Origin of the sequence: Pseudomonas chlororaphis (assembly GCF_001921865.1) — a bacterium.
Taxonomy (GTDB): Bacteria; Pseudomonadota; Gammaproteobacteria; order Pseudomonadales; family Pseudomonadaceae; genus Aquipseudomonas; species Aquipseudomonas chlororaphis_D.
Window position 1 is genome coordinate 1 of record NZ_MSCT01000005.1, and the last position, 55,833, is coordinate 55,833.

Below are 55,833 nucleotides of genomic sequence, written 5' to 3' on the forward strand. Positions count from 1 at the left end.
GAGGAACCAGCCGACCAGGGCCATGCTGGCCAGTGCCGCGGGCAGTCCGAGCAGGCGGGTATGGAAGAAGGTGCGGGTCATCTCGTCCAGTTCGGCCGAAGGCTGCATCAACTGCAAGGCCGCGCCGCTCAGCGGCACGCCGATGGCGCTCAGCAACAGGGCCAGCCCCATCGCCAGCAGCAGGCCTTGCACCAGGATCTGCCGCAATGCCGCACCGTCGGCGCGCCCGGCGGCCTGGGCGGCGAAACCGGTGGCGCCCATGCGCAGGAAACCCATGGCCCAGGCCAGGACGGTATACAGGCTGGCGCCGACCGCCACCGCGCCGAGTTGGTGGGCGTGGGGCAAGTGGCCGATGACGGTGCTGTCGACCAGGGCCACCAGCGGCACGGAAATATTGGAAAGAATCATCGGCGCGGCCAGCGCCCACACCCGGACATGGGTCGGGCGATGGTGCCAGGCGGAAATCAGGCTGGACATGCAGGCTCCTTGCGAGAGCCGGCATTGTAGCCAATGCACCGCTGACCTTTGTAGGAGCAACCGGTCGACGCTCGATTGCTCGCGATGGCGTCGGCCCTGTCATCGAATCTCTGTGGGCTTGTACAAATTGGGGGGAGCGCCGCTTTGCGGCTGATCGCGAGCAAGCTCGCTCCTACAGGGAGAGCGGCGGGCACGCCCTCCGTCGGTCAATGTGCGCCACGGCGCAGTCGCGCGGGCGTGCGGTGATATATAGTTCACACCTTCGATACTCCTGCCAACGAGTGCCCCCCATGCTTAACAAAGGATTGTTCCTGGCCTGTGCGCTGGCCCTGCTGAGCGCCTGCGATTCGTCCACCTCCGACAAGGCGACGACCACCCCGGCTCCGGCAGCGGCGACGACCGCGGGCAAGGCCCGGCCCGTGCAGGATGTCGCCGCGCTCAAGCAGCGCTACGCCGGCCGCGAGTTGAGCGTGGTGGATGTGTCCGAGGTGCAGCTCGACGGCGCCAGCACCCTGTCGGTGAGCTTCTCGGTGCCCCTGGACCCGCAGCAGAAATTCGCCGACAAGTTGCATCTGGTGGACAGCAAGAGCGGCAAGGTCGATGGCGCCTGGGAGCTTTCCGACAACTTCATGGAGCTGCGCCTGCGCCATCTGGAGCCGCAGCGCAAACTGGTGCTGACCGTCGATGCCGGGTTGCGCGCAGTGAACGACGCGACGCTGGCCGCCGAGTACGTTAGCCGCCTGGAAACCCGCGACCTGCAAGCCACGGTCGGTTTCGCCAGCCGCGGCACCCTGTTGCCGACCCGCCTGGCCGAAGGCCTGCCGGTGATCGCGCTGAACGTTGACAAGATCGACGTCGAATTCTTCCGCATCAAGCCCGAGTCGCTGCCGGCGTTCCTCGCCCAATGGGGGCGCAGCACCAGCCTGCAAAGCTACGAGTCCCGCGAGCTGCTGCCGATGGCCGACCTGGTGTACGGCGGCCGCTTCGACCTCAACCCGGCGCGCAATACCCGGGAAACCCTGCTGCTGCCGATCTCCGGCCTCAAGCCGCTGCAACAGCCGGGCGTGTACCTGGCGGTGATGCGCGCCTCGGGCACCTATAACTATTCACAGCCGGCGACCCTGTTCACCCTCAGCGATATCGGCCTCTCGGCGCATCGCTACCAGAACCGCCTGGATGTCTTCACCCAGGCCCTGGAAGGCGGCAAGGCGCTGGACGGCGTCAGCCTGGAGCTGCTCGACGGCGAAGGTCGGGTGCTCGGCCAGGCCACGACCGAGAAGGGCGGCCATGCCGAACTGCCGCTGCCGAAGAAAGCCGAAGTGCTGCTGGCCCACCAGGGCGAGCAGACCAGCCTGCTGCGCTTGAACAGCGCCGCCCTGGACCTGGCGGAATTCGACATCGGCGGCCCGTCCGCCCACCCGCTGCAGTTCTTCGTGTTCGGCCCGCGCGACCTGTATCGCCCGGGCGAAACCGTGCTGCTCAATGCACTGCTGCGGGACAAGGACGGCAACGCGGTCAAGCCGCAGCCGGTGAGCGTCGAGGTGCGCCGGCCCGACGAACAGGTCAGCCGCAAGTTCGTCTGGGACGCCGACGCCTCGGGGCTCTATCAATATCAACTGCAACTGGCCGGCGAAGCGCCGACCGGGCGCTGGCAACTGGTGTTCGACCTCGGCGACGGCAAGCCGCAGCTGTACGAATTCCTGGTGGAAGACTTCCTGCCCGAGCGCCTGGCGCTGGAGCTCAAGGGCAGCGACGCGCCGATCAAGCCTGCCGATACCGCCGAGATCAGCGTCAACGGCCGTTACCTGTACGGCGCTCCGGCCGCCGGCAATCGCCTGAGCGGCCAGGTCTATGTGCGACCGCTGCGCGAGGCGGTCAAGGCCTTGCCGGGCTACCAGTTCGGTTCGGTCACCGAAGAGGAGCTGAGCCAGGACCTGGAGCTGGAGGAGTCCGTGCTGGACGCCGACGGCGAGGCGACGATCGCCCTGGAAAGCAAATGGGCCGAGGCCCGTTCGCCGCTGCAACTGATCGTCCAGGCCAGCCTGCAGGAGTCGGGCGGGCGGCCGATTACCCGGCGCGTGGTGCAGCCGGTATGGCCGGCGGAGCGCCTGCCGGGGGTGCGTGCGCTGTTCGACGGCGCGGAAACCGACGGCGACGGCCCGGCGGAATTCGAGTTGCTGGTGGCCGACAACGACGGCCAGAAACTGGCGGCGGATAACCTCAAGGTGCGCCTGGTGCGCGAGCGCCGCGACTACTACTGGAACTACTCGGAAAGCGACGGCTGGAGTTATCACTTCAACGAGAAATTCCTCACCCAGGACGAAGAGACCCTGAGCATCAAGGCCGGCGACACGGCGAAGATCAGCTTCCCGGTGGAGTGGGGCCCGTACCGCGTCGAGGTCGAAGACCCGCAGACCGGGCTGGTCAGCAGCCTGCGCTTCTGGGCCGGCTACCGTTCCCAGGACAACGCCGAAGGCGGCGCGGTACGTCCCGACCAGGTCAAGCTGGCGCTGGACAAGCCGCTGTACGGCGACGGCGATACCGCCAATGTCACGGTGACCCCGCCGGCGGCCGGCAAGGGCTACCTGCTGGTGGAGTCCAGCGAGGGGCCGCTGTGGTGGCAGGAAATCGACGTGCCGGCCGAGGGCAAGAGCTTTGCGGTCAAGCTCGATCCGAAGTGGGCGCGGCACGACCTGTACGTCAGCGCGCTGGTGATCCGCCCGGGCGAGCGCAAGGCCAACATCACCCCGAAACGCGCGGTGGGCGTCTTGCACCTGCCGCTGGACCGCACCCAGCGCAAGCTCGGCCTGACCCTGACGGCACCGGAAAAGATGCGTCCCAAGCAGCCGCTCAAAGTGAAGATCCAGGCGAAAAACGCCGATGGCAGCGTGCCGAAGCAGGCCCATGTGCTGCTTGCGGCCGTGGACGTCGGCATTCTCAATATCACCGAATACCCGACCCCCGATCCGTACTCCAGCCTGTTCGGGCGCAAGGCCTACGGCGCCGACCAACTGGACATCTACGGCCAGTTGATCGAAGCCGGCCAGGGGCGCCTGGCCAGCCTGGCCTTCGGTGGCGACGCGGCGCTGGCCAAGGGCGGCAAGCGCCCGGATACCAGCGTCACCATCGTCGCCCTGCAAAGCGCGCCGGTGACCCTCAACGAGCAGGGCGAGGGCGAAGTCAGCGTCGATATTCCCGACTTCAATGGCGAGCTGCGTTTGATGGCCCAGGCCTGGACCGACGAGCGCTACGGCATGGCCGAAGGCAAGACGGTGATTGCCGCGCCGCTGATCGCCGAACTGTCGGCGCCGCGCTTCCTCGCCGGCGGCGACCAGACCACCCTGGCGCTGGACCTGTCCAACCTCTCGGGCAAGGCGCAGAAGCTCGATGTGCAACTGAGCGCCGAAGGCCAGCTGGCGCTGGTCAACGACACCCGCCAGAGCGTGCAACTGACCCAGGGCCAGCGCACCACGCTGCGCATCCCGGTTCGGGCGCTGGGCGGTTTCGGCCAGGGCAAGGTCAAGGTGCTGGTCAATGGCCTGGACCTGCCGGGCGAAAACCTGCCGCCGTTCACCCGCGAGTGGACCCTGGGCGTGCGCCCGGCCTATCCGGCGTTGCTCAAGCATTACCGCGCAGTGCTCAAGGAGCAGCCGTGGAGCCTGCCGGAAGGCGAGCTGGCCGCCTTCGAGCCGGCGGGGCGCGAGGCGCTGTTGAGCCTGTCGAGCCGGCCGCCGTTGAACCTTGGCGAGCAGATCCGCGCGCTCAAGGCCTACCCCTACGGTTGCCTGGAACAGACCACCAGCGGCCTGTACCCGTCGCTGTACGCCGATGCCGTCAGCCTGAAACGCCTGGGCCTGGAAGGCGAACCGGACACCGAGCGCAAGCGCAAGATCGAGCTGGGCATCGAACGCCTGCTGGGCATGCAGCGCTACAACGGCAGTTTCGGCCTGTGGGGTGCGGACGGCGAAGAGGAGTTCTGGCTGACCGCCTACGTCACCGACTTCCTGCTGCGGGCCCGCGACCAGGGCTTCGCGGTGCCGGCCGATGCGTTGAAGAAGGCCAACGAGCGCCTGCTGCGTTACTTGCAGGAGCGCAACCTGATCGAGGTCAACTACAGCGAAAACGCCGAGCACACCCGCTTTGCCGTGCAAGCCTATGCCGGTCTGGTGCTGGCGCGCAGCCAACAGGCGCCGTTGGGCGCGCTGCGCAGCCTGTTCGAGCGCCGCACCGACGCGCGCTCCGGCCTGCCGCTGGTGCAGCTGGCCATCGCCCTGCAGAAAATGGGCGACCAGCCGCGGGCCGAGCAGGCCCTGACCGCCGGGCTCGCGGCTTCGCGCAGCAGCAAGGACTGGTTGGCCGACTACGGCAGCCCGCTGCGGGACCAGGCGCTGATCCTGGCGTTGCTGGAAGAAAACGACTTGGCCAAGGGCAAGCGCGAAGAGCGGCTGTTCGAGTTGTCCGACCAACTGGCGGCCAGCCCGTACCTGTCGACCCAGGAACGCAACTCGCTGTTCCTCGCCGGTCGCGGCCTGCTGGGCAAGCCGGAGGCCAACTGGAGCGCGCAACTGAACAGCGGTGGCGAAAGCCGCGAGCTGAACAACAGCCAGCCGGGCCTGAAGCTTGAAGGCGCGTTACTGGCGTCGCCGCTGTCGGTACGCAATGAAGGCAGCGAACCGGTGTACCAGCAACTGACCCTTTCCGGTTATCCACAGCAGGCGCCGGTGGCGGGGGGCGAGAACCTGAGCATCCGTCGCCAGTACCTGGGGATGAATGGTCAGCCGCTGGACCTGCGAGCCCTGGACAGCGGCGACCTGGTGCTGGTGCATCTGGCGGTCAGCGCCAAGCAGCGGGTGCCGGATGCGCTGGTGGTGGACCTGCTGCCGGCCGGCCTGGAGTTGGAAAACCAGAACCTGGCGCAGAGCGCCGCCAGCCTGGAAAACGCCAGCAGCCAGGTCAAGGAGTGGCGCGAGTCGATGCAGAACGCCAGCCTCAAGCACCAGGAGTTCCGCGACGACCGCTACGTGGCGGCGCTGAATCTGGACGGCTACGACAGCGTCACGCACCTGCTGTACCTGGCCCGTGCGGTCACCCCTGGCACCTATCGCGTGCCGCCGCCGCAAGTGGAGTCGATGTACCGGCCGAACTGGCAGGCGGTGGGGGAAACCCTGCCGGAGATGGTGATCAAGGGCCGTTGAAGGTTTTATCGCGAGCACGCTCGCTCCTGCGCGGTCCCTGTAGGAGCGAGCGTGCTCGCGATGTCTGTCAATGCACCACCCAGCTCAGCAGCCACAACCCCAGCAGCAACCAGATGATGCCCATGACGATCGAGGCGCGCATGAACGCGCGGACCGCCGAGTACAACAGCATCAACCCGACGATCAGGGTGACGATGCTGATGATCGAGGTGTCCATGCCCAGCGTGCGCGACAAGCCTTCGACAAAGTTGCCGCCGGCGTTGGTCAGGGCGTTGAACAGGCCGCTGAGGCCGTCGACGATAAACCGGATGACCGACCCCAGCGCCTGGCCGAGCCATTCAAAAAAGCTTTCTACCTGCATGCGTGCATCCTGATGAAAAAGTGGGCGTGCTTGCCAGACCTGAGCCTTGGGCCATCGATGGCGCTGGCGAGTTCCGTTCAAGCATAGAGGTTCGCGGGTTTGATTTTTCGATTAGTTGTAGCGCGCCTGCGGGGTTGGCGGGGGCGAATATCCCGCTCGGCGATGCCGCCCGGCGGGCCCTCTGGGCAACCGCGCGGCGGGCGTGGCTGGCGCATCCTGCGGAGCGTCCTGGGCGGGCTGTTGCTGCTGTGGGCCGGCCTGTGGCTGGCCGACCGGCTCTGGCCGCTGCCGCTGCCCAAGGACGACCTGGCGCGCGTGGTGCTGGCCGAGGACGGCACGCCGCTGTGGCGCTTTGCCGATGCCAATGGTGTCTGGCGCTACCCGGTGCAGGTCGACGAAGTCTCGCCCTACTACCTGGACGCGTTGCTGACCTACGAAGACCGCTGGTTCTACCGTCACCCGGGGGTCAACCCGATGGCGCTGGGGCGGGCCGCCTGGCAGAACCTCACGGGGGGGCGGGTGTTGTCCGGCGGCAGCACCTTGTCGATGCAGGTGGCGCGCCTGCTCGATCCGCACTCGCGGACCTGGCACGGCAAGTTGCGCCAGCTATGGCGCACCGCGCAGCTGGAGTGGCATCTAAGCAAACAGCAGATCCTCACGCTCTACCTCAACCGCGCGCCGTTCGGCGGCACCCTGCAAGGGGTGGCGGCGGCCAGCTGGGCGTACCTGGGCAAGTCGCCGCAGCACCTGACCCACGCCGAGGCGGCACTGCTGGCAGTGCTGCCCCAGGCGCCGAGCCGGCTACGCCCGGACCGCCACGCCGGCCGGGCCCAGGCCGCGCGGGACAAGGTGCTGCAGCGCCTGGCGCAGTTCCAGGTCTGGCCGCAGTCGGCGGTGGATGAAGCTATGCAGGAACCGCTGCTGCTGGCCCCCAGGCTGGAGCCGAGCCTGGCGCCGCTGCTCGCGCGTCGGCTGAACCGCCCGGACAGCCCGCCGCTGATTCGCACCACCCTCGACGCCAACCTGCAACGGCGCCTGGAGGACTTGCTGCTGGGCTGGCGCGCGCGCCTGCCGGAACACACCTCGGCGGCGATCCTGGTGGTCGAGGAACAGACCATGGCGGTGCGGGCCTACCTGGGTTCGGTGGACATCAACGATGCCCGGCGCTTCGGCCATGTCGACATGATCAGCGCCATGCGCTCGCCGGGTTCGACCCTCAAGCCGTTCTTGTACGGCATGGCGCTGGACGCCGGGCTGATCCACTCCGAGTCGTTGTTGCAGGATGTGCCGCGGCGTTACGGCGACTACCGGCCGGGCAACTTTTCCATGGGTTTCAGCGGCGCGGTGTCGGCCAGCAGTGCCCTGGCCACGTCGCTGAACTTGCCGGCGGTGCAACTGCTGGAAGCCTACGGGCCGAAACGTTTTGCCGCCGAAATGCGTATCGGCGGCATGCCCCTGGCCTTGCCGGCACTGGCGGAACCGAACCTGGCGCTGATCCTGGGCGGCGCCGGCAGCCGCCTGGAGGATCTAGTCAGCGGCTACAGCGCCTTCGCCCGTGGCGGCAAGAGCGCCACTATCCGTCTGCAACCGGACGATGAATTGCGCGAGCGGCCGCTGTTATCCCCCGGCGCGGCGTGGATCGTGCGGCGCATCCTCAGCGGCCAGGCCCGCCCCGACCGCGACCCGCGGGCCGAACTGGTGCAGCGCCCGGTGCTGGCCTGGAAGACCGGCACCAGCTACGGCTTTCGCGACGCCTGGGCCATCGGGGTCGGGCCGCGCTACCTGATCGGCATCTGGATCGGCCGCCCGGACGGCACCCCGGTGCCTGGGCAGTTTGGCCTGGCCTCCGCCGCGCCCTTGATGCTGCAAGTGCACGATGTGCTGATCAACCGCGACAGCCAGCGCGGGATCGGCGCGCCGGTACAGCCGGTGCCGATGAACGTCGGGGTGGCGGCGATCTGCTGGCCGTTGGGCCAGCCCATGGCTCGCAGCGATCCGAATTGCCGCCGCCAGCGTTTTGCCTGGACCCTGGACGGCACCACGCCGCCGACCTTGCAGGCGCTGGACCAGCCGCTGGGTGTCGGCCTGCTGGAAAAGGTCTGGGTCAACGCCAAGGGCCTGCGGGTCGATGCCAAGTGTCCGGGCGCGCAGCCGCGGGATATCGCCCTGTGGCCGGCGCCGCTGGAGCCCTGGTTGCCGCGGATCGAACGTCGCGAAGCGCGGCTGCCGGGCAACGACCCGGAGTGTCCGGGCCCGGCCCTGGCGGCGGCCGCGCCCCTGTCCATCGTCGGCGTGCGCGACGGCGATCGGTTGCGTCGCCCGGCGGCCAGCCAGGAACTGCTGCGGCTCAAGTTGTCGGCCTTGGGCGGGAGCGGCCGGCGCTGGTGGTTCGTCAACGGCGAGCCGCTGGGCGACAGCGCCAGCCAGGACAGCATCAACGCCAGTTTCGAGCGCGCAGGGCCCTATCAGCTCAGTGTGCTGGACGAAGGCGGACAGACTGCGCGGGTCGAGTTCAGCGTCATCGATTGACGCGCCCGGGGATGCAGCGACAGCTTGCCTTCATGCGCCATCCCCCCGAAGCTATACGCCTTCAGGAGGCCCCGATGAACCTAGACGAACTGACCCAACGCCTGCACGCCATTCGCGACCGCAATGACTGGCGGCAATTCCACAGCCCGAAGAACCTCGCCATGGCCGCCAGCGTGGAGATGGCCGAGCTGGTGGAAATCTTCCAGTGGCTGAGCGAAGACCAGTCGCGCCAGCTGCCGGCGGACACGCTGGCCCACGCCGGCCAGGAAGTCGGTGACATCGTGCTCTACCTGTTGCTGCTGTGCAGCGAGTTGGGGCTGGATATGGAGCAGGTGGTGCGCAGCAAGCTGGCCGACAGCGAACGGCGGTTCAGCTGATGAGCGACCGTCATTTCGACCAGTTGGCGACTCGCTTCGCGGAGAAGATCTACGGCGGTGCCAAGGGCGCGATCCGCCTGGCGGTACTCCAGGCCGACCTGGCCGAAACCTTGCCGGACCGGCCGCTGCGGGTGCTGGACATCGGCGCCGGGCTGGGGCACATGTCGTTGTGGCTGGCCCAGCGCGGCCACCAGGTGACCTTGGCCGAGCCGGCCGAACCGATGCTCGAAGGCGCCCGCCAGCGCTTCGCCGAAGCCGGGCAGGACGCGACCTTTATCCAGGCGCCCTGGCAGGAGCTGCTGGGCCAGCTCACCCAACCCTACGACCTGGTGCTGTGCCACGCCGTGCTGGAATGGCTGGCCGAGCCCCATGCGATCCTGCCGGTGCTGCACCAACTGACCGCCCCGGGCGGCTGGCTGTCGCTGGCGTTCTACAACCGCGACGCGCTGATCTATCGCAACCTGCTCAAGGGCCACTTCCGCAAGATGCGCAAGAACGACATGGCCGGCGAAAAACAGAGCCTGACCCCGCAGCAGCCGCTCGATCCGCGGGAGCTGGCGGCGCAACTCGACGGCTTGTGGCAGGTCGAAAGCCAGAGCGGGGTGCGGGTTTTCCACGACTATATGCCGGTGGAATTCCAGGCCCGCGCCGAGTTGCCGGATCTGTTGGAAATGGAGTTGGCCCATCGTCGTCACCCAAGCTTTGCCGGGCTTGGGCGTTACCTGCACTGGATTTGCCGTCCGGTCTGAGCGGAGCCTTGAATGAAACGCCACGCTGGTTTGCTTGTGTTGTCCCTGGGCCTGGCGGCCTGCCAGAGCTCCAACCCCTATGTCGCCAGTTCCAATCCGCTGCCGCCCGCGCCCGCGCAAGCGGCCAGCACCTTCGATCGCAGTGCTTATCCGGCGCCGCAGCGCGACTATGGCCGCTATCGCAGTTGGGCCTGGCTCAACGGACGCCTGCCCAATGGCTCGGCCTGGGCCGATTCGGCGCAGGTCGCCGAGGCTGTCAGCAACGCTCTCGACCAGCGCGGTCTGCGCCCGCTGCACGACCAGCGCCCGGCGGACCTGTGGGTCAGCGCCGACCTGCACCTGGAAAGACGCCTGCGCCAGGTCCAGGACGACTATGGCTACGGGTACGGCGGTTACGGTTACAACCGCTACGGCCCTGGCTACGGCATGTACAACACGGTGCCGGTGGTACGCACCTACGAGGAGGAAGTGCTGGTGGTGCGGGTCAACCTGTTCGACGGCGGCACGGGCCAGCCGGTGTGGAGCGCCAGCGCGGAAACCTCGAGCCAAGGCAGCCTGAGCGAGCGCGCCGATGCGTTGCGCGAGGCTGTGGAAAAGGCCATGGCGGCGTATCCTCCTTCTTAGCGACATCCCTTCAGGTGCACCCGCTCTTGTGGAGAAATATCATGTTCCGCCCTCTTGCTTTACTGGCCCTGGCCGCGCTGCTCAGCGCTTGCGCCGCCAATCAGGTCAACCATGACTTCGATGCCAGCCGCGACTTCGCGGCCTATCGCAGCTGGAGCTTCAAGGAACCCGCCCTGCAATATCGCCCCGACGATCCGCGGATCAAGAGCGACCTGACCGAGCAACGCATCCGCCAGGCCGTCAGCGAACAACTGGACCAGCGCGGCCTGCGTCCGGCCGCAGCGGGCAGCAAGGCCGACCTCAGCGTCCAGACCTACCTGATCGTCGAAGACCGCCAGCAGCAGGTCACCACCAACTACGGCGGCGGTTGGGGCGGCCCGTGGAACGGTTACTGGGGCGCGCCGATGTACAACGAAACCCGCAACGTCACCTTCAAGGTCGCCACCATCCAGATCGACTTGCTCGACGGCAAGGACGGCAAGCTGGTGTGGCGCGGCAGCGACGAACAGATGCTCAGCAGCACGCCGAAACCTGCCGATCGCAGCGCGGCGATCAGGGAGACCGTCGGCCGCATCCTGGCGAACTACCCGCCCCGGTAGGTCTCTATTCCCGCATGGGCTGAAGGTCGCCCGGACCTTGGCCCATGCGGGCCATTATCCGTCGCCGCGGATGGCAAGTTGCCAGCGTTGTGCGCGAGCCTTGACTACACTTCTTTCACCTAATGGAGGTCGTGCTCGGCAGCGCGCCGGCAAAGGAGTGCTCCATGTTTCCCCGCACAGGTTTTCCCGGGCCGACCCGGCAGCGCGGCGCCATCGGCCTGATGGCCGCCGCCGGGCTGGGGCTGGCGTTGTTGACGATGCTGGTGGTGGTCGACAGCGGTCGTTTGTACATGGAGCAGCGCAAGCTGCAGCGTGTCGCCGACAATGCCGCGCTGGAGGCGGTCAGCCGTGGCGGCACCTGCCAGGCCGGGTTGAGTGCGGCGGCCTATGCGGTACAGAGCGCAACGCGCAACGGTTTCGTCGTCGATGCCGACAGCACTGTCGCCACCAGCTGTGGTTCCCTGTTGACGGGAACCGACAGCCTGCGGACCTTCACCGTCGATGCCAGCAAGTCGAGCGCCGTCCGGGTGGTGGTCAGCGATACCGTGGCCACCAGCGTGGCGGCGGGGGTCAGCTCCTTGTTCTCGACCGGCGCGGTCGCGCTCAATACCCCGATCAGTGCGACCGCCGTGGCGGCCGTGCCCACCCCGTCCCTGGCGCAATTGAGTATCCGCAGCACCCTGGGTGTGGTGGACACGGCCAAGTCCAACCTGCTCAATCCCATTGTCGGCGGGTTGCTCGGCGGCAGCGTCAGCCTGACGGCCGCGGGCTGGAACGGGCTGCTCAACAGCAACATCAACCTGCTCAGCTATCTCGACCGGCTGGCGATCAACCTGAACGTGGCCGCCGGCAACTACACCCAGTTGCTGAACACCACCGCCACCGCAACCCAACTGATCCAGGCGGCGGTCAACGTGGTGCAGGCCAATGGCGCTACCGCGGAAGTGATCACCGCGCTGGGCAATTTGCAGGTGGCCGCGATCAGCGGCGCGCCGCTGAAGATCGGTGAAATTCTCAACCTGCAGACCGGTACCCCGACCACGGGCCTGGATGCCAATGTCCAGCTGTTTCAGTTGCTGCAGGCGATCGTCGAGCTGTCCAACAGCAAAAGCGCCGTGGCCGCGACCTTGCCCGTCAATGTGCTGGGGCTGGTCAACGCCACGGTACGGGTCAAGGTGATCGAGCCGGCGCAGCTTTCCGCGGTGGGCGATCCCAAGCTGGCCAAGGCCGACCCCTTGGGGGCAAACCGGATCTATGTACGTACGGCGCAGGTGCGGACGCTGATCAGCATCAACCTGCCGGTGCTGTCGACGGTTTTGGGGCTGACCACCGCCGTGAGTAACCTGGTGGCGCCCCTGACGCCGGTGGTGAACGGTTTGTTGAGCCTGAACCTGGTGTCGACCCTGGGCTCGGCGTTGTGCCTGCTTGGCGCCGGCTGCCAACAGATCTATCCCGACCTGGTGCCGTCCACCGCCATCGATATCAGCCTGGACGCCGGCGGGGCCGTTTCCTATGTCACCGATTACAGCTGCCCGACCGCGGGCGCCGGGACCAAGAGCTTGACGGCACGGACCAAGACTTCCTTGGCGGATCTGAAGATCGGCAAGATCGACCCGACCAATGCATTTTCCTCTTCCGCCGAACCCACGGTCGCGCCATTGCCGCTGGTGGACTTGGGCATCCGCACTTGTTACCAGTTCCTGGTGTTGCCGGGGCGTTGCGATCCGGTGGTGCATTTTGCCGCCGGGGGCATCGCGGTGATGGTCGATAGCAAGGTGGCCGGGACAGGGACCACCCAGGACCTGGTGTTCGCCAGCAACGCGGCGCCTTACCCGACGCCGCCGAACCTCAAGCAAACCACGGTCTATCAGAGCGCCACGCCCAGCAGCAATGTGGTGACCAGCCTGGCCGGTACCCTGGCGGGGATCAGCCTGACGATGTACGAACCGGTCAACACCACCCCCCTGGGGGCTATCGTCAACGGCGTGGGGAGCTTGATCAGCGGCGTCAGCAATATTCTCCAGCCGCTGATCAGCAACCTGTTGGGCCCCTTGCTCGACCCGCTGCTCAATAACCTGTTGTCGGCCCTGGGGATCAACCTGATGAGCGTGGAGGTGGGCGCCAACCTGACTTGCGGCCAGACCGGCAAGGCTTACCTGGTGATCTGATCCGGGTTGTCCAGTGGCAGTTCGATGCAAAAACGCGCGCCGTGCTCGCCGTTGTCGACGCTCAGGCGCCCGCCCATGTTTTCGATGATGCCGTGGCTCACCGACAGGCCCAGGCCGGTGCCGATACCCACCGGCTTGGTGGTGAAGAACGGCTCGAAAACCCGTTCCAACAGGCGCGAATCGATACCGCCACCGTTGTCTTCGACCCACAGCCGCATGCACGAAGCGTCGCACTCGGCCTGGATCGAAATCCAGGGCGGCGTGTCTTGGTACTCGCCGTGGCTCGACAGGGCGTCGCGGGCGTTGACCAGCAGGTTGATCAACACCTGTTCCAGCTGGTCGGCATGGCCCCGTACCCGAACCTGTAGCGGCATCGGCCCGACCCGCAGTTCCACGCCCTTGCCTCGCAGGCTTTCGCCCAGCAGGGCCAGGGTTCCCTCCACGGCCTGGATCGGGTCGAAGGGCAGCTGCTCGACTTCCGAGCGCCGGCCGAACACCCGCATGTGATCGACCACCCGCGCGGCCCGCTGGACCTGGGCCTCGATGCGCTTGAGTTTGTCTTGCAGGTAGTCGATCGGCGCGTCGCCGTTGTTCAAGCGCTTGAGCACGTTGATCACGGCCATGCGCATCACATTCAGCGGCTGGTTGATCTCATGCGCCAGGCCGGTGGCCATTTCCCCGAGGGTGGCCATTTTCGCGCTCTGGGTCAGTTGCTGCTGGGAGCGGCGCACCTCGGTGTTGTCGCGGCCCACGGCCTGGATTTCCTGAAGCTGGCCCTGCTCGTCGAATACCCCGCGGTCCGACCAGACCCACCAGGCATGTTCGCGCCCGGGCAGTTGCAGATTGATTTCGGCGGTGCTCACCGGGAACTCGACGCTCAACTGGCCGATGCGCTGCACGAACGCCTCACGCTGTTCGTGGGACATCCAGGTGCCGAGGTTGATGCCGGGCAGTTGCTCCGGAAGTTGCTCCAGGTAGGTCGCCAGTGGCCGGTTGCCGAAGGTCAGGGTCAGGTCCGGCAGGTAGCGGCAGATCATGGCCGGTGAGTCTTCCACCAGGATCCGGTAGCGCTCCTCGCTCTGGCGGATCTGCTCGGCGGCCAGGGTGGCGTCGGTGACGTCCAGCCACAGGCCGACCGCCTCCACCGGCAGGCCCAGGTCGTCGCGCAGCAGCCGGGCTTCGTCGAGCACCCAGTGGTAGCCGCCCTGGGTATCGGCCAGCCGATAGCGGCTGCGCACCGTGCCTTCGCGCAACAGCTGGCGGTTGCGGGCGAAGTACAGCTCGCGGTCGTCGGGGTGTACCCGCTCGGCCAGCGGCGTCCGCTCGCAGTCGGCCAGGGTCCAGCCGAGCAGGGGCTGCAGGCTGTGGCTGAAGAAGCTCGGCAGCAAGGCGCCTTCCTGGTAACGCTGGACATAGATCACCGCGGGCGAGCTGGCAATCAGGTTGTCCAGGCGCGCGTGGGCGGCATCGGCCTGGCGTTCCTGGTTCTTGATGTCGCTGATGTCGAGCATGAAACCGACCAGGCGCTGCTGCTCGCCCAGGCCAATGGCCTGCCCTTGCAGGCGGTACCACGCCGGTTGCGGGCTGCCGGGGCGATGCAAGCGCACACACAGCAGCAGGGGCTTGCCGTATTGCAGGGCGCGCAGCCGGCTGCTCAGCTCCTGGCGGTCCGCGGGGTGGATCGATTCCAGCCAGCGTTCCAGCGGCAGTCTGGCGTGGTCGCCGTTCGGGTACAGGCTGAGGGCCAGTTGCGGGGCCAGTTGTATTTCGCCGCTCTGCGCGAAGAACTCCCACCAGCCGGTGCCCAGCAGCCCTTGCAGGGCCTCCAGGCGCTCCAGGTGTCGATGGTGCTGCTGCTCGCGCAGGCGCCCGAGCAACGGGCCGGCCAGGGCGGCGGCGAGCTGTAGCCAGTGTGTATCGTCAAGGTCCGGGGCCCGCTGGTGCGCCGGGTAGTTGCCGCACAGCAGCCAGGCGGCGGTACCGTTGTCGTCTCGGTAGGGCACCAGGAAGGCTTCGTGGCTGCCGAACAGGTTTTGCAGGCGTGGGTATGGGCTGATGCCCTGGGCGCTTGCCAGTTGCAGCGGCGCATCGCCGTCGAGGTTGTCCAGGAGGGTGCCCAGGGATTGCTCCGGCTGCCAGAGCCGGGGGGCGTCGTGAGCGCAGTATTGGCTACTGATTTTCCAGCCCTGATGTTCGTCCAGCAGGGCCAGGGCCAGGCTCGGGATACGCCAGTGCTGGGCCAGTTCCTGCAATTGCTCGTGCAAAACGTCCGACAAGCGCGCCAGGCTGCACAGGCGCAGCTGTTGGCTCATGCGGGCGGCGAGTTGCTGGCATTGCTCGTGGCTGCGCAACTGTCGGCGCTCTTGCAGCAAGTCGCCGATATCCACCAGTTGCAGGAGCCAGCCGGCGTTCCAGGGCTGGACCCAGCCGCGCAGGTGCAGATTGTTTTCGTCCAGGCCGCGAAATTCCATGTCCAGCAGTTGCCCCTCCCAATCCGCCGGCATGCCCTCCAGGGCCAGGGAGTGGCTGGCGGTCAGGTATTCGAGCAGTGGAACAGGGGTGGTTGCGCAGTGCGGCCGGGCCAGGGCGTGGCGCAATGGCCCGAGCATTTCCAGGACCCGGCCCTGAGGGTCCAGGAACACCAGCAGGCCGTTGGCGGGAATGTTTGGCGGGGTCGAGGAGTCGCCGGCATTGGCTGGCTGGCGTCCGATAAAGCGGGCGAACAGCTTTTCCCCTGGATTCAAAACTGCAGACTCGAAATGGCGCTCAGGTTGGTCGGCAGGTTGGGCACCGTCCCGACTCCTGGCAGAACCAGCAGCGGTATGACCTGATTCAGTTTGCTGGTGGGGTAGTCGACCCGCACGGTCAGGACGCCGCCACTGTAGACCGCGCTGTAATCCGATGCGCTGAAGTTGAAGGCCGGGGGAATCCACGATAACTGGCTGCTGATAACGCTTTTGGCGAGGGTTTCGACGGTCGTTCCGTAGTTGGCGGTCGTCGGGTCGACCGCAACGCTGCGGCGCACCGCTTCGGCGGTGGCCTGGTTGAAGGACTGCATCATCAGCAGTGGCAGGCTGTAGCTGACCAGGCCATAAAACACCGCGAAAAAGATCACGAAGACCGCGGCGAACTCGATCGCCACGGCACCTTTTTGCGTTCTGGGAAGGCCTGCTTTCATCAGTGTGTCTACCCTGATAAGCACTACGTGCTATCAGCATAGAATCATTCGCCGGAAAGGGACGGTTTTTAGCCTATGGATACTTTGCTCGTCTTCGGTTGGCTGACGGCGTGCGCGGTGCAGGATATCTCCCAGCGTCGGATCGCCAATCTGCTGACCCTGGGCGTGGCGGCTCTGGCGCTGGCGTACCTGCTGCTGAGTGGCAGCACCTGGTGGGGCGCCAGGGCGGCCGAGGGTGGCTGGGCACTGCTGTTGGCCCTGGTTTTCACCTTGCCCGGCTATGTCCTGGGACGCATGGGCGCCGGCGACGTGAAGCTGATGGCGGCGCTGGGGTTGCTCACCGATCCGCTGCATGTGCTGGGTACTTTTATCGGTGCCGGCGCCACCAGCCTGCTCTGGTTTCTGCTGATCCCCAGGGGCTGGGTGTATATCGGACAAGGGCTTAGAACACACCTGCGTTACCTGGACCCGCAACAGTCAAAAAAATACGCTTTTGCCCCCTTCGTTTTGCTGGGGATGGTTTTGACTGTCCTCTTGATCCACTAGTCGCGAGATGCCAGCACTCCTATGTACATAGTCGGAAAGTAGTCTACGTTTTAATCAGAACCTGCCCGCATGCCGCCGGGCCAGGTAGGGCAGTCTTGGGTTTTCCAGGCATGGAGCTGTGTGTGGACGGGGTGAGGTCTCAGATGAAAGTGCTTGTTGTCGATGATCAACCGCTGGTTGTCGAAGAACTCTGCGAATTTCTTGAAAGCAGTGGTTACCGTTGTGTTCCTTGCGAGTCGAGTCGACAAGCCATCGAACGCTTCAATGAAGACCCGGAGATCGGACTGGTGCTGTGCGACCTGCACATGCCGGATCTCGATGGCATCCAGCTGGTCCAGGAACTGCAACGGATCGCCGGCAAGCTGCGGGTGTTCGAGGCGATCATGTTGACCGGCTGCGCGGACAAGCAGGATGTGATCAAGGCCCTGCGCGCGGGCATCGCCGACTACTACCAGAAACCGATCAACCTGGACGAACTGCTCGAAGGCCTGCAACGCCAGGAAACGGAGCTGCAGGAACGGCAAAAGAACCTCCATCTGGGGCACCTGAACCAGAAATTGCAATTCCTCTCCGAATCCATCGACGACCTGTACCAGGACCTCGACAAGGTGCGGCGCCAACCGCAGCGGGCCCAGGCCGCGGAGCCGTCCGGCGAGGAAGGCGGCGAGGCCGAGCGGCTGGAAATCCCGGCGATCTTCAATCACTTGTCGCCGCGCCAGCTGGATGTCGCGCGGCTGGTGGGCAAGGGCCAGACCAACTACCAGATCGCCTGTGAGCTGGGTATTACCGAGAACACGGTCAAGCTCTATGTCTCCCAGGTGCTGCGCCTGACCCATATGCACAACCGCACCCAGCTGGCATTGGCCCTGTCGCCGAGCAATTCGGGACTGCGCCAGCGAGTGACTGCCCACTAGCCGGTATCCCGGCGCCGCCATCCCCGAGGGATGGCGGCGCCGTGGAAAGCCGTCAGGCGTTACTTGGCATCTATTTTCCCGCCCGCATCCTGCTCGTAGAAATCCGGGATTTCGTCGTTATAGCTTTTCAGCCAGCGTTGCATTGCCAGTTCGCGTTCGGTGGCGCTCGCCGTCTGCGGTTTCGGCGAGGCGGCCTTGTTGCGGTTCTGCAACAGCAGCCAGCCTTCAGTCTCCTGCTGCTGGGCCGAGGCGGGGCCGGGGTCGATGGCCTGGGCGCCCAGCGGCAGCGTCAGCATCGCCATGCAGGCGAGTATGTGCAGTTTCATATGGCCTCCTTCACTGATTGACGCCGGCGGCCGCCGATTCGGCGACCGCGGCTATCCGGGCATTGGCGGCGTGGCTCTTGCCCGGCGCCTTGAGTTGTTCCGCACGGGCCTGGGCATGGCTGAACTGCTCGGGGCTCAGGCCGGCGCGGCTGACCACTTCGGCCGCCTGCTTCCAGTTGTCCTGGTAGATCAGCAAAGTCACCAGGTTGGCGGCGGCCAGCGTGTCGCTCTGCTGCAGTTCGATGGCGGTGAGAAATTCGAAGCGGGCGTCTTCCAGGCGCAGTTGGTTGAGGTAGACCACGCCCAGGTCGTTGCGGATTTTTTCGTCGGTCGGCGACAGCCGGGCGGCGCGTTGCAGGTGGGCCTGGGCCAGGCCGTTGTCGCCCCGGGCGGCGGCCAGTTGCCCCAGGCCATGCTCGGCCTCGGCCGCCACGCAGGTGCCCAGCAGGCTGCGGTACAGCGGCTCGGCCTGGGCCGAGCCCAACTGCCGGTAGACCTTGGCCTTGCGCAGGCGCACCTCGCTCAGGTCGTCCGGCAGTTTCTGCAGATTGGCCAGGCTGGCGTGCAGTTTGCCGTCCTGGGCCATGTCGTCCGCCAGGTTCAACGCCAGCTCCTGGTCGGCGTCGAGCTTGCCGCAGCTGGAGGAGGCGGTCAGTGCCGACCATGGCGCCTGACCGTTGCTGGCGCAGCCGCCGAGCATTAACAAGCTGAGTGCTGCAATCATTGCTTTCATCAGATTCCCTCTAGGAAGCAAAGGCTCGGGCGATCGCGGTGAATCCCGGCCCCGCCAGAACGATAAGCAAGGCGGGGAAGAGAAACAGCATCATCACCACCGACATTTTGGCCGACATTTTCGAAATGTATTCCTGCAGGCGCGTCAGGCGCCGGTCATCGAGCAATTGCTTGAGCGCCAGCAGCGATTTCATCGCGCCGCCGCCTTGCTGGATGAGTTGCTGGAGGATGACGCAGGTATCGGTGAACTCGTCGACCGCCAGCACCGTGGCCGTCTTGTTCAGTTCCTGGCCGAGTTCGAGACCCGAGTCGACCCGGGCCAGGATCAGGCGGATCTCATGGGTCAGTTCCGGCAGCAATTTCTGCGCTTCGTGGCCCAGCACCCGCAGCGCCTGTTCCACCGCCATGCCGGACTCGAAAAGAATGCGCAACAGGGGAATGAAGGTGGAGATTTCGATGGCGATGATCCGCTGCCGGCGTTTCGCGGCGAACGCCAGCAGGCGCTTGGGCAACAGGTAGCCCAGGCCGGCGCCGAGAACCGGCAGCAGCCACTTGTTCGAGGCGCCGGAGAAGAACAGTTCCTGAAGGAACAGCACCACGCCGAGCATCACGATCGGCATGCCGATCTGGCTGGCGGCGTACAGCGAACGCTGGCTGGCGCGGCGCCAGCCCAGGCGGTTGAGCAGGGTCTGGGTTTCGCTGTCCATGCTGACCGAGCGCTGGCCGAACTTGCTGTCTCCGATAATTCTCAGCCAACTGCCCAGGCGGCTCTCCCGCACCATGTGGCCTTGCAGGCGTTGCGCGACCTGCCGTTCGCGCCGACGGCGCTCCAGCAGGCTGCTGGCGATCAGCAGCAGGGCGCCGAGAAACAGCATCGCGCTTGCCAGGAGCACCATTTCAGATACTCCGCAGCATGCGCCAGAGCGCAATGCAGCCGCAGACCTGGAGCACCAGGGCGGTGATCAGCATGCGCTGTCCGGCCGGGTCGTTCCACATGCCAAGCATGTAGCCGGGGTTGGTTATCATGAAGTAGGCCACCAGCAGCAACGGCAGGAGGCCCAGCACCCAGGCGGTCATGCGGGTTTCGCCGGTCATGGCGCTGAGTTGTCGCGCGCCCTGCTCGCGTTCGCGGATCAGTTTGATCAGGTTTTCCAGCAGTTCGCTGGCATTGCCGCCGTAGCGGTGATTGACCTTCAGGCCCAGGGCGAACATGCGCAATTCGTCCTGTTCGTAGAGCTCGGCGAAATCGTGGACCGCATCGGGCAGGTTCACCCCCAGATGGACATTGCGCTGGACGCGGCCCATGGCGTTTTTCAGCGGTGGGCTGCTGGCCTCGATGCCGCCCAGGACCGCATCGGCCAGGGTGCGTCCGGATTTCAGGCTGCGCACGGTGTGGTCCAGCAGTTGCGGGAGCTGGGCGATCATGCGTTTGAGCCGCCGCTGATACAGCCAGGACACATACAGGCGCAGCAACAGCGGTGGCAGCACCAGCAACAGCAGGGCCCCGATCCAGCCGGCGCTGAAAAAACCCAGCAGCATCGCCAGCACCCAGAGGGTCAGCCACAGGCCGATGCGTTCGGTCGGCCGGCCCAGGCCGGCGCGCAGGAAGGCCCGTTCCAGGGCGAGCCAGGAGGTTTTCGGCGGGCTCGACAGCGGTTGCCCCTGGGACAGCCGGCTGAGGATCTTTTCGTTGTCGGTCTTGCGCAGGCCGCTGAAAAACAGCCAGCCCGACAGGCCCAGGAGGATCAGGCAGGTCAGCGCCAGGATAAGGGGAGCGATCATGGGCAGGCTCCGCGTCAGTCGAGTGTCAGGCCGGTATCCCGGCGCAGCTTGTCGCCGGCGGGGTTGATCGCCTCGCGCAAGAAGCCGAAACCGGTGCGCCGGTCGAGCCGGAACAGGGTGTTGGTGACGTAGATGTCCTCGCGCACTCCCACCACTTCCACCACTTCGCTGACACAGCGCCGGCCATCGGGCATGCGCGTCAGCTGAATCACCACGTCCAGGGCCGCGCAGATCATCTGCCGCAGGGTGCGCTCGGCCACCTGGCGTCCGGTCAGGCCCACCAGGGTTTCCAGGCGCAGCAGGGCGTCCTGGGCGTTGTTGGCGTGTACGGTGCTCATCGAACCGTCGTGGCCGGTGTTCATCGCGGTCAGCACATCGAGCACTTCGACGCCGCGGATCTCGCCGAGGATGATCCGGTCCGGGCGCATCCGCAGGGCGTTGCGGATCAGGTCGCTGGCCTTGACCTCGCCATGCCCCTCGGCATTCGGCGGGCGGGTTTCCAGGCGCACCACATGGGGGTGGCCCAGTTGCAGTTCGGCCACGTCCTCGATGGTCACCAGGCGTTCGTGGGGGTTGATCAACTGGCTGAGAATATTCAGCAGGGTGGTCTTGCCGGTGCCGGTGCCGCCGCTGATCAGGATGTTGCAACGCTTGCCCACGGCTTCCTGGACGAACTCGAAGATCGCCTGGTCGATGGTCTGCATGGCCATCAGGTCGCTGCTCTTGAGCATGTCCTTGCGAAACTTGCGAATCGACAGGCAAGGGCCGTCCAGGGCGATCGGCGGGATGATGGCGTTGACCCGGCTGCCGTCGGGCATGCGTGCGTCGACCATCGGCGAGGACTCGTCCAGGCGCCGGCCCAGGGGCGCGAGGATGCGTTGCATCACTCGCTCCACATGGTGGGAGTCGACGAAACGCAGGTCGCTCTGATGCAGCACGCCATCGCGTTCGACGAACACCCGGTGCGGTCCGTTGACCAGGATCTCGGTCACCGCCGGGTCGCGCAGCAGCACTTCCAGCGGTCCGAAACCGGTGAGTTCGTCCACCAGTTCCTCGGCCAGGCGCTCCATCTCATAACGCGAGATCGCCAGGTGCATGCGGGCGATGTATTCGGCCACTTTGTCGGTGACGAACTGCGACAGGTTCTGGCGCGAGCCCTCCAGCAGGTTTTTCCCGGACTCCTCGATGGCATCGATGATGTAGCGATGCATCACCAGCTTGAGGCCTTCGTGATCGGTGTTTCCTGCCTGACTGCGCACGGGCGCGCCGAACAGCTTTTCCCCGTTCATCGTCCGCCTCGCAGCCGGTCGAGCCAGCCCAGCTTGGGTTTACTCAGCCCTTCCGAGCGCTTGGCCAGGCGTTCGCCCAGGGCCTTCAGGCTTTGGGTCAGTTGCTCGCGCGGGGCCATTTCAAACAGGGTCACCCCCTGGTTCTTGGCGTTCAGGCGGACCTCGGGGCTGTTGGCCAGGACCGTAATGACCTCCAGGCCGAAGGTTTTGCCCAGGGTGTCGGAGTCCGGCGTCACGCCACGCAGGTAGTGATCCACCAGCAGGTGCGCGTGTTCCAGTTTCATGCCTTTGTCGCGCCACAGGTTCAGCACCGCCAGGTTGCGCCGACAGTCGAGCACGTTCTGGTCGACGCACCAGATCAGCTTGTCGCAATGGCTGACCAGGGTGCGCAGCGCCTCGCTGTCCGGTTGCCCGGTAAGGTTCACCACGATGTGCTGGAAATGTTGGCGCAGGGCACTGAGCAGCATGTACAGCTCGGCGGCGCTGGTGCGTTCCAGAGGCTCGTCGCTTTCGGCATAGGCAAGAATGCGCAGGCCCGCTTCGGCGCTGGTGAAGGCGCTGTCGATCAGGGTCGCATCCAGGCGTCGCAGATGGCGCAAGGCATCGCCGAAATGGAAGGAGCTTTCCAGGCCGAGCAGCGCCAGGCTGTCGCCGCGCGGCAAGCCGAGATCGAGCAGCAGGGTCTGTTGCCCGAGCTTTTGCACCACCAGCGCCAGGTGGTTGGCGATCAGTGCGCCATCGGCGCTGGCCTGGGTGCCGTAGAGCACGGTGAGGCCGCCGCCCTGGGTGCTGGGGGCGACGGGCGGCAGGCGTTTGCTCAGGCGCCTGACCAGCCCGCCGACCTCGCTGGGGCGCGAGCCGTAGGCGACGAAATCCCGGGCGCCGGCGCGCATGGCGTTGAGCACCAGCTGGTTGTCCATGCCGTCGCCGAGGGCGACGATGGCGAGCATCGGCTTGGCTTCCAGGGCGCCTTCGATCAACGCGGTCTGGGCCACCACATGCTCGCGATCGAGGCCGACGAACACCAGGTTGGCAAAGGTCACGTCGACCAGCGCCAACAGTTCGTCCAGGCTGCCGTTGCCGGCGCTGACGACTTGCCCCAGCGGCGCCAGGGCACCCTGCAACCACTCAAGATCGGTGGTGTTGCGGGTGATGGCGAGGAACGTCTGGTTCAGGTGTTGGCTCATTGCGATAACCCACTGCGTTTATCGAAGTTGCCGTTTTCCATGAAGAACATGCGGTAGAAGTTCGGGTCGTAGTTGCGCAGCCGCTCGCCCGGCAGCGACGGCAGCCGGGCATTGGCGGCCAGCGGCTGGACCAGGTGCGGCGTCACTACCATCAGCAGTTCGCGTTCTTCGCGGTTGATGCGCGAGTCGCGAAAGAATGCCCCCAATACCGGAATATCGCCCAGCCCGGGGAATTTGTTGACCTGCGAACTGTTGGTGGTGCTGATCAAGCCACTGATGACGAAGCTTTCGCCGTCGGCCAGGGAAATGCTGGTGTCGGTACGCCGTATCGTCAGGGCCGGCACCTGGGTGCCGGCAATGATCACCGCGTTGCTGAAGTCCAGTTCGCTGACCTCGGGCGCCACCTTCAGGGCGATGCGGTTCTGGTCGATGATGGTGGGGGTCAGGGTCAGGCGAATCCCGAATTCCTTGTACTCGATGGAGACGCTGTCGCTGCCGGAGCTGGGGACCGGAATCGGGATCTCGCCGCCGGCCAGAAAGCTCGCGCTCTGGCCGCTGAGCGCCACCAGGCTGGGGCGCGCCAGGGTGTAGGCAAAACCGCTGCCCTCCAGGGCATTGATGATCATCATGGTCTTGCCGCCGATCCAGGAAAAATTGAACTGGCTGTTGTCCACCGGCAACTTGGGCGTCGGTACGCCATCGACGCTGGGCAGGGTGCCCGGGGCGCCGAACAGGAAGTTGCCGCGGGTACCGATCAGGTGGCTGCTGGCCTCCTTGAGCTTGGTCCGGCTGACTTCGACGAAGCGCACGTCGGTCTGCACCTGGCTGGGCAGCAGGGCATCCTGGGAGGGTTCGACGGCGGCGCTGGTCAAGGCCGTGGTGGCCTTACCCTGAACGAACACCATGCTCTGGCGCGGGGTGCTGGCGCAGGCGGTCCAGATCATCAGGCTGGTCGCGCCCTGGGCCATGCCGGTCAACAGAAAGGCCTTGTTGCCATTGGCGTGCACGTCGGCAATCTTGGGGTCGCCCACGGCCAGGCGAGTGATCGCGACCGGCGATTGCAGCTCCCGTTGCAGCCCTTCGCCAATCTCCATCACTGGCGGGAGCGGCCCCAGGTTGCTGCAGCCCGCGGCCGGGCTGGCCTGAGCCATGACGGGGATCAGGTTGCCGAGCAGCATGGCCAGGATCAGGGTAGGGCGAGGCGGCATGGAACGGCTGCGCATGTAGAGGCATCCTTGCTCAATCAGGGAGTTTGTTGGGTGATCTGGTTGCCGCGAATGATCTCCACGGCAGGCCGCGCCGCGGCTGTGGGGCTTGCCGATGAAGGGGTTCTGGGAGCGCTGCCCAGTGCCAGTTGGGTGAACTGGAAGAGGTTGCTGTTGCTGGCGTCGATATGGGCGGCCGCCGCATCCTCGCCGGCCCAGTAGCGGGCCAGCCGTTGTTCTTCGCTACTGCGCACGGCCAGGCGCAGCGTGCCGACCTGAGTGGCCAGCATCAGCCGGCTGAGCAAGGCTTCGGGGACCGCCAGCACCACGGTGCGCGCCATCAGCCGGCGCTGATCCTGCTTGAGCCGGTCGTCGGCGCTCATGGCGGCCGAGCCCGGCGTGCCGTCGTTGGTGAGCCCAAGCTGGTCGCCTACCGCCAGCACCCGCATGGCGGGCACCGCGACCTGTGCCGATTGTTGCGGATTGCTGGTGTCCTGGCGCAGAAACAGCAGTACGTCGACGTAATCCCCGGGGACCAGTTGGCCGGCGGCGCCTATCACCTCGTCGACCGCGACCGCCAGGGCACGTTCGTCCGGATGGATCATGCGCGCCAGCGAACCGCCGGCGGCGAAGCTTTCTTCGTTGAGCCAGGTGCCGGCGCGCAGTTGCCGCCAGGGTGTGCGGCCAATGGCCTGGTCCAGGCTGGCGAGGCTGCCGGGGGGAGCGGTCTGGAGTTTTTCCAGGCGCAGATCGGCGGCGGCGAGGGCGACGAAGGGCGGCACGTCGCGGCTCAGCACCACGACGGGCTGGCGTGTCTGGTCTTCAGCGCTGGCGACGGTCTTTTCCACCACGGTCGGGGTGACCGGCTGGACAACGACAGGAGGGGAGGGCTCCGGTTGACGGCTGAGTACCAGCCCCCAGTAGCCGACAAAAAGTGCCCCCAGTAACAGCAGTCCTGCAAGGGCCATGGTAACGCGACTGTTCATGACGGCTCTCCCTTTCCTGCTGCATTATCAGCCCGCTTTCGAATGAGTTGATTTCGCAATCAGGCAGCTATGAACATTCAACTATTTCGCTATTTGAAAGTAGTCGAGCTAGGACGAAATGCCATCACGGAGGGAAAAATAACCCACTAAAGTAGGGGCGGTGGCGAGCAGACGCCCTGTTTATGGCGTCAACTTTCCAGCTAATACTTAGTGATTAGTTGGTTCTTACAGTTGTTGCCCCTGACTTTGTTGACAATGCTCTGATGGCACAGAGGAATGATGTTGCAGGTCCTTTACATCTGTGCCCTAGCGTTTCAAGGAGAAGTCTGATGATCCTTCAATATCTCTTGCTCAGAGCCCGTCTCTTCTTCAACCGTACCGATGGCGCTTCGGCGATCGAATACGCGATCGTGGTGGCCATGGTCGCGGTGGTGGTCGTGGCGTTCGTGACCCCCATGGGCGGCAGGGTTCTGGCCATCTTCAACAATATTTTGACCTCCCTGGGTGGCACCACTGTCGTGCGGCCGACGATTCCTTGATGGACCGAGCTTCAGGCCGTAGGTGTTCCGACTTGTAGTTACCGAACGGAGAGGCTCCCCATGATTCTTCACTATCTTTGGCTCAAGGCCCGTCTACTGCTCGCCGGCAACGACGGGGCATCGGCAATCGAGTACGCGATCGTGGTGGCGATGGTCGCCGTGGTGGTCGTGGCGTTCGTGAGCCCGCTGGGGGACCGCGTGCTGGCGGTCTTCAACAATATACTGGTGACTTTGCAGGGGACGGCGGTGGTTCGACCGACGCCTTGATAGCGCTCTATTGATTGTCTTGAATGGCGCGTTATGTTCGGCTCAACCACCGGCTTTAAGGTATTCCCCATGAACGCCTCTTCCGTTGCGCGTCAGCAGCTTCTTCTCGTGGACGATGAAGAGGACGCCCTGCTCGAGCTGGCCGAATGGCTGGAGGGCGAGGGCTTCTGTTGCTTCACCGCGACCTCGGTCAAGCTGGCCCTGGCCCACCTCACTCGTCATCCGGACATCGCGCTGGTCATCACCGACCTGCGCATGCCGGAGGAGAGTGGCCTGTCGCTGATCAGGCGGCTGCGTGAACACACCTCTCGCCAACACTTGCCGGTGATCGTGATGTCGGGCCATGCCGACATGGACGACGTCAGCGACCTGCTGCGCCTCCAGGTGCTGGACCTGTTTCGCAAACCCATCTACCACGTGCGCCTGCTGGAAACCCTGAACAACCTGTTTCCACAGCCACGCCTGCACCTGATCAACCCCTGAATTGTCCTGCCTGCTCGTTGCCTGGTTTTTTGGCGCCGTCGGTTTGACTTTTTGATGGTGTCATAATGATGGCTACTGTAAATTGCCTGCCGCTTGTTTCGGCATCGTGCCGATCAGCCGGCAGCGATGCCTGAAAGCGTCGGCACGCCTGCTGAAACCCGTCGTCGAGTTTCTGGAAGGGATACCCATTGAATACTTCATACCTGCGCCGTTCGTGGCTGGCGCTGTCTGTGGCTGCTGCTGTCACCCATGCTCCGTCCTCGATCGCCGCCGACCTGAACTACGACCTCGGCGGCGGGACGTTGAGCAGTACGTTGCAGACCTTCGACAAGGTGCTGCTGAGCGGGACGTCGCAGAACACTGGGGCTGATTTCAGAGGGCTGACGGTGCAAGGCGGTTTTATCAATGAGGGCGCGATCAACCTCAGCAGCGGTTCGACCCTGGCCGGGTTGTTGTTCTCCTCCCAGGCGTCGACCGCCGCGACCGCGTCGACCTTTACCGGTGACTTCATCAACCGGGGTTCGATCAAGATCGAAGGCCTGGACGAGTCCGTGATTCCGGCCGGCATTCTGCACGCCAGTAGCCGGATCGGCGGCAACCTGACCAACGAAGGCCACATTTCCGTGGCGGGCACCGGCGCCGTGGGTGTGGATCTCTATCAGTCGACCATCGCCGGCCAACTGCTCAACAGAGGAACGATCGCGGTCGAGGGGACTGACGCCTATGGGCTGCTGGCGTTCTCCTCCCGGACGGTTATCGACAACAGCGGCACTATCACCGCTCGCGGGCAAGGCTCCAAGGGGCTTGAGATCGAGAACGCCCTCTCCAGCCGCCTCGACAACAGCGGCACGATTTCGGCCGATGGCATCGGCGTGCACCTGATCAGCTTCGCCAGCGGTAACCCGCTGTTCTCCATCACGCAGACCGCCGGCCTGATCGAAGGCACGACGGCGGCGATCCAGGCAGACCAGAAAAACGCCTATTTCTACTGGCACGGCGGCGCGGTCAAAGGCGACCTGCTCGGACTTTCCGGGGTGCTGGTCAGGAACGATGTGGCCTTCGACGGTTCGACCATTCGGGCCGGGTATGTGGATATCGACGGCGGTCGCCTGACCCTGTTGCGCCCGCAAACCACCCTCGACGGCGAGCTCGACCTGGACTCTTCTTCCGCCATCCTGCGCCTGCTCCTGGACAACTCGACCCATCCGACGACGCCGATCCTCAAGGTCACGGGCCTCACCTATTTCAGCGAAGGCAGCCAGATCGAACTGGCGGCGCGTTCCAACGACTTCCGCACCTCCGCCGACGGCACGCGATACACCCTGATCAACAGCGCAAGCTGGGAGAACCCCGAGAACGTGAACGTGGTGTCGTCTTCGGCGCTGCTGGAAGTGAAAAGCTTCGGCATCGAAGGCAATGACTTGAAGGCTTTGGTCAGCACCAAGAACGCCGCGGTCGTCGAGGAAAACATCATCAAGGCCGACGGTTCGCAAAACGCGGCGAACGCGATCAAGCCGCTCTCGAGCACGCTGATGGCACGGCTCGATGAACGCGACCCGGTGTTCCGCTCGTTTGCCGGCGCCGCCTCGGATACCGAGCTGGCCAGGCTTTCCGAGGCCCTGAGCCCGGATGTCAGCCGCGGGGTGATTCAGGCCGCGACCAATGGCCAGACCCTGGTCAATAGCGTCATCAACAACCGCTCCAGCAGCGCTCGCAATGGCTTGTCTTCGGGGGATGCACTGGCCGAGAAGGGGGTGTGGCTCCAGGCGTTGTCCAGCGACGCCGACCAGGACCGGCGCAAGGGTGTCGACGGTTACGACGCCAACAGCCACGGCATCGCCGTCGGTGCCGATGGCAAGCTCAATGCCGACACCACGCTGGGCCTGGCCTACAGCTACCTGGACACGGACGTGAAGTCTTCCAGCGGCAACAAGACCGATGTCTCCGGCCACGCCCTGACCTTGTATGGCGACTGGACCCACGACAACTTCTTTGTCGACGCCTCGTTGATGTACGGCTGGAATGACAACGAATCCAAGCGCTACGTCGCCGGTACCCGGGCCAAGGGCGACTACGACAGTGAAATGTTCGGCGTCAATGCGTTGGCCGGCTACACCCTGCATCTTGCTCGGAACGTGCTGCTCGAACCGCAGATCGGTGCCCGCTATGCCAACGTGGCGATTGACGCGTACCGGGAGAAAGGCAGCTCGGCGGCATTGAATGTTGCCAGCCAGCGCTACGAAGTGGGCGAGATGGGCGTCGGCGCGCGTCTTGCCGCTGCCTTCGATCTGGGCCAGGGCAGCCTGGAGCCGGAAGCCAGGGTCATGGCCTGGCACGACTTCATCGGCGACAGGTCCGGCACCACGTCGACCTTTGTCCTGGGCGGTACGCCGTTCACCACCAGCGGCGCGTCGCCGGTACGCGATAGCTACGAAACGAGCCTGGGCGCGACCTATCGCGTGGGAGCCTGGAGCGTTGGCGGTTCGTATGCCTACGTGACTCGCACGGACTTTTCCGCCGACACCTTCACCGCCAAGGTGCGCTACGACTTCTGAGTCGTCGCCGGAATAAAACGACCCGCCTTCGAGCGGGTCGTTTGGTCTGTGGGGGCTACAACTGGTAACTGAAGCTCAGGGTGTAGCGCGGGCGTCGGTTGTAGGTGTCCAGGGCTTCATCCGACATCGGTTTGGCCGCCTCCAGGGAGACGTTGTAGTACTTGGCATCGCCAAAGCGCAGGCCGAGGGCGGCCGATGACAGGTCGTTGCCCTTGACCGGCAGCTCGTTGAACCAGGTGCGCGAGCGGTCCAGCACCACATACGGCTGGAGGATGCGCAACCAGCGGCCGTCGCGGTTGAAGCTGTAGTTCACCTCATAGGCCACGCCCCAGCCTTTGTCGCCCGACGCTTGATCGTCGGGGTAGCCGCGGCCGAAGTTCTGCCCGCCGAACACCGCGCGCTCGCTGTCGGGCAGGTTGTCGCTGGTCCAGTACAGGGCGGCCGAGAGGACGCCTTGCCAGTTGTCGAAGAACTTGTCGCTCTGCACGCCGGACAGGCGCGCGCGGAAGAAGTCCAGGTCGTACAGGGTGTTGTTGGTCTTCGCGCCCATGGCGTCGAGGCCCTGGTACACCCCGGCACTGAGAATCCGCAGCTGTCGGGCATTGGCCTTGCGCCATTCGCCCTCGAAGGCCAGGGCGCGGATGTCGGTTTTATCGTCGAAGCTGAGCGGATAGCCCAGCACCTGATAGCGGGTTTTGTCGTTGACCGCGTACAGGCGCGACCCCAGGGTCAGGATCTCGTTCGGCGCGGCGATCAGCGGGTGGCTCAGGCCGATGGAGTAACGGTCGTTTTCCCGATGCCGCTTGAGCTCGATACCGTTGTCCAGTTGCACGTTGCTCGCCGGATCGGCGCGGTACCGCGTGCCGTACAGGCTCAGTTGGGTGCCCTCGGCGTTGAGGAACTGGCTGTAGTCCAGGCGGTAGTAATGCTCATGGTCGTCCCCGGGCGGGAACAGGCCGCTGAGGGTGACTTGCTCGCCCATGGAGGTTTGCGAATTGCTGCTCGCCGACAGCAGCGCCTGCAGGCCGTTGCGGTTGTCGTCGGTGGTGTTGAGGCTGGTGGTGAAGGGTTTGCGGCTGGCCTGGGCAATCAGGTAGGACGCGCCGTCGGTGGTTCCCGGCGGCGGTACCTGGGCTTGCACGGTGACCCCGGGAATACGGCTCATCAGGGTGGTGTAGTGCTCGAAGGTCTTGCGGGTCAGCGGCCGTTCGGCCTTGAGTTTTTCCACCAGCTTTTCGAGGTAGGCCGAGACCGGGCCGATATCGCCCTGCAGTTGGTAGCCCTTGATGTAACCCTCCACCAGCACCACGCGCACCGTACCCTGCTCGAAGTTCTGCTGTGGCAGGAAGGCATAGGACAGCAGGTAACCGTCCTGCTGGTAGCGGCGAGTGATTTCCCGGGTGGCTTCGATCAATTGCCCCAGGGTGCTTTCATGGCCGATCAGCGGCTGGTAGACCGCCGCCAGCTCGCTCAGGGGGTAGAGGGTCCCGCCTTCGATCTGTACCGTGCTGACGTTGATCCGGGTGCTCATCATCAGCGGCTGGGCCTGGGGCGCCGCGGGCACGGCCAGTTTTGGCGCGGGTGTCGTGGGGCGATAGGCATCGACCGGTAGGTTGGGTGTTGGCAGGTTGCGGATGGTTTCGTTGCTATTGAGAAAGGTGGGAAGGTTTTCAGCCTGGACGTACGAGCAAAGGGACAATAACAGCAAGGGGGCCAAAGCGCGCATAGGACACTCCATGGTCAAGTCGCAGCACTGCGGGAGAGACTTGAACTGGCGGTGCTCGTCAGGGTCTTGGCCTTGATCGAGGACTGCCACCGTCATACTCCGGACAAGAAAAAGACGAGAGACTCAATCGAATCCCTCGTCTCCAACCAAGCGTAGGCGCTGTAGGTAGGGCCGTCGAATCGGCCAGGTGCAAAACTGTTATTTGTTGCCGCCCAGTGCGCCGGTCAGGCCGCCGAGGACACCGCCCAGGCCTCCAGTGGTGCCAGTACCAGTGCCGCTCCCGGTTCCGGTGGTGGTACCGCCGGTGACCAGGCCACCCACCGCGCCGACGGTAGCCCCCACGGTGCCGACAGTCTGGCCGACTGCGGCGACCACTGGGTTGGGAGCGCTGGCGGCGATGGTGCTGCCTGCCCCGCTGACGGTGGCGCCGACCTGGCCGAGCAAGCCTGCGACGGGAGCACCGGCACCCGTTGTGCTACCGGCTTGTTGGGTGAGGCCCGAGACGGCGCTGGTGACCGGGTTCAATGCTGCGCCAACCGTGGCGCCGACACCGGCCAGCGGCGCAGTGGCGGCGACGTTGGCGACACCTGTACCGCCCAGGGCACCGCCGACCGAGGCCACGACGTTGCCGGCCGAGGCACCGCTCACCCCGGCGGCGCTGACCACGCCGTTGGTGTTACCAGCGTTCAAGCCGTTGCCCAGGTTGACCACGGCGCCGCCGACGGTTTCCAGCAGGCCGGTGCCGCCAAGGGATCCGCCACCGGTGCCCGGTGCGGCGGTGGTCAGCCCATCGACCTTGCCAACGGTGGTGGCGACGTTGCCCAGGGCGCTGCCCAGGGTATTGGTCAGCGGGTTGCCGTTGCCGGCGGCGGTGACTTTATCGCCCAGTCCGTCGACAGTCGTTGCGACCTTGCCCACCAGTCCGTTGACTGGCGCGCTCAGGCCGGTGGCGCTGGCCACCTTACCGGTCAGGCCTTCGGTCAGGGTCACCACCGGCACCAGGACGTTGTTGCCGACCCCGTTGCTCAGCGCGCCCAGTGGGCCGCTGCCGGTGACGGTGTTCAGGGTATTGCCCAGCATGGTGACCTTGTCGCCGACGCCGTCGAGGACCGGAGCCACTTTGGTGACCACTCCGCCGACCAGGGGAATGCTGCTGGTCGCGGTACTCAGCTTGCCGCTGAGGTCCGAAACGCCGCCGCCGACATCGCTTACCACGTTGCCGACTATGGCGGTGGTCTTGGTCACGGCCTGAGGATCGCTGCCCAGTTTGCCGAGGCCATTGGTCAGGCCGCCGCCCACGCTGTCGACCACATTGCCAGTGGTGTTCACCGCGCTCTGCACCACGCCGCCGACCACCGGAACCGGGGCCAGGGTGTTGCCGATGCTGCTGACGCCGTCGCCAATGCCACTGACGGTGGTGCCGAGGCTAGACACTATGCTCGAGGTGGTAAGTGGAGTCGTCGTGCCGCCCGTGCCGCCGCCGGTCCCACCGCCAGTACCACCGCCTGTGCCACCGCCGGTCCCACCGCCAGTACCACCGCCGGTCCCGCCAGTGCCACCACCAGTTCCGCCAGTACCGCCGCCGGTACCGCCAGTGCCACCGCCCGTTCCGCCAGTACCGCCGCCGGTGCCGCCCGTGCCACCGCCTGTTCCGCCAGTACCGCCGCCAGTACCGCCAGTGCCACCGCCCGTTCCGCCAGTGCCGCCACCGGTGCCGCCAGTACCTCCGCCGCTACCATCGCCAGAACCGCCACTGGCACCGCCGTCGGCGCCTGCTGCGCTGTCAGGCGAAGAACTGCTGGGGCTGCTCTTGTGGCCGCCACCGCCGCTGCTGCAACCGGCCAGGCCGAGGGCCAGGATCAGGGCTAACGCTGTGCTTGTTTTCAACCAGACTTGAGTTTTCATGAGAGGAATTCCTTGCACCTGTTACAACGTTTTTTTGTTTTCGATAACTCCCCAGTTCTGTCGCTGGAGATGTTTCGTCCGTTGCAGCTATAAAAGGCTCAAGGGTTCTTTCTCGCCATTCTCAACTTGGTATTAACAACTTATATATCGGCGGTTTTTACCCCGCGCAGGGACTAATACAAAAGGTGTGACGAGTACTTTTTTATTTTTAAATTCATTGTGGATCAGTGGGTTGTGTTTTTGTGTTGTCGGGCGATCGAAAGGTTTAACGAAAGTTATATATATACAATTAATGGTTTTTAATTTCGCCATGGGTTTGGCGTCAACTTATCTTATAATCCGCGCCCTGACTCTTCCTCTGGAGAACTATATGCCTGCCCCTGTCTGGTGGCTGTTGTGCGTGCCGGTGGTTGCCGGCGCTTTTCTACCCCTGCAAGCGGGCATCAACGGCCAATTGGCCAAGCAGGTTTCCAGCGTGCTGGCGGCGGCGCTGATCTCGTTTTTCGTCGGTACCCTGGCCCTGCTGATCCTGGCCCTGGCACAGCGGGAAGTGCCCAGTCTGAGCGCCTTGAAAGGCCTGACCTGGTGGCACTGGAGTGGCGGCCTGCTCGGGGCGTTTTTCATCGCCACGGCGGCCTTCGCCGGGCCGCGGATCGGCGCGATGCTGTTCATGGCCCTGGTGCTTGCCGGCCAGTTGGGCATGGCCATGACGCTGGACCATTTCGGCTGGGCCGGATTTCGCGAGGCACCGATCAGCCTCGGCAAGGTGGCCGGGCTGATACTGGTCCTGGTGGGAGTGGTGCTGATTCGTCGCGGTTGAAACGGTTCAGGCCAGCGGTCGCCAATACCCGCTCATATGTTCCAGGTCGCCCGTGCCAACCAGGCGCAGATCGCCGCTCGAACCCGCGGCGCTTGTCAGCAGGCGCACCTCGCTGGGCAGGCGCAGCGGTTTCTTGAAGTCCACGGCGATCTCGACGTTGGCCGCCGGCAAATGCTCGTTCAACGCTGCCAGGGCTCGCGCCTTGTTCCATAACCCGTGGGCGATGGCCTGGGGGAAACCGAACAGCCGGGCACTCATGGCGCTCAGGTGAATCGGGTTGTAGTCACCGGACACCCGGGCGTAACGCCGGCCGATGTCGGCGGGGGCTTGCCAGCGCGTCAGCTCACTGAGGCTGGCCTCGTTCGGGAGGTCTTCGGCAGGCGTCTCGCCCGACAGTTTCACGCCCCGACAGAGCATCCGGCTTTGCGCCTCCCACAGGGGGCCGAGGGCGTCGTCGACACTGGTCAACAGGTCGAAAACCGCCCCTTTGGCATGGGGTTGCAGGTTGTCCACGCGTACTCCGATGCTCAATTCGCCAACCCCGCCCATGGGCCGCAGCACGCGAATCCGGTTGGCCAGATGGACCAGCCCCAGCAGCGGAAAGGGAAAGTCCTTGCCGGTCAGCAGTTGCATCTGCAAGGCGAACGCCAGCACATGGGGATAGGTCGGCGGCAGCAGGCCGTTCTCGATAAAACCACAGACCTGGCGATAGGCCGCAAGCCGCTCCGTTTGCACCCTGACCTGGCTCCGCAGTCCGTCCCGAGGCAATTCGGTGCCGGTGATCTTGCGTCGGGTCGCGGCCTTCCAGTACAGCGCCGCCAGGTTGGGCGGGGTATCCAGTCGATGCCAGTGCAGGCTCATGTTCAAGCTCCCAATACGCTTTGTCCGCAGACCCGCAGGGCTTGCCCGCTGACCGCGCCGCTGCCCGGCTGGCCGAGCCAGGCCACGGCTTCGGCGACGTCCTGCGGCAGGCCGCCTTGGCCCAGCGAACTCATGCGGCGTCCGGCTTCGCGCAAGGCGAACGGAATATGCGCGGTCATCTGGGTTTCGATAAAACCCGGGGCCACGGCGTTGATGCTGATGCCGCGCGCCTGCAACCGCGGCGCCCAGGCCTGGGCCAGGCCAATCAGCCCGGCCTTGCTCGCCGCGTAGTTGGTCTGCCCGCGATTGCCGGCGATACCGCTGATGGACGCCAGCAGGATCACTCGGCCGTTGTCGTGCAGGGTGCCGCTGTCCAGCAACGCCTGGGTCAGCACTTGCGGGGCATCGAGGTTGACTGCCAGCACCGCGTCCCAGAACTCCGGGGTCATGTTGGCCAGGGTCTTGTCGCGGGTGATCCCGGCGTTGTGCACGACGATATCGATGCCGTCCGGCAATTGCTCCACCAGTCGGGTCGCGGCATCGTCGGCGCAGATATCCAGGGTGATGGCATGACCGCCCAGGCGTGCGGCCAGGGCATCGAGATCGGTCTTGGCCGGGGGGACGTCCAGCAGTACCACCTGGGCGCCATCGCGGGCCAGGGTCTCGGCGATCGCCGCGCCAATGCCGCGCGCCGCGCCGGTGACCAGGGCCCGCGCGCCGGCCAGCGGCCGGGTCCAGTCCCGGACCTCGGCGGCACAGGGGTTCAAGCGGATCACCTGGCCGGAAATGTAAGCGCTCTTGGGCGAGAGGAAAAAACGCAGCGCGCCTTCCAGCTGGTTTTCCGCGCCTTCGCCGACATACAGCAATTGCAGGGTGGCGCCGCCGCGCAGCTCCTTGGCCAGGGAACGGCTGAAGCCTTCGAGGGCGCGCTGGGCGCTGGCGGCGAATGGATCGTCGAGGGTTTCCGGGGCTCGGCCGAGAATCACCAGGTGTGCGCTGGGTTCGAGGTTCTTCATCAGCGGCTGGAAAAATTCGCGCAACTGTTTGAGCTCGTCGGTGCGCAGGAGGTCGCTGGCGTCGAACACCACGGCCTTGAGCCTGGGGCCGTGGCCGGGAATCCAGGCGGTGGCCAGGCTCGGGTCGGTGGCGTAGCCGTAGATGCTTTCGGTCAGCCGCGGGGCAATGGCGGCCACGTGTTGGGTCAGCAGGCCGCCGCCGATCAACAGCGCCCCTTCCACCGGACGCATGCGCCCGGCCTGCCAGCGCTCCAGGCGTACCGGCGACGGCAGGCCAAGGGCGCCCACCAGGCGGTGGCCGATGGGCGAGTTGGCGAAGTCGATGTAACGGTCTGACATGGAACGCTCTCCAATAACCGGGGTTCAAAGTGTGGACCACATAGATCCTTTGCTCGTTCGATCCGTGCGATACAACCTACGCTTGTCGTTTGTGCCACTCACAGAATAGGGAGCTTTCCATGACTCAGCTGCGTCGTGTTGCGATTATCGGCGGCAACCGCATCCCCTTTGCCCGCTCCAACGGGCCTTACGCCACGGCGAGCAACCAGGAGATGCTCACCGCGGCGCTGGAGGGGCTGATCGAACGTTACCGCCTGCACGGCCTGCGCATGGGCGAAGTGGCCGCTGGCGCGGTGCTCAAGCATTCCCGGGATTTCAACCTGACTCGCGAATGCGTGCTGGGCTCGCGGCTGTCGCCGACCACCCCGGCCTACGATATCCAGCAAGCCTGCGGCACGGGCCTGGAGGCGGCGCTGCTGGTGGCCAACAAGATCGCCCTGGGGCAGATCGAATGCGGCATCGCCGGTGGCGTCGATACCACCTCCGACGCACCGATCGGGGTCAACGAAGGGTTGCGCAAGATCCTGTTGCAGGCCAACCGCGGCAAGAGCCTGGGCGACAAGCTCAAGGCCTTCCTGGCATTGCGCTCCGGCCATCTCAAGCCGGAGTTGCCGCGCAACGGCGAGCCGCGCACCGGTTTGTCCATGGGCCAGCACTGCGAACTGATGGCCCAGGCCTGGAATATTCCTCGCGCCGAACAGGACCAGCTGGCGCTGGAGAGCCACCGGAAAATGGCCGCCGCCTATGCCGAGGGCTGGCACGACGATCTGCTGACGCCGTTCCTCGGCCTCAGCCGCGACAACAACCTGCGCCCGGACCTGACCCTGGAAAAACTGGCGTCCCTCAAGCCGGTGTTCGAGCGCAGCGACAAAGGCACCCTGACCGCGGGCAACTCCACGCCGCTGACCGACGGCGCGTCCCTGGTGCTGCTGGGCAGCGAAGAGTGGGCGAAGGAACGCGGTTTGCCGATCCTCGCTTACCTGCGCGACGGCGAAGCGGCGGCGGTGGATTTCGTCAACGGCGCGGAAGGCCTGCTGATGGCGCCGGTCTACGCGGTACCGCGCTTGCTGGCGCGCAACGGCCTGACCCTGCAGGACTTCGATTACTACGAAATCCACGAGGCGTTCGCCGCGCAGGTGCTGTGCACCTTGAAGGCCTGGGAGGATGCGGACTACTGCAAGACCCGCCTGGGCCTGGACGCGCCCCTGGGCGCCATCGACCGCAGCCGGCTGAATGTCAAAGGCAGCTCGCTGGCGGCCGGGCACCCGTTCGCCGCCACCGGCGGGCGCATCGTCGCCAATCTGGCGAAGCTGCTGGAGGTGGCGGGGCAGGGGCGCGGGTTGATTTCGATCTGCGCCGCCGGCGGCCAGGGCGTGACGGCGATTGTCGAGCGCTGAGGTGTTTGGGCTGTGACGATTGCATCGCGAGCAAGCTCGCTCCTACAAGGATCTGTAGGAGCGAGCTTGCTCGCGATCGAGGTCAGGTCTTGAAGCGCCGCACCAGGGCGTCGAGTTCGTTGGACAAGCCCACCAGGCTTTGCGAATCCAGGCGCGCCGAATTCGCCAGTTCCGCCACTAGTTGCGCGTCGCCATGGATCTGGCTGATGTGCCGGTTGATGTCTTCGGCCACCTGATGCTGCTCTTCGGCGGCGGTGGCGATCTGGGTGTTCATGTCGCGGATCACGTCCACCGACTCGCGGATCTGGCCGAAGCTTTCGCGCGCCAGGCCGATGCGGTTCACCGAGTCCTGGGAAACCTCCAGGCTGGCGTGCATCTGTTGGGTCACGGCGCTGGTGCGTTTGGCCAGGTTGCCCAACAGGCTGTCGATCTCGGCAGTGGAGTCGGCGGTGCGTTTGGCCAGGGCGCGGACTTCGTCGGCCACCACGGCGAAACCGCGGCCCTGCTCGCCGGCACGGGCGGCTTCGATGGCCGCGTTGAGCGCCAGCAGGTTGGTCTGCTCGGCGATGGAGCGGATGGTGCCGAGAATCGACTGGATGTCGTTGCTGTCGCGTTCCAGTTGTTGCATCGACTGCGCCGACTGTTCGATTTCCTGGCTCAACTGGTCGACGCTGTGCACCGCGGCATCGATCTGTTGCTGGCCTTCGCGGGCCTGGCGCTGGCCGCTGTCGGCCGACTCGGCGGCCTGGCTGCAGGAGCGCGCGACTTCGTTGGCGGTGGCGACCATCTCGTGGAAGGCGGTCGAGACCATGTCCACGGCTTCGCGCTGGCGCCCGGCGGCTTCGGCCATGTCGTTGGACACCTGGGTCGAGCTGTGGGAGGTGGCCAGGATGCCGTGCGCCGCCTGGCCGATGTTCTGGATCAGGTTGCGGATGGCGGCCAGGAACTGGTTGAACCAGTTGGCCAGTTGCGCGGTTTCGTCGCGGCCGCGGATGTCCAGGTTGCGGGTCAGGTCGCCTTCGCCCTGGGCGATGCCTTCCAGGCCGCTGGCCACGCCGCGGATCGGGCGCACGATCAGGCTGGCGAAACTGGCCCCGACCACCGCGAAGACCAGCGCCAGGACGCCGGCGATGATCGCCACCAGCCAGGTCAGCTGGGTCGCCGAACTCATCACTTCGCTCTGCTTGATCAGGCCGATGAAGGTCCAGCCCAATTGCTCCGATGGCCAGACATTGGCCATGTAGCGCTCGCCGTTGAGTTCCACTTCCACCAGGCCCTTGCCGGCCTTGGCCAGTTGCGCATACCCCTCGCCGAGGCTGCCCAGGGCCTTGAAGTTGTGCTCCGGCTGTTTCGGGTCGACCAGCACCGTGCCGCTGTTTTCCAGGAGCATCAGGTAGCCGGACTCGCCCAGCTTGATCTGTTTGACGATTTCGGTGAGCTGCTTGAGGGTCACGTCGATGCTGACCACGCCGCCGGGGTTGCCCAGCTTGTTGGCGACGGTGCGCACGGTGCTGACATAGGTCGCGTCGTCCGTGGCCCAGTAGTAGGCCGCGGTGCGGATCGGCTTGCCCGGGTTGGCCATGGCGGTCTTGTACCAGGGGCGTTGGCGCGGGTCGTAGTTGTTCAGTTTGGGGTCGTCCGGCCACGACACATAACCGCCGGCGTTGGTGCCGACGATCGCATAGGCGTAGGCCGGGTGGCTGGTGCCCAGGCGTTCGAGCAGGGCGAACACCGCCTTGTCCATGTCGCCCTGGGGAATCTGCTCGGCATTGGCGCTGCCGTAGTTTTTCAGGCTGTCGTCGGTGTTGGCGATCAGCGGCTGGGAGGCCAGGTAGTCGACGTTCTGGCTGATGCCGTCGAAGAAGATCTGCATGGCATTGCTGACCTGGCGGATCTCGCGAGCGCTGCTGTCGACGAAGGCGTCCTTGGCATCGCTGCGCAGATTGAGGACCACGAGGGTGGCGACCAGCACCACCGGCAAGCAGGCGACGATTGCAAACGCCCAGGTCAGTTTCTGTTTGATGTTCATTCGCGCTCCAGTTTTTTCTTGTATGCCCACGATGTGCGAATGATTCGCGGATTGGCGGCAGCCTTGGAATCTTGCGTTGGCGTGGCGCCCTTTTTGGCCGGGTGCCGGGTAAACCCTTGGGGTGCCGATTTCTTGCGGGTTGTCGAACAAGCTCCTTGGGTTCTGATAACGTCGGCCGTCGAAATGGAAAATTGAGGGCCGGGAACAAGAAAAAACAGTGGCTGGAAAAGGCCCGTTTTTCGACTTCTGTTCGGGCAGCGATGGCCTTTGCCGGCGGGTACCCGGCGATGAAACGGGTCGCTCGGGCGTGTCGGCATGCCGTAGCGATCTGGCACATTGAGTGCATCCATGCGGTCGTAGGTCGGTAACCTCTCCCCGTGGTGCGAGGATTGCCGTATAACGAGTGACATTCGCGTGTTTGGTAATAAAGGACCCCTGATAAAAGCTGATGAAGACTCCAAAACGCATTGAACCCCTGATCGAGGACGGTCTGGTCGACGAGGTGCTGCGCCCACTCATGAGTGGTAAAGAAGCAGCTGTTTATGTGGTGCGCTGCGGCAACCAATTGCGTTGCGCCAAGGTTTACAAGGAGGCGAACAAACGAAGTTTTCGTCAGGCGGCCGAGTATCAGGAGGGCCGCAAGGTGCGCAACAGCCGTCAGGCGCGCGCGATGGCCAAGGGGTCCAAGTTCGGCCGCAAGGAGGCCGAGGACGCCTGGCAGAACGCCGAGGTCGCGGCCCTGTTCCGGCTGGCCAATGCCGGCGTGCGGGTGCCCAAGCCGTTCGACTTCCTCGAAGGCGTGCTGCTGATGGAGTTGGTGGCGGACGAGTACGGCGATGCCGCGCCGCGCCTGAACGATGTGGTGCTGGAGCCGGAGCAGGCGCGCGAGTATCACGCCTTCCTGATTTCCCAGATTGTGCTGATGCTGTGTACCGGTCTGGTGCACGGTGACCTGTCCGAGTTCAACGTGTTGCTGGGCCCCGACGGCCCGGTGATCATCGACCTGCCCCAGGCGGTGGATGCGGCGGGCAACAACCATGCCTTCAATATGCTGGAGCGGGATGTCGGCAACATGGCGTCCTACTTCGGGCGGTTTGCCCCGGAGCTCAAGCGCACGCGCTACGCCAAGGAAATGTGGGCGCTGTACGAAGCCGGTACCTTGCATCCGGGCAGCGTATTGACCGGCGAGTTCGACGACCCGGAAGAACAGGCGGATGTCGGCGGCGTGCTGCGCGAGATCGAGGCCGCGCGTCGCGACGAGGAGCGTCGCCAGGCCATGCGGCTGGCCGACGATGCGCCACCGGGCAAATCAGAGGAACCGCCGCCTCCGCCCTGGATGCAGTGATTCTCGGGCACAAAAAATCCGGCCAAGGCCGGATTTTTTTGTGCCCGAGAATCACGTAGCTGCTGCCGAAGGCTGCGATAAGGTCCGCAGGACCTTCAGAGGCCCTCAAGAGCAACGCCCCTTCGGGTCGATCACAGCCTGCGGCAGCGGCTACAGGTCATGCGCGTCTTTCGCAGCAGCCACCCGAAGCCAGGTCCTTGAGGATCGGGCAATCCGGGCGGTGGTCGCCGTTGCAGTGCTGCACCAGGTCTTGCAGGGTGTCGCGCAGCCCGGCCAACTCGGCGATCTTGCGGTTGAGCTCGTCGATGTGCTGGCGGGCCAGGGCCTTGACGTCGGCACTGGCGCGCTGGCGGTCCTGCCACAGGGTCAGCAGCTTGCCCACTTCCTCCAGGGAAAACCCCAGGTCCCGCGAGCGCTTGATAAAGGCCAGGCTGTGCAGGTCGTCGTCGCCGTACAGGCGATAACCGCTGTCGCTGCGATGGGCCGGCCTGAGCAGGCCGATGGACTCGTAGTAGCGGATCATCTTGGCGCTCAGGCCGCTCTTGCGGGCCGCTTGGCCGATGTTCATCGCGCGTCCTCCAGGTCTTTGGGTTTCCAAGTTTTCAACAGTAGCGCATTGCTCACCACGCTGACGCTGGACAAGGCCATGGCCGCCCCGGCCAGTACCGGGTTGAGCAGGCCGAACGCCGCCAGCGGGATACCGATGAGGTTGTAGACGAAGGCCCAGAACAGGTTTTGGCGGATCTTCGCGTAGGTCTTGCGGCTGATCTCCAGGGCGGCCGGCACCAGTCGCGGGTCGCCGCGCATCAGGGTGATCCCCGCGGCATGCATCGCCACGTCGGTGCCTCCGCCCATGGCGATGCCGATGTCGGCGGCGGCCAGGGCCGGGGCGTCGTTGATACCGTCGCCGACCATCGCCACCACGCCGGTCTTTTTCAGTTCGGCGACGGTGGCGGCCTTGTCGGCGGGTAGCACTTCGGCGTGCACGTCGGTAATGCCCAGGGCCTCGGCGACCACTTTGGCGCTGCCGCGGTTGTCGCCGGTCAGCAGATGGCTACCGATGTGTCGCGCGCTCAGTTGCTGTACCGCTTGCAGCGCGCCGGGCTTGAGGGTGTCGCCGAAAGCGAACAGGCCGAGCACTCGCGATTGCGGTTGTTGTTCAATCAGCCAGGACAGGGTGCGGCCCTCGGTTTCCCAGGCTTGGGCCGAGGCCGCCAGGTCGCCGGCGTGCAGGCCGCTTTCTTCCAGCAGGCGCCGGTTGCCCAGGGCCAGCTGGCGTCCGTCGAGGGTGCCGGCGATGCCGCGGCCGGTCAGGGACTGGCTGGCGCTGACGTCGGCCACCGCCAGTTGGCGTTCGGCGCAGCGGTCGAGCACGGCCTTGGCCAGCGGGTGTTCGCTGCCGCGTTGCAGGGCGCCGGCCAGTTGCAGCAGGCGGTCCTCGTCGCCGTCGACAGCATGCAGGTGAGCGATGCGTGGCGTGCCGGACGTCAGGGTGCCGGTCTTGTCGAAGACCACGGTGCTGACTTCATGGGCGCGCTCCAGGGCTTCGGCGTCCTTGATCAGGATGCCGTGGCGGGCGGCGACGCCGGTGCCGGCCATGATCGCGGTCGGCGTGGCCAGCCCCAGGGCGCAGGGACAGGCGATGACCAGCACCGCGACCGCATTGATCAGCGCGGTTTCCAGCGGGGCGCCATACAGCCACCAGCCGACCAGTGTCGCCAGGGCCAGCAGCAGGACCGCCGGGACGAATACCTGGCTGACCCGGTCCACCAGTTTCTGGATCGGCGCCTTGCCGGCCTGGGCGTCCTCCACCAGGCGGATAATCCGCGCCAGCACGGTTTCCGCGCCGAGGGCCAGGGTTTTCACCAGCAGCCGGCCTTCGCCGTTGATGGCGCCGCCGGTGACCGGGTCGCCGGGCTGTTTCGGCACCGGCAGGCTTTCACCGCTGATCAGGGCTTCGTCGGCATGGCTCTGGCCCTCGACCACCTCGCCGTCCACCGGGAAGCGTTCGCCGGGCTTGACCAGCACCAGGTCGTTCAGGCGCAGGGCGCTGATCGCCACTTCCTGCTCGCGGCCGTCGATGACCTGGATCGCCCGTTCCGGGCGCAAGGCTTCCAGGGCGCGGATGGCGCTGGCGGTCTGGCGTTTGGCGCGGCTTTCCAGGTATTTGCCCAGCAGCACCAGGGCGATCACCACCGCCGAAGCCTCGAAATACAGGTGCGGCATGCTGCCGGCGGGGGCAATGGCCCACTGGTAGAGACTCAAGCCATAACCGGCGCTGGTGCCCAGGGCCACCAGCAGGTCCATGTTGCCGGCGCCGGCGCGCACGGCCTTCCAGGCGGCCACATAAAAGCGCGCACCGAAGATGAATTGCACTGGCGTGGCCAGGGCGAACTGCGCCCAGGCCGGCAGCATCCAGTGCAGGCCAAAGGGCTGTACCAGCATCGGCAGGACCAGCGGCAGGGCCAGCAGGATCGCCGCCAGCAGCGACCAGCGTTCGCGCCGCAGGCGTTGTTCCTGGTCGTTGGTTTCGGGACGATCGGCCTGCCACAGGCTGGCGGAGTAGCCGGCCTTGCTGACCGCGGCGATCAGGCTGGCGCTATCGACCTGGCCCAGCAGATCGAGGTGCGCGCGTTCGTTGGCCAGGTTGACGCTGACCCGGCTGACCCCCGGCACTTTGGCCAGCGCGCGTTCTACGCGGCCGGCACACGAGGCACAGGTCATGCCGCCGATATTCAGCTCGACGCTGTGGGCCGGCACGCTATAGCCGGCATCCTGCACCGCGGCCATCAGCGCCGGCAGGCTGTCGCTGGGCGCCTGGACGCGGGCCTGTTCGGTGGCGAGGTTGACGCTGACGGCTGCGGCGCCCGCCACTTTGCTCAATGCGCGCTCTACGCGTCCGGCACAGCTGGCGCAGGTCATGCCGGCAATCGGCAGGTCGAAGGTGGTTGATTCAGACATCACTGACGCTCCCTGTAAACGTTGTCTACAGGATCAACCTTGCCATGCTGGCAAGGTCAAGCGCCACGGATAAGGCTGCTTCAATCTGTCGCTGGCAATCAATCGCAGGCGCGATCCCGGCCTTTTTCTACAGCGCGCTTCAGTATTCCAGGGACGCGGGCTTGAGGTACATGCCGGAGGGGGTCATGGCGATGCGGAACTTCAGTACGTCGCCGGCCTTGAGCGTGATGTCCTGGGAACCCGGCGCGAGCATGCCCGGGTTGCAGCCCGGCATCTGCCCCGGCAACAGTTTCAGGCGCAGCGAAACTTTGCCCGGCGGCAGATTGAAGGACGTGGCTTGCTCCTGGAACAGCCGGCCTGCCAGTTGGTCCTGGATATACAGGCCGATTTCGCAGGAGGTGGCGACTTCCAGCCGTTCCCGGGAAATGATCAGGACGCCGTAGTCCTCGCCGGCGGCGTTGACCGAAGGGGAGGCCGCGATCAGGCCGAGGAGGCCGAACAGGCTGATAACCGACCAGCGCATGGCTGAATCTCCTAGTGTCGTGTCGTTGGAGGTGAAGCTTGGCCGAGCGCGCTGCCGATTGCCAGCCCGGCAGACGAATCCGGAACTTGACCTTGCCATGGTGGAAAGGTCGAGACTGGCGCCAACCCTCACTACAGGAGAAGCGTCATGCAAGTATTCAATGTCGAAGGTATGTCCTGCGGTCACTGCGTCCGGGCCATCACCCAGGCGGTGCAGAACAAGGATCCGGCGGCCAGCGTCAAGGTCGATCTCGGCGCCCGGGAAGTCGGTGTCGAAAGCCGCCTGTCCGCCGACGAGGTGATCAGCCTGATCAGCGAAGAAGGTTATGCGGTCAAGCTGGCCTGAGCGTCTGTTGCCAAGCCTTTTTAATAGTTAGCGACCTATCAGAATGTTCAAGGCCTCCAAGCGCGGCTAGACTGTCGGGCTGCCGACCGACCCGCACCTGGATGCCTGATGAACCTTCGCACAATCCTGATTCTTGGCGCCTTGAGCGCTTTCGGCCCGTTGGCCATCGACTTCTATCTGCCGGCATTCCCGGCGATGGCGCTGGCCTTCGGCACCGATGAAAAACACGTCCAGTTGACCCTGGCGGCCTACTTCCTCGGCCTGTCCATCGGTCAGTTGGCCTACGGCCCGGTGGCCGACCGTTTCGGCCGGCGCATTCCGCTGCTGACCGGGGTCGGGCTGTTCACCGTGGCGTCGCTGGGATGTGCCTATGCGCCGAACCTGGAGTGGCTGATCGCGGCACGGTTCGTCCAGGCGCTGGGCGGGTGCGCCGGCATGGTGATTTCCCGGGCGGTGGTCAGCGACAAGTGCGACGCGGTGGGTTCGGCCAAGGTGTTTTCCCAACTGATGCTGGTCATGGGCCTGGCGCCGATCCTGGCACCGATGCTCGGCGGCCTGCTGGTGAACGTCTACGGCTGGCAGTCGATCTTCATCATGCTGACCTTGTTCAGTGCCTTGGCCGGCCTGGCGGTAGCGCTGGGGTTGCCGGAAAGTCTGCCGGACCATGTGCCGCGCCAGCCGCTCTCCGGGGCCTTGCGTCAGTACGCGCGATTGCTGGCTGACCGGGTGTTTCTCGGCCATGCCCTGACCGGGGGCATCGCCATCGCCGGGATGTTTGCCTACATCGCCGGTTCACCTTTCGTCTTCATCAAGCTCTACGGCGTGCCGGCCGAACACTTCGGCTGGTTCTTCGGGATCAATGCCGGGGGCTTCATCCTGGTCGCGCAGATCAACGCGCGGTTGCTGGCCAAGCGCGGCCCGGCGTTCCTGCTGACCCGCACGGTATGGATCTACCTGCTGGCCGGCCTGGCCCTGCTGGCCGTGAGCTCGCTGCGTCCGGAACAGCTCTGGCCGTTGCTGGTGCCGCTGTTCGTTTGTATCGCCAGCCTGGGCTGCATCATTCCCAATGCGTCGGCGTGCGCCATGAACGGTCAGGGCGCGCGGGCGGGCAGTGCCTCGGCGATGCTCGGCTGCCTGCAGTTCAGCGTGGCGGCCGGCGCCGCGGCGCTGGTGGGTGTGTTGCACGATGGCAGCGCCGTGCCGATGGCCATGGTCATCAGCCTGTGTGGGGTCCTGGTGGTGACGCTGGCGATGGTCACCCGGAAATTGCAGAACGCCAGGGCGCTGCAAGCCGCTCGGCTGTAATCAGCCAGCGGCGCGCTGCTGGATTTCGGGGTATCGGTGGGGGGCGTGCAGACGTGCTTCCAGCGTATTGGCGAAGGCTCGGGCTTCGGCCTCGCTGCGGAAGGTCACCGCGTGCTGGTCGAGTTGAACCTGCCACAGAGGGCCTTTGGATTTTGCCAATTCTTTTATCAGGATCTTCATTGCTGACCTCCTCGGGTAAAAGACTGCAGTGCAAAGGCCCCCAGTGTAGACCCGAATACGGTCACAAGTATGACAAGGATCAACTGTCGGACTGACGGCATCCCGCCCCGCTGAGGCGCAGGCGGGACGCCATCTACCGGTGCCTCAGAAGCCCTCGAGCACGATCTTGCCTTTGGCCTTGCCGCTTTCCAGCAACGCGTGGGCGCGGCGCAGATTGGCCGCGTTGATCGTGCCGAAATGCTCGCCCAGCGTGGTCTTCAGGGTGCCGGCGTCGATCAGCCCGGCGACGCGATTGAGCAGGTTGTGCTGCTCCTGCATGTCTGGGGTCTCGAACAGCGAGCGGGTGTACATGAACTCCCAGTGCAGTGACAGGCTCTTGCGCTTGAGCTTGGTCACGTCGAGGGTTTTGGGATCGTCGATCAGCGCCAGCTTGCCTTGCGGCGCGAGCGCCTCGACCAGCTCGTCCAGGTGCACATCGGTCTGGGTCAGGCTGGCCACATGGGTGACGCTGGCCTGGCCGGCGTTCTTCAGTTCCTGGCTCAGGGGCTGGCTGTGGTCGATCACCAGGCTGGCGCCCAGCTCACGGGCCCAGCTGCGGGTTTCGGCGCGCGAGGCGGTGCCGATGACCTTGAGGCCGGTGAGCTGGCTGGCCAGTTGGGTGAGGATCGAACCCACGCCGCCGGCCGCGCCGACGATCAACAGGCTCTGCCCTGCATCGGCCCGGCCTTCGCTGATTTGCAGGCGCTCGAACAGCAGTTCCCAGGCGGTGATCGCGGTCAGCGGCAGGGCGGCGGCTTCGGCGAAACCCAGGCTCTTGGGCATATGGCCGACGATGCGCTCGTCCACCACATGCCGTTCGCTGTTGGCGCCGGCGCGGGCAATCGAGCCGGCGTAGAACACCTTGTCGCCAACCTTGAACAGACTGACGTCGCTGCCCACGGCCTTGACCACCCCGGCCACGTCCCAGCCCAGCACCTTGGCAGCGCCGCCTTCAGGCTGGACGTTCTGGCGGACCTTGGTGTCCACCGGGTTGACCGAGATGGCCTTGACCTCGACCAGCAGGTCGCGGGGGCCGGCGACCGGCTCGGGCAGTTCGATGTCTTGCAGGGACTTGGGATCGTCGATCGGCAAGGAGGCGTAGTAGGCAATGGCTTTCATAGTGGGTATTCCTGATGAGCGTAGGGAGAGGTCAGTCGATCAGCAGCAGGCGCTTGAGCTCGAAGTGTTCGATCGCGTCCTGGGTCCGGCTGAGAAAATTCTGGAAATGCGGCGTCGCGTTGTGAAACGCCAGGGCCGCTTCGTCGTCCCAGCGCTCCAGCACATAGAAGGTGCCTTGAACCTCGGCGTCCTGGTGCAGGTTGTAGTACTGGCAACCGGTTTCTTCGCGGCTCGGTTGCACCAGGGCAGTGAGTTCGCGCTGGAGCACGGCCTGCTGGCCGGGCTTGGCGACAAGGGTGGCGATGGCGGTAAAGGCTTGCGACATGGAGAGTTCCTTCAGGGCTGGCAGGACGATGAGGCGATCATTGGCTATTTCCAGTGCAGATAAAACCGGCTAAAAGAGCAGTCTCTTTCAATATTTTTTTGATAATGGCCGGTGAAACCCATGCTGCGATTCGATGACCTGCAGTTGTTCGTGCGCGCCGCCGACCTGGGTAGCCTGTCCGCCGCGGCGCGGGTCATGGACCTGTCGGCGGCGGTGGCGAGTGCCGCGCTCAAGCGTATCGAGCAGCAGTTGGGCGCGCGCTTGCTGGCGCGCTCGACCCGCAGCCTGCGCCTGACCGCCGAGGGCGAGGGCTTTCTCGAATACGCCCGGGCCGCCTTGGGCAACCTGGAGGAAGGCCGGCGCTTGCTGGCCAGCGGACAGGATCAGGTCAGTGGCGTTTTGCAGTTGTCCGCGCCTTCGGACCTGGGGCGCAATCTGTTGCTGCCCTGGCTCGATCAGTTCCAGCAGGAGCACCCCAGGCTGACCGTGCGCCTGTTGCTGGGCGACCGCATCGCCGATCTGTTTCGCCAGCCGGTGGACATCGCCCTGCGTTACGGCGAACCGGAAGACTCCAGCCTGGTGGCCTTGCCGGTCGCCGCGCAGAACCGCCGGGTGCTGGTGGCCGCGCCCGACTACCTGGCCCGCCACGGCGAGCCGCGTCAGCTGGAGCAACTGGCGCAGCACAATTGCCTGCTCTACATGCTCGGCAGCCGGGTCCACGACCACTGGAGTTTTCATGACGGCAAGCGCGAGGTCGGCCTGACGGTCAGTGGCGACCGCTTCAGCGACGATGCCGACGTGGTGCGCCTGTGGGCCGTGGCTGGGCGGGGCATCGCCTACAAGTCCTGGCTCGACGTATCCGCCGATGTGCTGGCCGGACGGCTCAAGGTGCTGATGCCCGAACTGCTCTGCGAGCGGGCACCGCTGAACCTGTTGTGCGCCCATCGGGCGCAGTTGAGCAAACCGGTGAAGTTGCTGCGGGACATGCTCCAGGCGCGTTGCGCCGAAATCCTCGCGCGCTTCCCGCGCCAGCTCCCCACGGATCGCTGACGCCAGCCCCGGCGTCGCTGCCGGGTGCGGGCAGGTCGTATCCAGCACTGAGCGGCGGCGTCGATCTTGCACACTCGATTGCAGACCATTCAATCGAGGGGACGGGGCATGGCAACTCAGGGATACAGTGCGGCAGAGCGGCTGGAACGCCTGCCCATCAGCGGTTATCACCGGGTCATTTTCATCATCATCGCCCTGGCGTTTTTCTTCGACTCCATGGACCTGGCGATGATGACTTTCCTGCTCGGCTCGATCAAAGCCGAATTCGGCCTGAGCACGGCCCAGGCCGGCTTGTTGGCCAGCTCGAGCTTCTTCGGCATGGTGCTCGGCGCATCGCTGTCGGGCATGCTCGCCGACCGCTTCGGGCGCAAGCCGGTGTTCCAGTGGAGCATCGTGCTCTGGGGCATCGCCAGCTACCTGTGCTCCACGGCGCAGACGGTGGACAGCCTGACCCTGTTCCGGGTCCTGCTGGGGATCGGCATGGGCATGGAGTTTCCCATTGCCCAGTCGATGCTCTCGGAGATGATCCCGGCCAAGCGGCGCGGGCGCTACATCGCCTTGATGGACGGTTTCTGGCCCCTGGGTTTCGTTGCCGCGGGCGTACTCTCGTACTTCCTGCTGCCGCTGATCGGCTGGCGCGACATCTTCCTGGTCCTGGCGATCCCGGCGGTGTTCGTCTTGGCGATCCGTTTCTTCATTCCCGAGTCGCCACGCTGGCTGGAACAGGCGGGGCGGTATGCCGAGGCCGACCAGGTACTGCGGCGGATCGAGGACAAGGTTCGCGCCTCCTTGCAACGCACGGATCTGCCGGAGCCGGTGCGCTTGCCGCGAGTGGAGAGCGCGCCGGGGCATTTCTTCTCGGCCTTGCGCCAGATCTGGTCGCCGCTCTACCGCCAGCGCACGATGATGATCTGGAGCGTATGGTTCTTTGCCTTGCTGGGCTTTTATGGCCTGACCTCCTGGCTCAGCGCCTTGTTGCAGCAGTCGGGTTTTGCCGTGACCCAGTCGGTGTATTACACGGTGCTGATTTCCCTGGGCGGGATCCCCGGTTTCCTCATGGCCGCCTGGCTGGTGGAGCGCTGGGGCCGCAAGCCGGTGTGCGTGATCACCTTACTGGGCGGCGGGATCATGGCGTTTTTCTACGGGCAGAGCGCGGTGTTCGGCGGCAACGTCGGGCTGTTGATCGGCACCGGCCTGCTGATGCAGTTTTTCCTCTTCGGCATGTGGGCGGTGCTCTACACCTATACACCCGAGTTGTACCCGACCTCGGCACGGGCCACCGGCTCCGGGTTTGCTTCGGCGGTGGGGCGCATCGGTTCGTTGCTCGGGCCGCTGGTGACTGGCTTGGTGTTCCCGATGACCGGGCAGGGCGGGGTGTTCGCCTTGGGCGCGCTGTGTTTCGCGGTCGCCGCGGGCGTGGTCTGGCTGTTCGGGATGGAGACCCGGGGCAAGACGCTGGAGGAGTTGAGCGAGGCCGAGGCCTGACTGTCGCCGCGGCTAAAGGTCTATCGCGAGCAAGCTCGCTCCTACAATGATCGTGTCGTTCGCATGACCTGTAGGAGCGAGCTTGCTCGCGATGCTTTTACGGCTTGACCAACCGCGCGTCCAGGCTGTTCTGCGCCAGGCGTCTGGCCTGGTCCTGGGTCATGCCCAGGTGGGTGTGCAGGGCGTGGAAGTTCTCGGTGACGTAGCCGCCGAAGTAGGCCGGATCGTCGGAGTTCACTGTGACCTTCACCCCGCGCTCGAGCATTTCCAGGATGTTGTGCTGCGACATGTGGTCGAACACGCAGAGCTTGGTGTTCGACAGCGGGCACACGGTCAGCGGGATCTGCTTGTCGATGATGCGCTGCATCAGCCGTTCGTCCTCGAAGGCGCGTACGCCATGGTCGATACGCTGGATCTTCAGCAGGTCCAGGGCTTCCCAGATGTACTCAGGCGGGCCTTCTTCGCCGGCGTGGGCGACGGTGAGGAAACCTTCGCTGCGGGCCCGGTCGAACACGCGCTGGAACTTGCTCGGCGGGTGACCCATTTCCGAACTGTCCAGGCCGACCGCGACAAAGGCTTCGCGGAACGGCAGCGCCTGGTCGAGGGTTTTCTGCGCTTCGTCTTCGCTCAAGTGGCGCAGGAAACTGAGGATCAGGCCGCTGCTGATGCCCAGTTGCTGTTCGCCGTCTTTGAGCGCGCTAGCGATGCCGTTGAGCACCACTTCGAAGGGAATGCCACGATCGGTGTGGGTCTGCGGATCGAAGAACGGCTCGGTGTGGATGACGTTCTGCTCTTTGCAACGCAGCAGGTAGGCCCAGGTCAGGTCGTAGAAGTCCTGGGACGTGCGCAGTACGTCCGCGCCCTGGTAGTACAGGTCGAGGAACTCTTGCAGGTTGTTGAAGGCGTAGGCCTTGCGCAGGGTTTCCACATCGCTCCACGGCAGGGCGATCTTGTTGCGTTCGGCCAGGGCGAACAGCAGTTCGGGCTCCAGGGAACCTTCGAGGTGCAGGTGCAGCTCGGCCTTGGGCAAGGCATTCAGCCAGTCGTACATGGTTCGTTCTCATCAGGATCAGTGGCGGCATTCTAGCGGTTGGCGCGCAAATATTCGGCAAAACCTGACCAGCCGACGCGGCGCGAGGTTTTCTGTCCGCAACGATCGGCGACCCTTGGGTGCACTAAGGTGTAACGAAACGTTAGTGACTCCAGGCAGTCTTTAGCTCATCTGTTTCTGCTCGATTCATTGGTTCAAAGGACTGCGATGTTCACTTCACTCAAGCAAGAAGGCTTTCTGTTATTGGCGCTGCTCGCGGCGCTGGTGGCCTACCCGTTGGAACATGCGCTGCTCAACAGCGGACAAGGCGTGGCCCTGATTGCCGGGTTGGTGCTGATCGGCTTTATCGTCGCCGCCTCGATGCGCGTCGCCCACCATGCCGAACTGCTGGCGGAGAAGGTCGGCGATCCCTACGGCACCATGATCCTGACCCTGGCCGCGGTCCTGGTGGAGGTGGTGATCCTGGCGATCATGATGAGCAACGAGGCGTCGCCGACCCTGGTACGTGACACCATCTACTCGGCGGTGATGCTCGATATCAACGGCATCCTCGGCCTGGCCGCGCTGATGGGAGGGATCAAGCATGGCGAGCAGGCCTACAACGACGATTCGGCCCGTTCCTACAGCGTGATGATCCTCACCGCGATGGGCGTGTCGATGGTGGTGCCGGAGTTCATTCCGGAGTCGAAATGGAAGCTGTATTCGGCCTTCACCATTGGCGCGATGGTGCTGTTGTACACCTTGTTCCTGCGCATGCAGGTCGGGGCCCATAGTTACTTTTTCAGTTATAGCTACCCGGAAAAGCGCCGCAAGAAAGAACCGACGGCAGACGAGCCGGCGCCTGTCAGCCTGGCATTCTCCATCGCCACCCTGGTGTTCGGCGTGGTGCTGATCGGTGCGCTGGCGGAAGTGATGTCCAAGACCCTGGACCTGGGGTTGGAAGGGACGGGGGCACCGCCGGTGATCACGGCGATCCTGGTGGCAGCGATTTCCGCGGCGCCGGAGATCCTCACTGCCTTGCGTGCGGCGTTGGCCAATCGCATGCAGTCGGTGGTCAATATTGCGCTGGGCGCGTCGCTGTCGACGGTGATCCTGACGGTGCCGGTGATGGAAGCCATGGCGCTCTACACCGGGCAGCCGTTCCAGATGGCCATGACGCCGGTGCAGACGGTGATGGTCTTCATCACCCTGATCGTCAGCGCGATCAACCTCAACGACGGCGAGACCAATGCCATCGAAGGCATGACCCACTTCGTGCTGTTTGCCACCTTCATCATGTTGTCGCTGTTGGGGCTCTGAAGCGTATCGCGAGCAGGCTCGCTCCTACAGGTGTTCATCGACCTCTGTAGGAGCGAGCCTGCTCGCGATAGCCATGGGTCAGGCGCCCGCGATCAACTGCCTCGCCGCCTGGCTGTGATCGGCGATCAAGCCTTTGAGGTCCAACCCCTCGACCTGTCCGTCGATCACCCGCCATTTGCCCGCGACCATCACTCGGTCCGCGCGATCCGCGCCGCACAGCAGCAACGCCGACAACGGATCGTGGCTGCCGGAGAAACGCAGTTCGTCGAGTTTGAACAGCGCCAGGTCGGCCTGTTTGCCGACCGCCAGTTCACCGATATCGCTGCGCCCCAGCAACTGCGCCGAGCCTTGGGTGGCCCAGCCCAGCACGCGTTCCGGGGTGATCTTCTCGGCGCCGTAGCGCAGGCGCTGCAGGTACAGGGCCTGGCGGGTCTCGAGGATCATGTTGGAGGCATCGTTGGAGGCCGAGCCGTCCACGCCCAGGCCCAGAGGCGCGCCGGCGGCGGTCAGTTCCAGGGTCGGGCAGATACCCGAGGCCAGGCGCATGTTGGAGCTCGGGCAGTGACAGATACCGGTGCCGGCCGCGCCGAGCCGAGCGATTTCATCCGGATTGAAATGGATGCCGTGGGCCAGCCAGGTCCGTGGGCCGAGCCAGCCGACGCTGTCCAGGTAATCCACGGTGCGCAGGCCGAAGCGTTGCAGGCAGAAGTCTTCTTCGTCGAGGGTCTCCGCCAGGTGGGTGTGCAGGCGCACGTCGAGTTTTTCCGCCAGCTCGGCGCTGTCCGCCATGATCTGCGGGGTCACCGAGAACGGCGAGCAAGGCGCCAGGGCAATCTGGATCTGTGCGCCGTCGCCGCGCTCATGGTATTCGGCGATCAAGCGCTGGCTGTCGGCGAGAATTACTTCGCCCTGTTGCACTGTTTGCTGCGGCGGCAACCCGCCGTCCGCTTCGCCCAGGCTCATGGAGCCGCGGGTGAGCATGGCGCGCATACCCAGTTCGCGCACGCTGGCCACCTGCACGTCGATGGCGTTTTCCAGGCCGTCGGGGAACAGGTAGTGGTGGTCGGCGGCGGTGGTGCAGCCGGATAGCAGCAGTTCGGCCAGTGCCACTTTACTGGCCAGGGCGAGTTTCTCCGGGGTTAGCCGGGCCCAGACCGGGTACAGGGTTTTCAGCCAGGGAAACAGCGGCTGGTTGACCACCGGCGCCCAGGCGCGGGTCAGGGTCTGATAAAAGTGGTGATGGGTGTTGATCAGCCCCGGCAGCAGTACGTGCTCGCGGGCGTCGAAGACCTGTCCACAGGGCTGGGCGGGTTGCTGGCCGGCACCGAGCACTTCGACGATCAGACCGTCTTGCAGCACCAGGCCGCCGCGGGCGTCGAGGGCATTGCCGGTGAAAATGGCGAGGGGATTTTTTAACCAGGTACGGGTCGCAGGCATGGTGGCCGGCTCCTCTGAAAGTAGGTTCAGGTTAGCCAGCTCAGTGTTGCCCTGTCTGCTGATCCAGGGGCGCCAGGATCGACGCGGGGTGCAGTTTACGGGGAGACCGCTGCGCGGTCTATCGCGAGCAAACTCGCTCCTGCAATGAACCGATGCCCCTGCAGGAGCGCGCTTGCTCGCGATAGCGCCAGATCAGGCGCCGCTTACCAGGGAATGGTTTCGCCCTTGTAGTTCACAAAATGATGCCCGCCTTTGCCGGCATAAGCCTTCACTTGGGCGATCAGGCCACGGGTGCTGGTCTCGACATCGATGTCCGCGCCTTCGCCGCCCATGTCGGTCTTCACCCAGCCCGGGTGCAGCGACAGCACGGTCAGCTTCTGTTCCAGCTGGGTCACGAAGCTGTTGGTCATGGAGTTCAGTGCTGCCTTGCTGGCCTTGTACAGCGCCAGTTCCGGAGCGTCCGGCATGGTCACGCTGCCCAGCACCGAACTCATGAACGCCAGCACGCCGCTGTCCGGGCGGATCTGCCCGATAAAACGCTGGGCCAGGTTGATCGGCGCCACGGCGTTGGTGAAAAACAACTGGCCGACTTGCGCCAGGGTCGCCTTGCCGGGTGTCTGGTCGTCCGGCCCCTTGACCCCGGCGTTGACGAATAGCAGGTCGAACACTTCGCCCTTGAGCTTCTGGTTCAGGGCGATCACCGCCTGCTGATCGTCCATGTCCAGCTGTTCGATGCGGACCGGGCCCAGGGCCTTGAGCGCCTCGGCTTTCTGCGGGTTGCGCACGGTGGCGGTGACTTGCCAGCCATCGTCCAGCAAGCGTTGCACCAGGCCCAGGCCCAGGCCTCGGGAGGCGCCGATGATCAGTGCGGTTTTTGGCGTAGACATGCAAAGATTCCTTGATAGATGAAAATCACGGATTTAATGGGCAGCGCTGGCCGAGTCGCTGTTGCAGCTCCTGGCGCAACCCGGTCAGTTCGCTGATGCGGGCCTCGATCAGGTTCAGTTTGTCTTGCAGCAGTTGCGTCACCGCGCTGTCCGGGTCGCTCGCCTGCCACAGAGCGGCAACGCTGCTGCCGATTTCACCGAGGCTGAACCCCAGGCGTTGCGCGGTCTTGATATAGAGCACCAACTGCACCATGTCGCTGGGGTAGTCACGATAGCCGTTGGCGCTGCGTTGCGCCGCAATCAAGCCGCGTTGCTCGTAGAAACGCAGGGTATCGCGGCTGACGGCGCAGGCCCGGGCAAGTTCACCGATACGCATGCTGGGGTCTCGCAAGGGCTTGACCCTGGAGCATACTCCAGGCTTTAGCCTGTACGCTCCCTGAATATCCGGAGCGGTCTTTTATGTGGAGCACAGCGCAATACCGTCAACTGGTGCGAGCCAGCGCCTGGTACGACCTGATCGTCACCGCCGCCTTTGTCACTCCCTGGAGTTTTCTCGCCCTGCACGGGCTGATGCAGCAGTGGAGTCAGGCGTTCAAGCTGCCCGGCGAACTGCCGTCGTTCGAGCCCATGCACATGCTGATGGTCAACCTGATGGGCTCGATCGTCTGCGTCTGGTCGGTGTTGCGCATCCGCGATCCGCAGCTGGTTTTCGGACGTTACGACGCAGCCGGTCGGCTGCTGTTTTCCACTTGGCAGATCTACGCCCTGGCCCATGGCGCCACAGCCTTGATCGGCGTGATTGTGTTTTTCGAGCTGGCCTGGGCGGTGGCGCAGTTGTGGCCGGTGGGCGATAAGGCGGGTACGGCTACCGCTGAATCTCCTGCTCGCCGCCTCTGCACATAAGCTTGATCGAAAAATGATCAAGCGCCCGCAAGCCTTGCGGCATCGGCGGCGGACGCAGCCTTGCACGGGTTATCCACAGCTTGCTCCACAGTATTTGTGTGCAAGCCGCCGACCCGGGCATAAGCGCTGCAGGGCTTTCTTCTAAAAGCGATAAACGAGGCTAACTAGCTGTTTTTAAATAAAAAACAAATTTACAGGCAATGATTGGGCGAAAAATGAACAACCGCCGCAAAGCCACGTTGCAAAAGGGTTACAGGCGAATGTACTCAGGTTATTCACAGCCGGGTACACAGCGGGTGTGGGCAAGTCGGCTATCCACAGCGCGGTTGTGCACAGCCTGCGTGGGCGATGCTGTCAGCGCTGCAAAAAGATGCGTCCGCGGCTCAAGTCGGCCAGTTGGCTCTGCAAGGCACCGATC

51 protein-coding genes and 1 pseudogene (1 of these 52 only partly in view) are annotated in these 55,833 nt (G+C 65.0%); 22 read left to right on the forward strand and 30 right to left on the reverse strand.

Annotated elements, in window-relative coordinates; genetic code table 11:
* Positions 1–477: MATE family efflux transporter (locus BTN82_RS02955; RefSeq protein WP_261792929.1), on the reverse strand; the 477-nt coding region annotated here is incomplete at its 3' end.
* A gap of 290 nt (positions 478–767) precedes the next feature.
* Here BTN82_RS02955 and BTN82_RS02960 point away from each other — a divergent pair.
* Entirely contained in the window at positions 768–5,672 is a 4,905-nt protein-coding gene (locus tag BTN82_RS02960) for an alpha-2-macroglobulin family protein (protein WP_075117692.1), read from the forward strand.
* A gap of 67 nt (positions 5,673–5,739) precedes the next feature.
* On the opposite strand, the gene BTN82_RS02965 is transcribed toward BTN82_RS02960, so the two are convergent.
* Positions 5,740–6,033: a hypothetical protein gene (locus BTN82_RS02965; RefSeq protein ID WP_075117693.1), complete on the reverse strand. Its 294-nt coding sequence runs from the start codon at positions 6,031–6,033 to the stop codon at positions 5,740–5,742.
* A 237-nt stretch (positions 6,034–6,270) separates the two neighbouring features.
* Between BTN82_RS02965 and pbpC the strand changes: the two genes are divergently transcribed.
* The 6 genes from pbpC (at position 6,271) to BTN82_RS02995 (ending at position 13,079) form a co-directional block, all read left to right on the forward strand.
* Entirely contained in the window at positions 6,271–8,562 is a 2,292-nt protein-coding gene (gene pbpC / locus BTN82_RS02970) for a peptidoglycan glycosyltransferase PbpC (RefSeq protein WP_410002784.1), read from the forward strand.
* A 74-nt stretch (positions 8,563–8,636) separates the two neighbouring features.
* Positions 8,637–8,939, forward strand: a complete 303-nt coding sequence (locus BTN82_RS02975) for a MazG-like family protein (RefSeq protein ID WP_075117694.1) — start codon at positions 8,637–8,639, stop codon at positions 8,937–8,939.
* Positions 8,939–9,688: a methyltransferase domain-containing protein gene (locus tag BTN82_RS02980; protein WP_075117695.1), complete on the forward strand. Its 750-nt coding sequence runs from the start codon at positions 8,939–8,941 to the stop codon at positions 9,686–9,688. Before BTN82_RS02975 ends, BTN82_RS02980 begins: the two co-directional genes overlap by 1 nt.
* Before the next feature lie 12 nt (positions 9,689–9,700).
* On the forward strand, positions 9,701–10,312 hold the full coding sequence (locus BTN82_RS02985; RefSeq protein WP_075117696.1) for a DUF4136 domain-containing protein: 612 nt from the start codon (positions 9,701–9,703) through the stop codon (positions 10,310–10,312).
* Between the two features lie 41 nt (positions 10,313–10,353).
* Positions 10,354–10,911, forward strand: coding sequence for a DUF4136 domain-containing protein (locus BTN82_RS02990; protein ID WP_075117697.1), 558 nt, complete (start codon positions 10,354–10,356; stop codon positions 10,909–10,911).
* A gap of 164 nt (positions 10,912–11,075) precedes the next feature.
* Positions 11,076–13,079: a pilus assembly protein TadG-related protein gene (locus tag BTN82_RS02995; RefSeq protein ID WP_075117698.1), complete on the forward strand. Its 2,004-nt coding sequence runs from the start codon at positions 11,076–11,078 to the stop codon at positions 13,077–13,079.
* Here the strand turns inward: BTN82_RS02995 and BTN82_RS03000 are convergent.
* Together BTN82_RS03000 and BTN82_RS03005 are read right to left on the reverse strand one after the other, a co-directional pair.
* Entirely contained in the window at positions 13,064–15,823 is a 2,760-nt protein-coding gene (locus BTN82_RS03000) for an ATP-binding protein (RefSeq protein WP_075117699.1), read from the reverse strand. The two genes, BTN82_RS02995 and BTN82_RS03000, sit on opposite strands and share 16 nt — an antisense overlap.
* A complete protein-coding gene (locus tag BTN82_RS03005; protein WP_075117700.1) occupies positions 15,820–16,257 on the reverse strand; it encodes a TadE/TadG family type IV pilus assembly protein in 438 nt (145 codons plus the stop codon). Before BTN82_RS03005 ends, BTN82_RS03000 begins: the two co-directional genes overlap by 4 nt.
* Positions 16,258–16,332: 75 nt before the next feature.
* On the opposite strand from BTN82_RS03005, the gene BTN82_RS03010 reads away from it, so the two are divergent.
* Positions 16,333–16,803 (forward strand): prepilin peptidase, encoded by a 471-nt coding sequence (locus BTN82_RS03010; RefSeq protein WP_075117701.1) that lies wholly within the window; start codon positions 16,333–16,335, stop codon positions 16,801–16,803.
* 110 nt (positions 16,804–16,913) lie between these two features.
* Complete coding sequence (locus BTN82_RS03015; protein WP_222610205.1) at positions 16,914–17,717, forward strand: response regulator transcription factor; 804 nt, start codon at positions 16,914–16,916, stop codon at positions 17,715–17,717.
* A gap of 59 nt (positions 17,718–17,776) precedes the next feature.
* On the opposite strand, the gene BTN82_RS03020 is transcribed toward BTN82_RS03015, so the two are convergent.
* The 8 genes from BTN82_RS03020 to cpaB form a co-directional block, all read right to left on the reverse strand.
* Entirely contained in the window at positions 17,777–18,043 is a 267-nt protein-coding gene (locus BTN82_RS03020; RefSeq protein WP_075117703.1) for a DUF3613 domain-containing protein, read from the reverse strand.
* A gap of 10 nt (positions 18,044–18,053) precedes the next feature.
* Entirely contained in the window at positions 18,054–18,776 is a 723-nt protein-coding gene (locus tag BTN82_RS03025; RefSeq protein ID WP_075117704.1) for a tetratricopeptide repeat protein, read from the reverse strand.
* A gap of 10 nt (positions 18,777–18,786) precedes the next feature.
* On the reverse strand, positions 18,787–19,671 hold the full coding sequence (locus BTN82_RS03030) for a type II secretion system F family protein (RefSeq protein WP_075117705.1): 885 nt from the start codon (positions 19,669–19,671) through the stop codon (positions 18,787–18,789).
* A 1-nt stretch (position 19,672) separates the two neighbouring features.
* Positions 19,673–20,557 carry a type II secretion system F family protein gene (locus BTN82_RS03035; protein WP_075117706.1) on the reverse strand — a complete coding sequence of 295 codons (885 nt, stop codon included), beginning with the start codon at positions 20,555–20,557 and terminating at the stop codon, positions 19,673–19,675.
* A gap of 14 nt (positions 20,558–20,571) precedes the next feature.
* The gene (locus BTN82_RS03040; RefSeq protein WP_075117707.1) at positions 20,572–21,846 is read right to left on the reverse strand and encodes a CpaF family protein; all 1,275 of its coding nucleotides are present in this window, start codon (positions 21,844–21,846) and stop codon (positions 20,572–20,574) included.
* On the reverse strand, positions 21,843–23,033 hold the full coding sequence (locus BTN82_RS03045) for a CpaE family protein (protein WP_075117708.1): 1,191 nt from the start codon (positions 23,031–23,033) through the stop codon (positions 21,843–21,845). Before BTN82_RS03045 ends, BTN82_RS03040 begins: the two co-directional genes overlap by 4 nt.
* Positions 23,030–24,211, reverse strand: coding sequence for a type II and III secretion system protein family protein (locus BTN82_RS03050; protein ID WP_410002785.1), 1,182 nt, complete (start codon positions 24,209–24,211; stop codon positions 23,030–23,032). Before BTN82_RS03050 ends, BTN82_RS03045 begins: the two co-directional genes overlap by 4 nt.
* 65 nt (positions 24,212–24,276) lie before the next feature.
* Positions 24,277–25,224 (reverse strand): Flp pilus assembly protein CpaB, encoded by a 948-nt coding sequence (cpaB, locus tag BTN82_RS03055; protein ID WP_075117710.1) that lies wholly within the window; start codon positions 25,222–25,224, stop codon positions 24,277–24,279.
* Positions 25,225–25,553: 329 nt separating this feature from the next.
* Between cpaB and BTN82_RS03060 the strand changes: the two genes are divergently transcribed.
* The 4 genes from BTN82_RS03060 to BTN82_RS03075 all read left to right on the forward strand — a co-directional run bounded on the left by BTN82_RS03060 (position 25,554) and on the right by BTN82_RS03075 (position 29,068).
* The gene (locus tag BTN82_RS03060) at positions 25,554–25,763 is read left to right on the forward strand and encodes a Flp family type IVb pilin (protein ID WP_075117711.1); all 210 of its coding nucleotides are present in this window, start codon (positions 25,554–25,556) and stop codon (positions 25,761–25,763) included.
* A 60-nt stretch (positions 25,764–25,823) separates the two neighbouring features.
* Positions 25,824–26,030 (forward strand): Flp family type IVb pilin, encoded by a 207-nt coding sequence (locus BTN82_RS03065; RefSeq protein WP_075117712.1) that lies wholly within the window; start codon positions 25,824–25,826, stop codon positions 26,028–26,030.
* 69 nt (positions 26,031–26,099) lie between these two features.
* Positions 26,100–26,513: a response regulator gene (locus tag BTN82_RS03070; RefSeq protein WP_075117713.1), complete on the forward strand. Its 414-nt coding sequence runs from the start codon at positions 26,100–26,102 to the stop codon at positions 26,511–26,513.
* 188 nt (positions 26,514–26,701) lie between these two features.
* A complete protein-coding gene (locus BTN82_RS03075) occupies positions 26,702–29,068 on the forward strand; it encodes an autotransporter domain-containing protein (RefSeq protein ID WP_075117714.1) in 2,367 nt (788 codons plus the stop codon).
* Between the two features lie 55 nt (positions 29,069–29,123).
* On the opposite strand, the gene BTN82_RS03080 is transcribed toward BTN82_RS03075, so the two are convergent.
* Positions 29,124–30,794: a ShlB/FhaC/HecB family hemolysin secretion/activation protein gene (locus BTN82_RS03080; protein WP_075117715.1), complete on the reverse strand. Its 1,671-nt coding sequence runs from the start codon at positions 30,792–30,794 to the stop codon at positions 29,124–29,126.
* Between the two features lie 198 nt (positions 30,795–30,992).
* Complete coding sequence (locus BTN82_RS03085; RefSeq protein ID WP_075117716.1) at positions 30,993–32,699, reverse strand: collagen-like triple helix repeat-containing protein; 1,707 nt, start codon at positions 32,697–32,699, stop codon at positions 30,993–30,995.
* Between the two features lie 370 nt (positions 32,700–33,069).
* Between BTN82_RS03085 and BTN82_RS03090 the strand changes: the two genes are divergently transcribed.
* The gene (locus BTN82_RS03090) at positions 33,070–33,519 is read left to right on the forward strand and encodes a DMT family transporter (RefSeq protein ID WP_075117717.1); all 450 of its coding nucleotides are present in this window, start codon (positions 33,070–33,072) and stop codon (positions 33,517–33,519) included.
* 6 nt (positions 33,520–33,525) lie between these two features.
* On the opposite strand, the gene BTN82_RS03095 is transcribed toward BTN82_RS03090, so the two are convergent.
* Both BTN82_RS03095 and BTN82_RS03100 read right to left on the reverse strand, forming a co-directional pair.
* Positions 33,526–34,380, reverse strand: coding sequence for a MaoC family dehydratase (locus BTN82_RS03095; protein WP_075117718.1), 855 nt, complete (start codon positions 34,378–34,380; stop codon positions 33,526–33,528).
* Positions 34,381–34,382: 2 nt separating this feature from the next.
* The gene (locus BTN82_RS03100; protein ID WP_075117719.1) at positions 34,383–35,735 is read right to left on the reverse strand and encodes a 3-oxoacyl-ACP reductase; all 1,353 of its coding nucleotides are present in this window, start codon (positions 35,733–35,735) and stop codon (positions 34,383–34,385) included.
* Positions 35,736–35,854: 119 nt separating this feature from the next.
* Here BTN82_RS03100 and BTN82_RS03105 point away from each other — a divergent pair, with 119 nt between their 5' ends.
* The gene (locus tag BTN82_RS03105) at positions 35,855–37,132 is read left to right on the forward strand and encodes an acetyl-CoA C-acetyltransferase (RefSeq protein WP_075117720.1); all 1,278 of its coding nucleotides are present in this window, start codon (positions 35,855–35,857) and stop codon (positions 37,130–37,132) included.
* Positions 37,133–37,214: 82 nt separating this feature from the next.
* Here BTN82_RS03105 and BTN82_RS31775 read toward each other — a convergent pair whose 3' ends face one another.
* From BTN82_RS31775 to BTN82_RS30850, 3 genes and pseudogenes are all read right to left on the reverse strand, one after another.
* Entirely contained in the window at positions 37,215–37,982 is a 768-nt protein-coding gene (locus BTN82_RS31775) for a methyl-accepting chemotaxis protein (RefSeq protein ID WP_410002786.1), read from the reverse strand.
* A gap of 90 nt (positions 37,983–38,072) precedes the next feature.
* Positions 38,073–39,161, reverse strand: a pseudogene (locus BTN82_RS31780) (cache domain-containing protein); the annotation flags it as partial.
* Positions 39,158–39,511, reverse strand: coding sequence for a hypothetical protein (locus tag BTN82_RS30850; RefSeq protein WP_148169448.1), 354 nt, complete (start codon positions 39,509–39,511; stop codon positions 39,158–39,160). The gene BTN82_RS30850 and the pseudogene BTN82_RS31780, both read right to left, overlap by 4 nt.
* Before the next feature lie 98 nt (positions 39,512–39,609).
* Here BTN82_RS30850 and BTN82_RS03115 point away from each other — a divergent pair, with 98 nt between their 5' ends.
* A complete protein-coding gene (locus BTN82_RS03115; protein WP_075117722.1) occupies positions 39,610–40,506 on the forward strand; it encodes a PA4780 family RIO1-like protein kinase in 897 nt (298 codons plus the stop codon).
* 157 nt (positions 40,507–40,663) lie between these two features.
* Here BTN82_RS03115 and cueR read toward each other — a convergent pair whose 3' ends face one another.
* The 3 genes from cueR to BTN82_RS03130 all read right to left on the reverse strand — a co-directional run bounded on the left by cueR (position 40,664) and on the right by BTN82_RS03130 (position 43,990).
* A complete protein-coding gene (gene cueR, locus BTN82_RS03120) occupies positions 40,664–41,074 on the reverse strand; it encodes a Cu(I)-responsive transcriptional regulator (RefSeq protein ID WP_075117723.1) in 411 nt (136 codons plus the stop codon).
* Positions 41,071–43,467, reverse strand: coding sequence for a heavy metal translocating P-type ATPase (locus BTN82_RS03125; protein WP_075117724.1), 2,397 nt, complete (start codon positions 43,465–43,467; stop codon positions 41,071–41,073). The genes cueR and BTN82_RS03125 overlap by 4 nt, the downstream gene beginning before the upstream one ends.
* A gap of 139 nt (positions 43,468–43,606) precedes the next feature.
* The gene (locus tag BTN82_RS03130; protein WP_075117725.1) at positions 43,607–43,990 is read right to left on the reverse strand and encodes a hypothetical protein; all 384 of its coding nucleotides are present in this window, start codon (positions 43,988–43,990) and stop codon (positions 43,607–43,609) included.
* Between the two features lie 147 nt (positions 43,991–44,137).
* Between BTN82_RS03130 and BTN82_RS03135 the strand changes: the two genes are divergently transcribed.
* Both BTN82_RS03135 and BTN82_RS03140 read left to right on the forward strand, forming a co-directional pair.
* Complete coding sequence (locus BTN82_RS03135; protein WP_075117726.1) at positions 44,138–44,335, forward strand: heavy-metal-associated domain-containing protein; 198 nt, start codon at positions 44,138–44,140, stop codon at positions 44,333–44,335.
* A gap of 108 nt (positions 44,336–44,443) precedes the next feature.
* Positions 44,444–45,640 (forward strand): multidrug effflux MFS transporter, encoded by a 1,197-nt coding sequence (locus BTN82_RS03140; protein WP_075117727.1) that lies wholly within the window; start codon positions 44,444–44,446, stop codon positions 45,638–45,640.
* Here the strand turns inward: BTN82_RS03140 and BTN82_RS03145 are convergent, their stop codons facing one another.
* The 3 genes from BTN82_RS03145 to BTN82_RS03155 form a co-directional block, all read right to left on the reverse strand.
* Positions 45,641–45,820: a hypothetical protein gene (locus tag BTN82_RS03145; protein WP_075117728.1), complete on the reverse strand. Its 180-nt coding sequence runs from the start codon at positions 45,818–45,820 to the stop codon at positions 45,641–45,643.
* Between the two features lie 144 nt (positions 45,821–45,964).
* Positions 45,965–46,978 (reverse strand): zinc-binding alcohol dehydrogenase family protein, encoded by a 1,014-nt coding sequence (locus BTN82_RS03150; protein ID WP_075117729.1) that lies wholly within the window; start codon positions 46,976–46,978, stop codon positions 45,965–45,967.
* Positions 46,979–47,009: 31 nt separating this feature from the next.
* Entirely contained in the window at positions 47,010–47,303 is a 294-nt protein-coding gene (locus tag BTN82_RS03155) for a putative quinol monooxygenase (protein WP_075117730.1), read from the reverse strand.
* 120 nt (positions 47,304–47,423) lie between these two features.
* On the opposite strand from BTN82_RS03155, the gene BTN82_RS03160 reads away from it, so the two are divergent.
* Together BTN82_RS03160 and BTN82_RS03165 are read left to right on the forward strand one after the other, a co-directional pair.
* On the forward strand, positions 47,424–48,353 hold the full coding sequence (locus BTN82_RS03160) for a LysR family transcriptional regulator (RefSeq protein WP_075117731.1): 930 nt from the start codon (positions 47,424–47,426) through the stop codon (positions 48,351–48,353).
* Positions 48,354–48,461: 108 nt separating this feature from the next.
* On the forward strand, positions 48,462–49,838 hold the full coding sequence (locus BTN82_RS03165) for an MFS transporter (protein ID WP_075117732.1): 1,377 nt from the start codon (positions 48,462–48,464) through the stop codon (positions 49,836–49,838).
* 97 nt (positions 49,839–49,935) lie between these two features.
* Here BTN82_RS03165 and BTN82_RS03170 read toward each other — a convergent pair whose 3' ends face one another.
* On the reverse strand, positions 49,936–50,889 hold the full coding sequence (locus tag BTN82_RS03170) for an adenosine deaminase (RefSeq protein WP_075117733.1): 954 nt from the start codon (positions 50,887–50,889) through the stop codon (positions 49,936–49,938).
* Positions 50,890–51,096: 207 nt separating this feature from the next.
* Here BTN82_RS03170 and BTN82_RS03175 point away from each other — a divergent pair, with 207 nt between their 5' ends.
* Positions 51,097–52,188 carry a calcium:proton antiporter gene (locus BTN82_RS03175; RefSeq protein ID WP_075117734.1) on the forward strand — a complete coding sequence of 364 codons (1,092 nt, stop codon included), beginning with the start codon at positions 51,097–51,099 and terminating at the stop codon, positions 52,186–52,188.
* Positions 52,189–52,266: 78 nt separating this feature from the next.
* Here BTN82_RS03175 and BTN82_RS03180 read toward each other — a convergent pair whose 3' ends face one another.
* From BTN82_RS03180 to BTN82_RS03190, 3 genes are all read right to left on the reverse strand, one after another.
* Positions 52,267–53,625: an 8-oxoguanine deaminase gene (locus tag BTN82_RS03180; RefSeq protein ID WP_075117735.1), complete on the reverse strand. Its 1,359-nt coding sequence runs from the start codon at positions 53,623–53,625 to the stop codon at positions 52,267–52,269.
* A gap of 203 nt (positions 53,626–53,828) precedes the next feature.
* The gene (locus BTN82_RS03185) at positions 53,829–54,512 is read right to left on the reverse strand and encodes an SDR family oxidoreductase (protein WP_075117736.1); all 684 of its coding nucleotides are present in this window, start codon (positions 54,510–54,512) and stop codon (positions 53,829–53,831) included.
* Between the two features lie 25 nt (positions 54,513–54,537).
* Entirely contained in the window at positions 54,538–54,888 is a 351-nt protein-coding gene (locus tag BTN82_RS03190; RefSeq protein ID WP_075117737.1) for a MerR family transcriptional regulator, read from the reverse strand.
* 83 nt (positions 54,889–54,971) lie between these two features.
* Between BTN82_RS03190 and BTN82_RS03195 the strand changes: the two genes are divergently transcribed.
* The gene (locus BTN82_RS03195; protein WP_075117738.1) at positions 54,972–55,415 is read left to right on the forward strand and encodes a hypothetical protein; all 444 of its coding nucleotides are present in this window, start codon (positions 54,972–54,974) and stop codon (positions 55,413–55,415) included.
* A 354-nt stretch (positions 55,416–55,769) separates the two neighbouring features.
* On the opposite strand, the gene BTN82_RS03200 is transcribed toward BTN82_RS03195, so the two are convergent.
* Positions 55,770–55,833 carry the final stretch of an IMPACT family protein gene (locus BTN82_RS03200; RefSeq protein WP_075117739.1) on the reverse strand. 518 nt of this gene lie beyond the right edge of the window, so the window shows 64 of its 582 coding nt (coding positions 519–582); its start codon lies off the right edge, out of view; it ends in the stop codon at positions 55,770–55,772.

Excerpts from the sequence above, each read along its gene's own strand:
- BTN82_RS02985 (WP_075117696.1), top strand. The coding sequence starts at position 9,701 with ATGAAACGCCACGCTGGTTTGCTTGTGTTGTCCCTGGGCCTGGCGGCC.
- BTN82_RS03155 (WP_075117730.1), bottom strand. The coding sequence starts at position 47,303 with ATGTCGCAAGCCTTTACCGCCATCGCCACCCTTGTCGCCAAGCCCGGC.
- BTN82_RS03020 (WP_075117703.1), bottom strand. The coding sequence starts at position 18,043 with ATGAAACTGCACATACTCGCCTGCATGGCGATGCTGACGCTGCCGCTG.
- BTN82_RS03135 (WP_075117726.1), top strand. The coding sequence starts at position 44,138 with ATGCAAGTATTCAATGTCGAAGGTATGTCCTGCGGTCACTGCGTCCGG.
- BTN82_RS03165 (WP_075117732.1), top strand. The coding sequence starts at position 48,462 with ATGGCAACTCAGGGATACAGTGCGGCAGAGCGGCTGGAACGCCTGCCC.
- BTN82_RS03125 (WP_075117724.1), bottom strand. The coding sequence starts at position 43,467 with ATGTCTGAATCAACCACCTTCGACCTGCCGATTGCCGGCATGACCTGC.
- BTN82_RS03130 (WP_075117725.1), bottom strand. The coding sequence starts at position 43,990 with ATGCGCTGGTCGGTTATCAGCCTGTTCGGCCTCCTCGGCCTGATCGCG.
- cueR (WP_075117723.1), bottom strand. The coding sequence starts at position 41,074 with ATGAACATCGGCCAAGCGGCCCGCAAGAGCGGCCTGAGCGCCAAGATG.
- BTN82_RS03140 (WP_075117727.1), top strand. The coding sequence starts at position 44,444 with ATGAACCTTCGCACAATCCTGATTCTTGGCGCCTTGAGCGCTTTCGGC.
- BTN82_RS03170 (WP_075117733.1), bottom strand. The coding sequence starts at position 50,889 with ATGTACGACTGGCTGAATGCCTTGCCCAAGGCCGAGCTGCACCTGCAC.
- BTN82_RS03070 (WP_075117713.1), top strand. The coding sequence starts at position 26,100 with ATGAACGCCTCTTCCGTTGCGCGTCAGCAGCTTCTTCTCGTGGACGAT.
- BTN82_RS02980 (WP_075117695.1), top strand. The coding sequence starts at position 8,939 with ATGAGCGACCGTCATTTCGACCAGTTGGCGACTCGCTTCGCGGAGAAG.
- BTN82_RS03030 (WP_075117705.1), bottom strand. The coding sequence starts at position 19,671 with ATGGTGCTCCTGGCAAGCGCGATGCTGTTTCTCGGCGCCCTGCTGCTG.
- BTN82_RS31775 (WP_410002786.1), bottom strand. The coding sequence starts at position 37,982 with ATGGCCGAAGCCGCCGGGCGCCAGCGCGAAGCCGTGGACATGGTCTCG.
- BTN82_RS03145 (WP_075117728.1), bottom strand. The coding sequence starts at position 45,820 with ATGAAGATCCTGATAAAAGAATTGGCAAAATCCAAAGGCCCTCTGTGG.
- BTN82_RS03095 (WP_075117718.1), bottom strand. The coding sequence starts at position 34,380 with ATGAGCCTGCACTGGCATCGACTGGATACCCCGCCCAACCTGGCGGCG.
- BTN82_RS03060 (WP_075117711.1), top strand. The coding sequence starts at position 25,554 with ATGATCCTTCAATATCTCTTGCTCAGAGCCCGTCTCTTCTTCAACCGT.
- BTN82_RS03105 (WP_075117720.1), top strand. The coding sequence starts at position 35,855 with ATGACTCAGCTGCGTCGTGTTGCGATTATCGGCGGCAACCGCATCCCC.
- BTN82_RS03005 (WP_075117700.1), bottom strand. The coding sequence starts at position 16,257 with ATGAAAGCAGGCCTTCCCAGAACGCAAAAAGGTGCCGTGGCGATCGAG.
- BTN82_RS30850 (WP_148169448.1), bottom strand. The coding sequence starts at position 39,511 with ATGGATGCACTCAATGTGCCAGATCGCTACGGCATGCCGACACGCCCG.
- BTN82_RS03175 (WP_075117734.1), top strand. The coding sequence starts at position 51,097 with ATGTTCACTTCACTCAAGCAAGAAGGCTTTCTGTTATTGGCGCTGCTC.
- BTN82_RS03195 (WP_075117738.1), top strand. The coding sequence starts at position 54,972 with ATGTGGAGCACAGCGCAATACCGTCAACTGGTGCGAGCCAGCGCCTGG.
- BTN82_RS03015 (WP_222610205.1), top strand. The coding sequence starts at position 16,914 with ATGGAGCTGTGTGTGGACGGGGTGAGGTCTCAGATGAAAGTGCTTGTT.
- BTN82_RS03190 (WP_075117737.1), bottom strand. The coding sequence starts at position 54,888 with ATGCGTATCGGTGAACTTGCCCGGGCCTGCGCCGTCAGCCGCGATACC.
- BTN82_RS03050 (WP_410002785.1), bottom strand. The coding sequence starts at position 24,211 with ATGCTGCTCGGCAACCTGATCCCCGTCATGGCTCAGGCCAGCCCGGCC.
- BTN82_RS03115 (WP_075117722.1), top strand. The coding sequence starts at position 39,610 with ATGAAGACTCCAAAACGCATTGAACCCCTGATCGAGGACGGTCTGGTC.
- BTN82_RS03010 (WP_075117701.1), top strand. The coding sequence starts at position 16,333 with ATGGATACTTTGCTCGTCTTCGGTTGGCTGACGGCGTGCGCGGTGCAG.
- BTN82_RS03045 (WP_075117708.1), bottom strand. The coding sequence starts at position 23,033 with ATGAGCCAACACCTGAACCAGACGTTCCTCGCCATCACCCGCAACACC.
- BTN82_RS03100 (WP_075117719.1), bottom strand. The coding sequence starts at position 35,735 with ATGTCAGACCGTTACATCGACTTCGCCAACTCGCCCATCGGCCACCGC.
- BTN82_RS03085 (WP_075117716.1), bottom strand. The coding sequence starts at position 32,699 with ATGAAAACTCAAGTCTGGTTGAAAACAAGCACAGCGTTAGCCCTGATC.
- BTN82_RS03185 (WP_075117736.1), bottom strand. The coding sequence starts at position 54,512 with ATGTCTACGCCAAAAACCGCACTGATCATCGGCGCCTCCCGAGGCCTG.
- BTN82_RS02965 (WP_075117693.1), bottom strand. The coding sequence starts at position 6,033 with ATGCAGGTAGAAAGCTTTTTTGAATGGCTCGGCCAGGCGCTGGGGTCG.
- BTN82_RS03150 (WP_075117729.1), bottom strand. The coding sequence starts at position 46,978 with ATGAAAGCCATTGCCTACTACGCCTCCTTGCCGATCGACGATCCCAAG.
- BTN82_RS02960 (WP_075117692.1), top strand. The coding sequence starts at position 768 with ATGCTTAACAAAGGATTGTTCCTGGCCTGTGCGCTGGCCCTGCTGAGC.
- BTN82_RS03025 (WP_075117704.1), bottom strand. The coding sequence starts at position 18,776 with ATGAAAGCAATGATTGCAGCACTCAGCTTGTTAATGCTCGGCGGCTGC.
- BTN82_RS03035 (WP_075117706.1), bottom strand. The coding sequence starts at position 20,557 with ATGATCGCTCCCCTTATCCTGGCGCTGACCTGCCTGATCCTCCTGGGC.
- BTN82_RS03160 (WP_075117731.1), top strand. The coding sequence starts at position 47,424 with ATGCTGCGATTCGATGACCTGCAGTTGTTCGTGCGCGCCGCCGACCTG.
- BTN82_RS02995 (WP_075117698.1), top strand. The coding sequence starts at position 11,076 with ATGTTTCCCCGCACAGGTTTTCCCGGGCCGACCCGGCAGCGCGGCGCC.
- BTN82_RS03090 (WP_075117717.1), top strand. The coding sequence starts at position 33,070 with ATGCCTGCCCCTGTCTGGTGGCTGTTGTGCGTGCCGGTGGTTGCCGGC.
- BTN82_RS03065 (WP_075117712.1), top strand. The coding sequence starts at position 25,824 with ATGATTCTTCACTATCTTTGGCTCAAGGCCCGTCTACTGCTCGCCGGC.
- BTN82_RS03080 (WP_075117715.1), bottom strand. The coding sequence starts at position 30,794 with ATGCGCGCTTTGGCCCCCTTGCTGTTATTGTCCCTTTGCTCGTACGTC.
- BTN82_RS03040 (WP_075117707.1), bottom strand. The coding sequence starts at position 21,846 with ATGAACGGGGAAAAGCTGTTCGGCGCGCCCGTGCGCAGTCAGGCAGGA.
- cpaB (WP_075117710.1), bottom strand. The coding sequence starts at position 25,224 with ATGAACAGTCGCGTTACCATGGCCCTTGCAGGACTGCTGTTACTGGGG.
- BTN82_RS03180 (WP_075117735.1), bottom strand. The coding sequence starts at position 53,625 with ATGCCTGCGACCCGTACCTGGTTAAAAAATCCCCTCGCCATTTTCACC.
- BTN82_RS02990 (WP_075117697.1), top strand. The coding sequence starts at position 10,354 with ATGTTCCGCCCTCTTGCTTTACTGGCCCTGGCCGCGCTGCTCAGCGCT.
- BTN82_RS02975 (WP_075117694.1), top strand. The coding sequence starts at position 8,637 with ATGAACCTAGACGAACTGACCCAACGCCTGCACGCCATTCGCGACCGC.